The organism is Desertivirga brevis, from assembly GCF_017355835.1.
Window position 1 is genome coordinate 115,343 of the sequence record NZ_JAFEWF010000009.1, and the last position, 57,671, is coordinate 173,013.

Consider the following 57,671-nt stretch of genomic DNA (forward strand, 5'->3'; position numbering starts at 1 on the left):
GCTTTGTCTACGGAATGAAAAGTATCTGGATCCCCTGGTTATGGCCCGTCTTCAACCAGGTATTCAATATGATGTTCCTGGCTAAATGGCTAAGACGCTCTAATGCTGATACAGGTGCAGAATGGTTGGCTACACGCTTTGGGACCAGCGGCCGGGGCGTTAAAGCCTCTCATAATATAGTTGTAGCCTTTGCTCTGCTAAGCTGTCTGGGCTTCCTTGCTTATGGCTTCGTAGGACTGGGAAAGTTCATTGAAATTTTCGTTCCCTGGGATCTGGTAAAGGGTTATATCCCATTTGATGTTCCTGCTCAATACGTGGCTCATTTTTATGGAATTGTTTTCACCCTCTTTGCCATGTTCTATTCCATCCTTGGGGGGATGCATAGCATCGTGGTGGGCGACTTTATAAAATATGTGATCATGACCATCGGATGTATCGCTATTGCCATTATCGCAAGTATCCATCTTAACGGAAAAACACTAAACGTACCTGCAGGCTGGGCCGATCCTTTCTTTGGTTGGAAACTCGACCTCGACTGGAGCAAAATAGTGCCCGACGCAGGTAAGAAAATAGAGGAAGACGGCTTCGGCTTATTCGGGATCTTTTTTATGATGATGCTCTTCAAGGGGGTATTCGCAAGTTTAGCTGGACCGCCACCAAGCTATGATATGCAGAAAGTTTTATCTACCAGAAGTCCGAAAGAGGCCTCTAAAATGACTGGCTTCGTATCCATCGTGTTGTTGCCTATCCGTTATTCGATGATCATTGGTTTAACGGTATTAGCCCTGCTGTACTATGATAAATTGAACATAGGCACGCCTGAAGGTACCGATTTTGAAAAGATTTTGCCGGCCGCCATCAACTCCTTTTTACCCGTTGGGGTCCTTGGCCTGGTACTTACAGGTTTATTAGGTGCCTTTATGGGGACTTTCTCCGGAACATTGAATGCAGCTCAGGCTTATATCATAAATGATATCTATCTTAAATATATCAATCCCAGTGCCCCAACTAAAAAGATCATTACCCTGAATTATATAGTAGGAGTTGTGGTGGTGTTTGTAGGGGTAGTCCTTGGTTTCTTCGCGAAAGATGTAAACAGCATCCTGCAATGGATAGTGGGCGCTCTATACGGAGGCTACATCGCTTCCAATATGTTAAAATGGTATTGGTGGAGGTTCAACGCCAACGGATTCTTCTGGGGAATGGCAGCAGGTATCCTGGCAGCACTGATTTTCCCTTTCCTGTTCGAAGGTATTCTGCCGCTTTACGTCTGGCCGCTGCTGTTCCTGATCTCCCTGGGCGGATGTATTGCTGGTACTTACACTGCCCCGCCAAGTGACGAGGCAGTGCTTAAAAAGTTTTATAGCACCGTGAAGCCCTGGGGATTCTGGCAACCCGTACATCAGCTGGTGCTGGCCGACAATCCTTCTTTTCAACCTAACAAGAGATTTAAGCTAGATATGTTCAATGTGGTTCTGGGCATCATCGCTCAGTGCTGCCTAACCATCCTTCCCATGTACCTTGTACTGTCCATGCAGCTACCCCTCATAGTTACCATCCTCATCCTGGTGGTCGTGATCTCTATATTGAAAAGAACCTGGTGGGATAAACTGGAAGATTAATAAATAAGATACAACTCCAACAGGAGGCAATAAAGAATACAAAATATGGAAAAACGTTTTGACGAAAGATTAAGTGAACTAAAACTCAGTTATCTGGACCTGATAAGCCGGAAAAATATAAAGGAGGACCTGGGTAACGGCGTTTATGACAGATACAAGTATCCCGTTTTAACTGCCGCTCATGCTCCTTTAGAATGGCGTTACGACTTGAACCAGGAAACCAATCCTTACCTGATGGAGCGCTTCGGCATTAATGCCACCTTTAACTCAGGTGCGATAAAGTTCAACAACAAATACATTGTTGTTGCCAGGGTAGAAGGATTAGACCGTAAATCATTTTTCGCGGTGGCCGAAAGCGACAACGGAATAGACAACTTCAAGTTTTGGGAATATCCCATAAATATGCCCGAAACGGATAATTCCGATACCAATATCTACGACATGCGCCTGGTACAGCATGAAGATGGATGGATCTACGGGTTATTCTGCACGGAGCGTCGTGATGGTTCAGCTCCCGAAGGCGACCAGTCGGCAGCGGTAGCACAATGTGGTATCGCACGCACGAAGGACCTGGTAATCTGGCAGCGTCTTCCCGACCTTAAAACGCCTTCTCCTCAGCAGCGTAACGTGGTATTACATCCCGAATTCGTTAACGGTAAATACGCTTTTTACACACGTCCCCAGGATAGCTTCATTGAAGCAGGAAAAGGAGGAGGAATAGGTTTCGGGCTAAGCGACTCGATCGAGAACGCAGTGATCTCTGAAGAGACAGTCATCGACCGCAAAGTATACCATACTGTATATGAAGCGAAGAATGGCCTGGGGCCCGCACCTATAAAAACCCCTCAGGGATGGTTGCATCTTGCTCATGGGGTTCGAAATACAGCTGCAGGCTTAAGATATGTACTTTACATGTTCTTGACGAGTTTGGAAGATATCACCAAAGTTACCCATAAGCCGGCCGGGTACTTTATGGCACCAGAAGGAGAGGAGCGCATCGGCGATGTATCAAACGTATTGTTCAGCAATGGGTGGATCGCTGATGAAAATGGAACTGTATATATCTATTACGCGTCGTCAGATACGAGGCAGCATGTTGCAACATCTACGGTGGATCGACTTTTAGATTATGTGATCAATACTCCCGAAGACCAGTTACGTTCCGCTAAATCGGTCGAAACAGTTTACCAGATCATAGACAAGAATAAAAAGCACGGAGATAACGATAATGAGATATTGCAAGGATTGCAGTCGGAGTTATCGATGAAGGGAGCTGCTGAGTAATTATTGAAAGATAGCCTTAATAGGTTCCGTAATGGTTAAAACGGATCATACTTAGGCAGTCAATGAAGAGTATATAAAATAGCCAGCTGTCACTTTAGGCCTTCATGAAATTTGAAGGCCTTCTTCTTTTACTAAAAATGCTCATATGTAAGAATTGAGATCTTTTTCAATTTATTACAGTAACTGGGAGCCTTTTACTATGGCGAAGGGTATTCCAGAAATGGACTGAAATTCCACCTAGAACAATCAGTAGTCCTACTCGGCCATAGAAGCCCGGTAGAGGGGTACCCTTCAAGATCATTTCTCCTACAAGCGTAAAAAGTATTTCAAACACCTGTGTTGCTTCAATAGTGGCCAATGCCACAGGATTTTTCTTCACCATCTGTGTTGCCTGGTAAAATCCGACACCTCCGAGAAATCCCGAAAAGAGCGCCGAGTAGAATGAAGATTCACATTGAGCTATAGGAGGAAGACCTACTTTCAAATAACCGATGGTACTAAGTATAATCAGTAAGGGTAAACAGCCAACACTCATTCCAAGTACTCTTTGCAGGGCATTTAAGTGCAAGCCTTTGTGTTCCAGGTCAACGAGTAATTTCCTGTTTCCAAGGGGCCATACCACCGCTCCAAGTAGTACTATAAAGAAGCTTAGCAGGACGCTGCCAACAGAATGAAGCTGACTCATTTTTTCGAATTGCATAACGAAAACACCAGCAATAATGATCACCGATAGAATCAGGGCACGTCGTGGTATAAGCCTCCTTTCGTCAGCATAGATAAAAGGAGCAAGTAGTATTCCTGCAAGTATGTTGATTTGAAAAGTAGCGGCAACCATCCATCCGGGGGATAATAATGAAGCGATTGCTAAGGAAGTGTATAATACACCAAATCCGATCAGTCCCCACTTTACAAAAATCCAGGGATGCTTTATAAAGGCCTGCACCAGGGGCTTAAGCTGTTTTGCTGCAAATACCACAGCAGCAAGAATGGGGATCAGGAATAGACTTCGCAAGGCTGCCGTCCATGCCCAGTAGCCTCCAGAACCGGCAAGAATGCTATTGATAATAAAGGTGGAAGATAGAAAGAGAGAAGCTACCATTCCCCAGCCTATGGCATTTATTACTTTCTTTTGCTCTGACATGATGTTGGCAAAAGTAGAGGGAATAAAAAGCTAAATCTGGTACATTTCGGGTGTTTTGTGGTTTATATCATTCGGAGTTTTCGAAATTCTGCTGGAGTAAGCTCGGTGTGCTTTTTAAAAAAACGTCCAAAAAAGGCGGGGTCATTGAAGCCGAGGGCATAGCTTATTTCTTTTACAGATCCTGCCGAAGTCTGTAATTGTATCTTGCTTTCAGTTAGTAGACGCTCCTGTAGTAATTCAAAAACAGTTAATCCTGTAGCCATTCGACAGATCTTGTTTAGTTGCTTGATATCAATGGCAAGGCTGGTTGCATAGAATCCGGCCAGATGCTCCTGTTTAAAGTTTGTCTCTATCAATTGTTTGAGCTTATGGAACACAAGCTTGTTGCGAGCTGGTAATTGGGCTTGAGGATGCTGGACTATTTGAGCCCTGTTGGCGTGAAGCAGGAGCAGGGATACATAATGCAGGAGGATATCTACGTCTTGATTTTGAGCAGCGAGTTCAGTCTTTAGCTGTTGGATGATCAGGGAAAAAATAGTTGTGAGGTTGTCATCGATGTCTACAAAAGGACTAAGTGTGTACGAGTCGAGCAGTCCATATTCGTCTTCGTGCTGATGGATGTTCAGGAAGCGTTTAAATAATTCCTCTCCAAACAAAACAAGCCAGCCGTCCCGCTCAAAAGGCTCTATTAGATGCACCTGCCCAGGATGGATAAAGTAAACCCTATTAGGTTTGATGGTGTAATTTTTAAAGTTTATGGAATGGCTGCCGGTTCCCATTGTCACGATCATCATTTCATAATGATCATGACGATGGGGGACAACTGAAAGGCTGTTCAAATCCTTATGCAGCCGGGTTACCCGTAAGTATTCTCCTTCAAGTAACTCCTGAACTGGAAGAGTCGCTTTTTTTGTTTTCATAAAACTAAACCAGGTGCGAAGTTAGATATTAGCCGTAATCGACCACAAAATCCTCAAATCATTTTTAATAGTGATGCGAATCATACTTCTGCTGCCGCATTCCCGCTACTTTTGAATCATAATTAAAAGCAAAACAGTATGAAAACAGATGTCAAAGCAATCCCATTTGTGCCAGGTGATTGGAACACAGCGCTAAATGTATATGATTTTGTTGTTAAAAATATAAAGCCATATACAGGCGATGCATCGTTCCTTGCCGGTCCTTCTCCAAGGACTCAAAGCCTTTGGGATACAGTAAAAGTTGCCTTATTGCAGGAGAGAGCAAATAACGGATGCCTTGCAATTGACACTGAAACAATTTCAACAATGACTGCTTTCCGTCCTGGTTATATCAAAAAAGAGGATGAAGTTATTGTTGGTCTGCAAACAGACAAATTACTAAAAAGAGCAATGAAACCTTTCGGCGGTATCAAATTGGTAGAATCCGCATTGAAGGAAAGAGGGTTAAAACCATCAGACCGTGTATTGGATGTGTTTAACTACGCAAAGAATCACAACGAAGGTGTTTTCAATGCTTATGATGCTGAGATCCGTGCATTCCGTTCTAAGCACGTTTTAACCGGCTTGCCAGATAATTATGCTCGTGGTCGTATTATTGGTGACTTCCGTCGTTTAGCCCTTTATGGTGCTGATCAACTTATTAAGTTTAAGAAAGCAGATTTTGCTAAAGTTGGCGGCGAAATGACTGAACACAAAGTTCGTCTGCGTGAGGAAATTAACACCCAGATCAGTGCCTTAAATGATATGATCAAAATGGCTGCTGAGTATGGTTTTGATGTTAGTCGCCCTGCAGAAAATGCTCGTGAAGCGGTACAGTGGGTCTATTTCGCATACCTGGCTGCGGTAAAAGAGCAAGATGGAGCTGCAATGTCTTTAGGTAATGTTTCTTCATTCCTGGATATATATTTAGAAAGAGATATAGAGAGTGGTTTACTGGATGAGGAAGGAGCACAGGAGTTGATTGACCAGTTCGTAATGAAACTACGTTTGGTACGTCACCTTCGTCCAGGTTCTTACGACGAGATCTTTGGTGGTGATCCAACCTGGGTAACTGAATCAATAGGTGGTATCTTACACGATGGCCGCACTAAGGTAACCCGTACTTCATTCCGTTTCCTTCAAACGTTATACAATTTAGGAGCATCTCCTGAGCCAAACTTAACAGTGCTTTGGTCTGAGCAGCTTCCTGACGGATTCAAGAAATTCTGTGCTCAGGTTTCAATCGATACATCTTCCATTCAGTATGAGAATGACGACTTGATGAGAAGCATAAGGGGTGGAGACGATTACGGAATTGCATGCTGTGTATCTTACCAGGAGATCGGTAAATCAATTCAGCACTTTGGAGCAAGAGCTAATCTTCCAAAAGCCTTATTGATTGCATTGAACGGTGGTCGTGAAGAGCATGATGGAGTAGAAGTGATCAAGAATATACCTCAGGTGCCAGAAGGAGTTTTAGATTATGATATGGTATTGGATGTATTCAAACGTACAATGAGCGAACTTGCCAGAGTGTATGCAAAAGCGATGTTTATCATCCACTACATGCATGATAAATATTACTATGAAAGAGCTCAAATGGCGCTTATCGATACGGATCCCCATATAGATATAGCTTATGGTGCAGCGGGTATCTCAATTATCGCCGACTCTTTATCTGCTATTAAATATGCAAAAGTTACTCCGGTAAGGAATGAGAAAGGATTAACTGTTGACTTCCAGATCGAAGGAGAGTATCCTCAATATGGTAATGATGATGATAGAGTAGATAGCATTGCTCAGGAAGTAACTAAATATTTTATCGCAGAACTTCGTAAGCATGTTGCTTACAAAAATGCAACTCCAACACTTTCATTGCTTACTATCACTTCAAACGTGATGTACGGTACAAACACTGGAGCAACTCCTGATGGCCGTAAGGCAGGTGAAGCTTTCGCTCCAGGTGCAAATCCAATGCACGGTCGTGATTGCAGCGGAGCTATTGCCTCTTTGAACTCTGTGTGTAAGCTAGATTACAATGACGCTCAAGACGGTATCTCTAACACTTTCTCCATGATACCAAAATCTTTGGGAGATAGTAGAGAAGAGCAAGTAAGCAACCTGGTGAATACTTTAGAAGGGTATTTCCTTCAAAATGCTCACCACTTGAATGTAAACGTTCTTAATCGTGAAACACTTATCGATGCTTATGAGCATCCTGAAAACTATCCTCAACTAACGATAAGGGTATCAGGATACGCCGTGAACTTCGTGAGATTATCAAGAGCGCATCAACTAGAAGTAATTACACGTACTTTCCATGAAAGTATGTAAGTAGATAAAGAATCTGTTTTTTTGTCTGTGGTTTGAAGTCAGGCCTTTACCCCGGGCCTGGCTTTTTTTATGCTACTGATAATCGTAAATTGAACAATGAATTATTTCCCACTACAAGATATAGAAGCGGCAAAGTTAAATCTGAATGATCCGGAACATTTAAGGATACATTCATTGGAGACTTTTGGTACCCATGACGGGCCGGGAATAAGAATGGTTGTTTTTGTTCAGGGATGTCAATTTAGATGCCTTTATTGTCAAAATCCTGATTCTATTGATGTACGGGGGGGTACATTGGTAGAAATAGAAGAACTTGTAAAAAGAGCGAAGCGCCAGCGTGCTTATTTTAGAAAGGAAGGCGGCGTTACTGTGTCTGGTGGTGAACCTTTACTTCAACGAACTAAATTACTTACATTCTTTAAACGATTGAAGGAGGAAGGCATCAATACCTGTTTGGACTCTAATGGTCGTCTAAATAACCAGGAAGTACATGACCTGTTGGAATATACCGACATCCTTTTACTCGATGTAAAGCATATTAATGACGACTGGCACCACAAGTTAACCGGGTTGACTAATAAAAACACTCTAGAGCTGGCGAAGTATCGCGAAGAAAGTGGCAGAAAGATGTGGTTACGCTATGTACTTGTTCCTGGCTGGTCTGATCAGGAAGAATATTTGGAGCAATGGGGCCAGCATTTTACCAACTATAGAACTGTTGAACGCGTTGAACTGATTCCGTTTCATCAGTTGGGCAGTCATAAATGGGAACTTCTGGGAATGAAGTATCCGCTTATAGATACTCCTGTGCCTTCTGAGGAATCAAAGCAAAAAGCAAAAAGTATTTTTGATAAATATTTCGATAATGTGATTTTGAAATAGGTCTGCAATACTAATATAGGATGGTTGACTTTAACAGAGGTCAACCATTTTTTCATTTAGAATTCACCACCTGTAACAATTCCAGCTGCGTTCGATAAATTTTTTTGAAGACCAGAAAAAACTAAGCCTACTTATTCCCTCTGTCTTTGAGCTCCTGCCCCTGAAGCTCTTTAGATTAAGGTCGTTCCCCTTCCAAATTTAGAAAGTAGAATTTCTCTGTAAATCCTTGATTCTGTATCAATTTGATAAGTATCATAAACAGCCTTGATGACTATCATTTCCTTAGTGTAATAATTACACCATCTTTACTTGTGAAGAGAGATTTGCATGCAACCGATTTCAATTAATTAAGGAATATATCAGCCTCCAAAGCTGATTAAATTATTAGTCATGAAAACAACAAATACCGAAAAGCTGATCGCCCAGATCGAGAAGATCCGGGAAGCACAAAAGCAGTTCTCAACATTCAACCAGGAGCAGGTTGATGAAATTTTTCGACAAGCAGCTATTGCCGCAAATAATGCTCGAATAGAGTTGGCAAAAATGGCTGTAGCTGAAACTGGAATGGGCCTGGTGGAGGACAAAGTAATCAAAAATCACTTCGCATCAGAGTACATCTACAATCAGTATAAAGACGAAAAGACATGTGGCGTGATAGAGACTGATGAAGCTTTTGGAATCGTAAAGATTGCCGAACCAATTGGCGTTATTGCAGCCGTAGTTCCAACCACCAACCCAACCTCCACTGCTATATTTAAAGCCTTGATCGCTTTAAAGACTCGAAATGGTATTATTTTCTCTCCTCACCCACGTGCAAAAAAATCAACAATTGCAGCGGCAAAAATAGTTTTGGATGCTGCTGTAAAAGCAGGAGCACCAGAAGGTATCATCAGTTGGATTGAAGAGCCTAGTGTAGAACTGTCTCAGATAGTAATGGCCCAGGCTGATTTAATTTTGGCAACAGGTGGTCCTGGAATGGTAAAAGCTGCTTATTCTTCAGGTAAACCAGCAATCGGAGTTGGTGCAGGTAATACCCCTGCAATTATTGATGAGACTGCTCACCTTAAGATGGCTGTAAACTCTGTACTTCTTTCTAAAACTTTCGATAACGGCATGATCTGCGCCTCAGAGCAAAGTGTGATCGTTGTTGACAAAATATACGAAGAAGTGAAACGCGAGTTTTCAGAACGGGGGGCGTATATTCTTAAAAAAGAAGAAACAAGTAAGGTTGGGGCAATCCTTTTAATTAACGGAGTGCTGAATGCGAACATTGTAGGACAGTCTGCATATAAGATTGCCGCGCTGGCTGGAGTTACTGTACCAGAAGATACGAAGGTACTTATCGGAGAAGTTGAATCTGTAGAGCATGAAGAACCATTCTCTCATGAAAAGCTATCTCCGGTACTGGCAATGTATAAAGCCAAAGGTTTCGATGAAGCTCTTGATAAAGCTGTTAAATTGGTTAAAGCCGGAGGATTTGGTCACACTTCAGTTCTTTATACGGATGCAATAAAGAGTCAGGAAAGGATTGAGAAGTTTGGGGCAGCTATGAAAACTGGTCGTACCATCATTAATATGCCGTCTTCACAGGGCGCAATAGGTGATATTTTCAATTTCAAACTATCCCCATCTCTAACCTTAGGTTGCGGAAGTTGGGGCGGAAACTCCGTGTCAGAAAACGTAGGAGTAAAACATTTATTAAACATTAAAAGTGTAGCCAAACGTCGTGAGAATATGCTTTGGTTCCGGATGCCAGAAAAGGTTTATTTTAAATATGGTTGTTTGCCGGTAGCACTGCGCGAGCTGAAAGACCTTGGCAGAAAACGTGCTTTTATTGTTACTGATAAAGTACTTTACAACTTAGGGTTTATTGATCACGTAACGAAAGTGCTTGATGAATTAGGAATAGAGCATACTGTTTATTTCGATGTTGAGCCCGATCCAACCCTATCTTGTGCAAGGAAAGGGGCCGCTGAGATGGCGATTTTTAATCCTGATACCATCATTGCGTTAGGGGGAGGATCTCCTATGGATGCTGCAAAAATAATGTGGGTGCTTTATGAACATCCAACAGAACGATTTGAGGATCTGGCGATGCGTTTTATGGATATACGCAAGCGGGTTTATCGCTTCCCTAAAATGGGCGAGAAGGCTATGTTCGTGGCTGTTCCTACATCAGCAGGAACAGGATCAGAAGTTACTCCGTTCGCTGTTATCACTGATGAAAATACAGATATTAAGTATCCTCTTGCAGATTACGAGTTAACTCCAGACATGGCCATAGTAGATGCAGAGTTAATGATGAATATGCCAAAAGGCTTAACATCTGCTTCTGGTATTGATGCGCTTACGCATGCACTTGAAGCATATGTTTCTGTGTTGGCTTCCGAATTTACTAATGGTTTGGCTCTCGAGGCAATTCGTTTGATCTTCAAGTACCTTCCGGATGCCTATAATGAAGGGACAACAAATATTAAGGCTCGTGAGAAGATGGCTCATGCCTCCTCTATTGCAGGAATGGCCTTTGCAAATGCCTTCCTCGGTATTTGTCACTCACTTGCCCATAAATTAGGAGCTACTCACCACGTACCTCATGGAGTTGCAAATGGAATGCTGATTACAGAAGTAATTCGTTTCAACGCCGTGGATAACCCTCGTAAGCAAGCAGCGTTCCCTCAGTATAAATATCCAAATGCAAAGTGGAGATACGCTGTTATTGCCGACTATCTGAATCTTGGAGGAAATACTGAAGATGAAAAGATTGAGCTTTTGATCAAAGCCATTGACGACCTTAAAGCTAAAGTCGGTATTCCAAAATCCATTAAAGAGTTCGGCGTTTCTGAAGCGAAATTCTATGCTTCGCTAGATAATATGTCTGAACAGGCTTTTGATGACCAATGTACGGGAGCAAATCCTCGTTATCCTTTAATCAGCGAATTAAAGGAGATCTATATAAAAGCTTTTAAAGGGAAAGAAGTAGCACAAGCTCCTAAAGAAAAAAAACTTGAGTTAGCATAAGCTTCATTACAAATAGGTAGACCATAGGCGGCGATCGTTATGATCGTCGCCTTTAATTTCGTTTTATTTCGATAAAACCCATTATTCTCCATTTGATTTAACCCAGTTGTAGGAGGAATAAAAAAAGGCGAAGGAAATTAAAAAATTCCTCCGCCTTTTTTTATTTAAGCAGTCGTTAAATTCTAAGCTGACATTTCTTTCATATCAAGCTTAGATTGTGCTTCACTTGTTTCCGTACCTTCTTTTTGATAGTTTACAGGCTTAAGTACAAGGATGGGAAAGCTTGCATATTGGACGAGTTGACTAACAGCACACGGCTTTAGGATGATATCTAAAAAGTCAGGAGTTTTCAAAATGACCACCACCAGCTCAATATCATTAGTAAGGGCAAAGTTAATTGTACTTTCGGCAGCGTTCTCTCCCTGAACAAAAGAGAGACCAGGCTCTATGGAGTCAAGTAGTTGATATAGGGCTTTTAAATGTTTAACTGCTTTTGGATCGAATTCTTCTGTGTCGTTTTGATAATAAATAGAAGAGATCTTGGCATGCAATAAATGTATGAAATTTTGGTTCTCCCGTAGGGATATGGAAGCGGTATCATGTAGTTCACAAGCAAATACAGCTTTATAAAGAATCTGGAATTCCGAATCAGGAGGAACGATCAATAATGGAATTTCGGAGATATGTGCAATGCAGTGGGTGTTGCTTCCGATGAAGTCCGTTTCGTCAGAGTTGCCCTTGCTACCTAAAACGATCAGTCCAACCTCTTTCTCATCGCTAATTCTTTTTATCGTATTCTTTAGGCATCCTTCATCTGTTCTAATTTCAATGCCTGTTGTTTTGCTTGCAAATAATTCCAGAAGTCCTTTCATGTCATTTAAGCGCTCAAGAGCTTTAATCCAGGGATCCTGAATTTCTGAAGCATAGGGAGGAGCAGAATCCTGGCAATTATTAAAAGAATGAAGTAATATCACTTTTGCCTCTGGCAACTTGTTTGCCAGGTTGATCGCATATTTTGCTGCGTTATACGCAGTATATGAGAAATCGGTAAGAACTAGAATTGAATCCATAGCTATGTTTCGATTAAATGTCATTACCAAATTTCCTTAAAAAAAGCTGAGATAAAATGACTGTTGTCATAGTGGGTTATGACTTTCGGATATGTATATTCTTACCTCGATCTGCTTATTCAGAGTGGATGATAATGGTCTTTCTCAATGTACATTAAACGAGGTTTACTGAAGCTGGTTTGATTAAGATCACTATTGGTTGGGTTGTAAGTCATTCAATAAGAGAATTATGCAGTTTAGATTTGTATAATAAAGAAGTACTTATGACTACTACCATCGAAGATAAAGAACTGAATAGAGAATTAATGGAGCTAACCCTTATTGGAAAGAATTGGCTTTCTGAGTTAGACCTCCTTGAAAAGGATATCCAGGATTTAAGAAGGAGCTATGTTAAGTGTCTTTCCCGTTCGAGTGAGGCCGATAACTACAAAGGAGCGGATGAGGTATTATTCCTCTTTGAAAGGGTCTCGGCTATTTTGGATGCGGTACGGATCGATGCCCAGTCCTACCTTGCATTTATTGCCACACTTATTGAACAGCCCGACACATTATATGATTTAAGTCTTGTGGAAAATCATTTTAGGATAGAAGTTAAGCTTAAAGATCTTTTAAGAGCTTTTAATGCAGTAAAGCAAATGGCAGGGAAGATAAATACCATTAATAGCGATTGTGATTAAAGGACTGAGAGCTTGAAAACAATCACAGTTTAGAGTGATCGAAATCATTCAAAGGTTTATTTTTTTATCTCACTTTTACAATTAAGCAGAACGGATATGAATACCATCCTCGTAGTAACAGACTTCACCATTCGTGCTCAGCAAGCTGCAGAGTTTGCGTTACAGATTGCTATTAAAACTGAAGCCGATCTGGTATTGTGTCATGCAATAGAAATAGTGGATGATGAGGATGAGGCAGAAAAGCTTTCCTGGCCAATAGCAGATAATATAGCATTGAAACAGGATAGTTTGATGGACTTACGTGATCTGAGCAAGCACTTAAAGAAGCTCGCGATAGAAGAAGTAACGTCTTACCAGCCTGCAATTACCTGTGTAAGCGAATTCGGCAAGTTGGCTCCAGTAACAGCGAATCTGGTAAAGGAAAAAAACGTGGATCTGGTAGTAATGGGAGCTCATAAGTCCACAGGTTTTAACCGTTTCCTTATGGGAAGTCATACACACGAGATTCTGGATAAGGTTAATTGCCCAGTACTTTTGTTGCCCGAGGGCTTGAATATGACTCAACTTAGTACGATCACTTATGCCACTGATTTAACGTTCAGTGATACTTTGGTGATCAGTTATCTTGCAAAAATTGCTTCGGCTTTCAATGCAGAAATTTTAGTAAGTCATATTTCACCAAAAGGTTTTGAAGGCCTTAATTCTGGCAAAGTTTTGTTAAGAACACTTAAAGAGTTGCATCCGGAGGGCAAGCCGCAAATCTCTTACATTAATATTAAAGGAGACAATGTAGTTAAATGTCTTACACAGTTGACAACTTCAAGTCGCCCTGGTCTATTAACGCTAGTGCATAAAAGGTATGGGTTTCTCCAAGGATTGTTCCATTCTAGTATTAGTAAAAAATTGGCAGATACAGCAAAAATGCCGCTGTTGGTTATGCCCTATTCATTTAGTATAAATGTAACAGACCTTACAAATGAGTTGATTGAAAGGTATAGTTACAATACAGATGAATTAAGATAAGCTTTTCCCTTCAATACATATTTCTCAAAGTCACCAGCTAGAAGCAGTTCGGATCCCCTCCGGTACTGCTTCTTTTTTTTAAATGGACTAAGGTCTTCAATTTTATTGATCAAGGTTGGCTATCCATCTGACGGCGGTAAACTTAAATGTCACAATTATTTTTATTTAATGCGTAAGATCACATTTTTTGAAAAGTAGCATCATTCTAAAGCCCCTATTATCCCCATACTTTTGGAGTATAGAAACAAGCGCAGGTTTCCACAAAAAAACAATAGGTATGAAAGTTTCAAAATTAAACACCGACAAAATCCAAAGATATTCAGTAAGAATTTTTACACTGATTTTAGCTCTTGGTCTAAATGGGTTACTTCAAAATGCACAAGCACAAACAGCATTTAAAGCAGTAGCCGGTTCTCAAATTAAAGTAAACGGTACCTCTAATCTACACGATTGGACAATGGCCGCCAGTGCTTTCAATTGTACAGCTAGCGCTACAGTAAAAGGGGATCAACTTCAGGACATTACCGCTTTAAGCTTTGTTCTTCCGGTAACTAATTTAAAAGCGAAGGAAGACTTAATGAATACCAGGGCATATAAAGCTCTTAACCAGGAGAAATACAATCAAATTATCTTCAAACTTACAGACGCTGTAGTGAGCGGAAAAACCGTAAAAGCCACCGGTAATTTAACAATTTCTGGTGTGACCAACCCGGTAACACTACAAGCAAACTATGTAGTAAATGGCGACGAAGTAGTATTTAAAGGTTCGAAAGCCATCAAGATGAGTGATTTTAAACTTAAGGCTCCAAGCTTCATGATGGGAGCATTGAAAACTGGCGATGAAGTAACTATTGACATCGCACTTAAACTCAAAAACTAATAATAACAGAATAAGACAACATAAATTTTTTCAGATATGAGAACTCAATTAACCAGCATTATTAAAACCGCAACTACTGCACTTTTACTATCAAGTCCAGTATTATTAAATGCTCAAACTAAAGTTGCAAATCTACGTCCCTATGATAAAACTGGTATAAATGTTTTCGAAGCACCAAAAGATACTAATGCTGTATTTGAGGATTTGAAAGTGAAAGTTGGAGCAGGTTTTACCCAGTCTTTTCAGAACTTGAAACACGAGAACTCTGCTAAATACGGTACAGCAAATAGTTTATATAAACTTAGTCCTGGCTTTAATACAGCTAGCGCTAACTTATACCTCGACGCTCAATTAGCCGATGGTATCAGATTAAATCTTACTAGTTATTTATCTGCGCGCCACCACAACGAAACATGGGTAAAAGGAGGATATATTCAATTTGATAAGCTTCCATTTAAAGGTAAGATCTGGGATGATATAATGAAAGTCACTACTATTAAAGTAGGACATATGGAAATCAACTACGGCGACCAGCATTTTCGTAGAACGGATGGAGGCCATGCTCTTTACAATCCATTCGTTGAGAACTATATCATGGATGCATTTACTACAGAAATCGGAGGTGAAGTTTTGGTACGCAAAAACAGCTTCTTTGGACAGCTTGGAGTTTCTAACGGCATGATCAAAGGAAATGTTGACAGTCTGATAGCTACTCCTCAGGATGCTAATATTCATAAATCTCCAGCTGTATACTTAAAAGGAGGTTTCGATAAACAGTTAAATGATGCATTAAGGGTTCGTGTGTCAGCTTCTTATTACACTAATAAAAGTTCTGGTGGGCAGACTCTATATGCTGGCGATCGCACAGGATCAAACTATTACATGATCATGGAAAAAGAAATTGCTACTCCAGCAACAGCAACAGCTGCAGCAGTAAGATCTTCTTCTACCGCTCAATTTACTTCTGGACGCTTTAATCCTGGTTTTTCTAAGCAAGTTGACGCCCTTATGTTGAATGGCTTTGTGAAAGCAAAAGGTTTAGAAGTATTCGGAACTTACGAAAGAGCAAAAGGAAGAACTAAAACAGAAGTTGAAGGAAGAGATGCTACTCAATACGCAATTGAAGGAGTTTACAGATTTGGTGCAAATGAAAACTTGTTCCTTGGCGCCCGCTATAATGCAGTTAAGTCTGAAATCTTAGTAGGAACTTCTGCTCAGGATGTGAAAATTGATCGTACCTCAATTGGAGCTGGATGGTTTGTTACTAAAACAATCCTGTTAAAAGGAGAGTATGTTACACAACAGTACAAAGACTTCGCAATAAATGACTACAGAAACGGTGGTAAATTTGATGGATACGTTATCCAGGCTATCGTAGGATTTTAAAATACTAAACAGAAGAAGAGCAGGTTGTGAACAACAACCTGCTTTTTTTATCATTTAAAAAGGGGGTGATCATGTTCCCATTACGCAATTTGTTATTTCTTCTGGTGATTGTACTTCCTTCTTTTAGTTGGAATACCAATAATCTGCAGGTAACTAAATGGGTTATCATGAAAGGAGGTTCATTAAGAGTTGATGGAAGCACTAATATTAATAAATTTAATTGTGAAATTGCTAACTACTCCAACCCTGACACCATTAAAATTTCTAAAAATCCTGAACGAAGTTCAATAAACATTGCCGGGGATGTAAAGCTAAACGTTCAAAACTTTGATTGCCATAATCCCGTTATGACTGCCGACCTTCGTAAAACTTTGAAGGCAAAACAATATCCTAATCTTGTTATTCGATTTTTAAGTCTTAATAAATATCCCAATCTTTCCAGCAAGCAGGATTATGTGAAAGGTTTGGTTAGTATTGAACTAGCGGGTGTTACACGCCGTTTTGAGGTAGATTATAAGTTCCTTTCCAGTCGTGAAGATGTCCTCGATCTTATCGGAACCCGCAAAATAAATTTCACCGACTTCAATATTACCCCACCCAGGAAAATAGGAGGGATGATTCAAACAGATAATGAGCTAAGTGTGATGTTCGCACTGAGAGTTAAAGTTATAGACTAGTTCTATAGCCAACCTTTTTTCCTTTGAAAAGGATTCCTCGCTCCAAAATCTTGTACCCAGTAGTGATTAACCAATGCTATCCCAACTTCCTTAAAATTAGGGTTCATAAGATTTCTGCAATGACCTTCACTACCGATCCAGCCCTTCATAACTTCTCGTATTGATCGCTGTCCTAAGGCAATATTTTCACCTATAAAAAAGCTTTTAAATCCCTCATATGTGTAGCCAACAGCAAATACACGATCTTTAAGCTTGCTGCCGTTCTTGCTTACATGGTCAAAATATTTGTTACGGTTCATATCCTGCGCATGACCCAGCGCCGCTAATTCGAGTTGATCATTCCAGATAAGCGGAGCAACTGGAGGCATGTACTCGCTGCCACAATTACAGCCCTCTGCTCTTAACTTATTTATTCGAGACAGGAATTCTTGCTTGAAGTCTTCGGAGGCAATCGACCTGTTTTTCCCAGAACCATTATTAGACTTTTTAGGGCCAGTAAGAATTTCTGAGCTCCTTTTATCCTCCGTTTTGGCGTTTCTGATCGGGGAGGTTTTAGCCTTTACCGGAGTTTTTACAGCCGGTCCGGCAACAGAACATGAAGTTGTAACCAGAATTGATAATAAACTTATCAGGAAATATCTCATAATCGCACTAAATCAGATTATGAACGTAAGACACAAAAATATATTGGAGGTTTATTTATTTTTTAATGATCCTGTTATTTTATAATTATTATCACCCAGAATCAGGACCGTCTGTGATTTTTGAATCTCATAAAGTGAGTCAGGGTAGTAATGAAGTTCTTCTGTAGTAGAATACAACATGTTGTTCACTTCGTTTTGAATGTAGATGTGCTTTGCTTTTCCATCTGCCTTTTTTTCGATTCTTATTTTCCTTGTACGAAGTTTGGCATCCAGGGCCTTGTATTCAGTGCTGTAAGGGGTGGTAGAAACTTTGTAACTTTTATCCCAGGCAGGCTTGTTGATGTCGGAATTACTGAAAAGCTCGAGTTCCGTTTTCCAGTTGATATTAGTTATGTTTTTTTGCTCTGTTTTCCCATTTTGAATGACTGTTTTAAGCACAGTAGCGCCTTCATTGTGCAAGCTCGCTGCCTCAGAAGAAAAAAAGCCACTGATGTCAAAATAACTTTTGACACCAGAAGCTTCCTGTTTATTAGAGCAGCCTGCAATCAGTAAAAGCAGGCTTACCTTATGTAGTGAACTTAACCTCATTCCTTAAACAAGCACATCGCCTGTCATTTTCTCAGGTATTGGTACATTTAATATCTGAAGAACTGTAGGAGCAATGTCTCCCAGTTTTCCGTTATTGAGATGCTTGTAGTCTTTGTCTATTAATATACAAGGTACAAGATTGGTTGTGTGAGCAGTATTTGGAGATCCATCCTCATTCACCATGTAGTCTGCATTACCATGATCGGCAAGCACGATAAAGGAGTAGCCAAGATGAAGACCGGTTTCAACTACTTTCTGCAAACATGAGTCAACAGTTTCTACCGCCTTAACTACCGCTTCGAATACTCCGGTATGTCCAACCATGTCGGGATTTGCAAAGTTTAAGCAAACGAAGTCTGGTTTACCCTCGGCAAGCTCTTTACATATAGCATCTCTGATTCCTTCAGCGCTCATTTCTGGTTGAAGATCATAGGTTGCTACTTTTGGCGATGGAACTAAAAGACGTTTTTCTCCGACGAATTCTTTTTCACGGCCTCCTGAGAAGAAGAAGGTTACGTGAGGATACTTTTCAGTTTCGGCAATACGTACCTGAGTTTTTCCATGCTTCTCCAAAACTTCTCCTAAAGTTTCAGTAAGATCGTCTTTTCTAAATACTACTTTAACTCCCTTAAACGACTCATCATACGTGGTCATAGTTACATAGTGTAACTGAAGTGGAGTCATTTGCTGTTCAGGGAATTCTTTCTGAGTAAGAGCAACCGTAATTTCACGGCCACGGTCTGTACGGAAGTTGAAGCAAATTACCACATCGCCGTTTTCAATCCTAGCTACGGGTTGGCCATCTTCACCTACTTTTACCACAGGCTTGATAAATTCATCTGTTACACCCTCTGCATACGAAGCATCGATGGAGGCGATCAGATCTGTTGAAGCAGTACCTGTTCCATTAACCATCAGATCGTAAGCTAATTTTACCCTTTCCCAACGGTTATCTCTATCCATTGCATAATACCGGCCAATCAAAGATGCTATTTCTGCGTTACCATGTATCTGATTCTGAAGATCCGTTACGAATCCTTTTCCTGAATTTGGATCGGTATCTCGGCCATCAAGGAATGCATGGATGAATACATTTCCAACCTGGTGAGCCTTTGCAGCGTCAACAAGACCGTTAATGTGTTTTATATGAGAATGAACGCCTCCGTTAGATACAAGGCCAATAAGATGTACTTTTTTATTTTCTGCTTTAGCGTATTCAAACGCCTCTGATAAAGTTGGATTGGAAACTAATTCACCATCGTCAACCGCTTTGTGAATTCGCCCCAGCTCCTGGTACACTACCCGGCCTGCGCCTAGGTTCATGTGACCAACTTCTGAATTACCCATTTGTCCTTCAGGTAAACCTACAGCCATTCCCGAAGCTTCAAGCTTAGAATTGGGATATGTGTTTATAAGGCTGTGAAAGAAAGGGGTTTTTGCGTTTTCAATTGCGTTTGATCTATCGGCTTTGCCGTAACCCCATCCGTCTAAAATGATGAGTGCTAATTTTTTATTTTCCACGATAGCAAATATACATTTGAATTACTGCGATGCAAAATGATAAAGATCATTAGGATTTCGATTGTAGATTACGAAATTTGATTGTAGACTAACCTTTTTATCATTCGGGATCTTTTACAAAAAAGTAATGTCCAAACGAATAATGCCAAAACCAGAATGGCTTTATGTAGTTTACATGTCAAATCTAACTTCTTACATCTCGTATGTAATTTTTATTTTAGCCGCAGGTTATGCAAAACGAAAAAGACTTACTACAAAAATTTATACAGGACGCGCTGCTCGAAGACATCGGAGACGGTGATCATACTTCGCTATCGACGATTCCGGAAGGAAAGGAAGGTGAAGCGCAACTTATTATTAAAGAAGAAGGTGTTTTGGCAGGAGTGGAAGTTGCCCTGGAAATTTTTAAGGCCGTAGATGCCGATCTTAAAGTCGAGGTTTTCATAAATGATGGTGCCGAGGTTAAACCTAAAGATATTGCTTTGAGGGTAAAAGGCAAAGTATACTCTATATTAACTGCCGAACGACTTGTTTTAAATACGATGCAGCGAATGAGTGGGATCTCAACAACAACACATCGTATAACGAAATCACTGGAGGGGACTAGTACAAAAGTGCTCGATACGCGCAAAACGACTCCGAACATGCGCTTCTTAGAAAAAGCTGCTGTTAAAATAGGAGGAGGAGTGAACCACCGTTTCGGTCTATACGATATGATACTTATCAAAGACAATCATGTTGATTACGCAGGTGGGATCAAGCAGGCCTTGAATGCGGCAAAGAATTACATAAGGGAAAAGGAAAAAAACATTCAAATTGAGATAGAAGTTCGTAACCTAAACGAGCTTCAGGAAGTAATAGAGTGTGGCGAAGTAGATCGTATCCTGCTCGATAATTTTGATTTTGAAACCCTAAGGCAGGCTGTAAGGCTTGTAGACGGAAGATTTGTAACTGAAGCTTCCGGAGGGATAACAGAACAGAATGTTTTGCAATACGCTCAATGTGGGGTAGACTACGTGTCGATGGGAGCATTAACGCATTCTGTTAAAAGTTTGGATATGAGCTTAAAAGCCCTAAAAAGTTAATTTTTCAAATTCTTACCCGAATTTGACTTTTCTTTTTTTAGTATACTTGCAAGCTGAATGATATCAATTTACTCGATAGGAGCACTCATCCTGGCATATCTGTGTGGTTCAATACCAAGTGCGGTTTGGATAGGTCAGGCCTTTTATGGAATAGACGTTCGCGAATACGGTAGCGGAAATGCCGGAGCCACGAATACTTTTAGAGTTCTTGGAAAGAAGCCAGGAATTGCGGTGATGATCATCGATATTGTTAAAGGGTGGACGGCAACAAATCTTGTTTATTTTATTGGCCTTTCAGTTACCGGTCCCCTGCATTCCGTCCAATTTACAAATTACCAGCTCGCTCTTGGTATAACAGCAGTAATGGGGCACTTATTCCCGGTCTTTGCAGGTTTTAGAGGAGGTAAAGGTATTGCAACCCTTTGTGGAATGATACTGGCGGTTCATCTGCAGGCGGCACTTATTTGTATAGGTGTTTTCCTGGTTGTACTACTAGTTTCAAAATACGTTTCTCTCAGCTCTATCAGTGCCGGATTTGCATTTCCCCTTAGTATTATTTTTGTTTTTCATTCGCCATTGCGCTCTATAGTGCTGTATGGAATGTGTATTTGTGTATTGATTCTGGTAACCCATCAGAAGAACATTGAGCGTTTGCTTAAAGGCAAGGAAAACAGGATAAATCTGTTTCGAAAAAAAACAGCATAAACTGTAAACTGTTATCTGCTAAAACACATTCTATGAGAAAGATAAAAATTATAGGCACACTTGCGTGCCTTGTTATAATGGAAGCATGCTCTACTGTTCCAATCACTGGACGTAGACAGTTGAATCTGGCGAATACAGAACAAATTCAACAAGAGTCGGCACAGGCATATCGCCAATTTCTTGCCGATCCTAAAACCAAGGTAGTTACCAGCGGAAGCGATGTTCAGAGAGTTAGGACTGTTGGAAACAGGATAGCGAGGGCTATTGAAAGTTTCCTTGCTCAGAACGGGCAGGCCAATCAGTATAATTTCCAGTGGGAATTCAATGTTGTTCAGAGTAAAGATATCAACGCTTGGTGTATGCCAGGAGGAAAAGTTGCCGTTTATACTGGTATTTTGCCTGTAACACAAACAGAGGCGGGATTAGCAACGGTAATGGGACATGAAATTGCCCACGCAATTGCACGCCACGCAGAAGAGCGTTATTCTCAAACAGCCGGGGCGCAAGCATTGGGAGGTATTGTAGGGGCGGCTACCGGGTCACAAACTGTTACTCAGCTTTACGGTTTGGGAGGTCAGTTAGCTCTATTGAGGTACGGTAGAAATCAGGAGTCCGAAGCCGATCGATTAGGTTTGATTTTTATGGCAATGGCAGGTTACAATCCAGAGAGTGCTGTAGCCTTCTGGCAACGTATGGCTACTTCTAAGGAAGGAAACGGAGCTCCTCCAGAGTTTTTAAGTACCCACCCTAGTGATCAGACACGTATCGCAAATATTCAAAAGAGATTACCTGAGGCAAGACAATATTACAAGCCCTAATAAGAAAAACCTCCATGAGCAGAAACGCAAAAAAGGGGGATAAAAATTTTAAAGGTTCTTCTTAGCCTTTAAATCTTAGTTAAGGGATCTAAGTGAGGCCTTTAAAAAACAATTAGTCACCTAAATAAAACAATTAGACTTTCAGGAAAAGCCACTATTGAATAGTGGCTTTTTTATTGAAAATCTCTTTTTTGCAGCTTTTTTTAGATCTTTCTTTAAATAGAAATTTGAGGTCGCGCAACTTTCTTATTTTTATTACGTTTACAGCTCAAATCAAATGATGAGACGTACAGGGACTTTTTTCAATTTCTTAGTTGTAATTGCTTTCTTTTTTCTTAGTTCTGCTGCGCTAATAGCTCAGGTTAAAACTGACCCTATTGCAGAAAATATGTTGATCTACCAGCGTAGCTATGGTGGTTGGCCCAAGGCGATCCATGAGAAAAAGGTTGTTTATGAGGGTGTATTGACCGAAGCACAAAAGAAGGAGATATTAAGTGGAATCAACGAGGAAGACGGAACCTTCGATAATAAAGCGACAAGCCGTGAAATAAGATATTTGGTAAAGGCTTATAAGGAAACTCAGAACCCTGCCTATCTGAAGGCGGCTGAAAAAGGCATTGACTATATTCTTAGGGCCCAGTACCCGAATGGAGGTTGGCCCCAATATTTTCCGCGTAAAAATCTTTACCGGGGACAAATAACTTTCAATGATAATGCAATGGTGAACTTGCTTAATGTGCTTCAGGACATTGTTGAGAAAACTAATGATTTCGAAGTTGTTGATGTCCGTTTTGTGAAGCAAGCAGGCGATGCGGTTAAGAATGGCGTTAATTGTATTCTAAATACGCAGATAAAAACGAAAGGAAAGCTAACGGCTTGGGCAGCTCAATATGATCAAAATACTTTAGCTCCTGCCAAAGCAAGAGCCTTTGAGCCTGCAAGTCTTAGCAGTGCAGAATCAGTTGCTATTGTTCAATTTTTGATGCGAGTTCCAAATCCTTCAACTGAGGTTAAAGAAGCAATTACATCAGCTGTATCATGGTTTGATGCAGTGAAGATAGCTGGATATAACACTAGTGATGTGGATGCTCCATCGATGCCTAAGGGTAAAGATCGCATTGTAGTAAAAGATCCCGCTTCAACAATATGGGCCAGGTTCTACGAGCTGGAAACATTCAAGCCTATCTTTATAGGTAGGGATGCTGTGGTACGCTATGCACTTGCAGATATTGATGCTGAAAGAAGAACGGGATATGCCTGGTATGGTACATGGCCTGTTAAGCTTTTACAGAAGGATCTTCCTAAATGGAAAAAGGTTAATGGGTTAAACTAGGCCATTTTTATTTCTAAATCCTGAAATTTAAAATATTATTGAAAAGGAGTTTGCGCTGTTTAAGTGCAAACTCCTTTTCGTTTTAAAAAGCAGTATTGTGAAATTTTTTCGTTTAATATTGGACTAAACCTCCTATCCGATTCTCTCGCTGAAACGATTTCTTTGACCTCATAGTGAAAATGATCTATTAGGTTCCCACCGTCAACAATAATAGGACCCACATCTAATTTCCCTGATCGGGGATTATTTTTCTCTTTTTGATGTTTATTTCCCAAGTGATTTGGGAAAAAATTGCACGGTCCACTAGATTGGGTCTGTCGCATTGCCAAATTCTCCTTGGTAAACTTCTTTTCTACAGCCTTTTATACGATAAAAACACAAAGTGTGTTACAACATTTGTTTTGGTTAGGTTTTTGTCTTTAGTGTTAAGCCTCGCTGGTCTTTCCGGAAGAAAATTGCTTTTCTTGAAAGTTATGATGGCCCGTGTTTTTTAAGCTGTCTAGTGCTGTTCGCTTGAAAACGTATGATGAGTATTAAGGAAGCTCCTATCAATTAGCTTCCAATTTTTTTAACGCATTTTATATTAACGCACCTCAATGGATTCATTAATTCAAAGGATTTTTGTTTTCCTTTTTCTTTCTATTGGTTTTGGTTCTCTGGCGCAAACCACTACACCTCCTCCAAAAGTAACAAGTCCCGTTAATTTATGTTATGGCACAACTCCAGCACCTCTTACAGCTACTGGAACCAACTTACAATGGGTAAGTCCAGTAAGTTCAAGTGTAGGTGGGGTAGTTCCCCTATCGGACTTCGACAAGGAACATATTGCTGGTGGTGTTTTTAATAGTAATAATAACAAGAAGACGGTAATTAAAACCACCGTCGCAAATGTTAAGATTATCTCGGTGGACTATGCCATTACTCCAAATCAATCAGTTAGTAATCTTAAACTCGCTATTTATAATGCTGCAGAACAAGAGATAGCTGAATCTTCAACTGTAACAACCTCTTCCGGGGCTAGCCTCAGAACGATAACAAATGTTTTCAATTATACTCTGGCTACGCCTGGTACATACTACATCGGCGTTAAATCAGGTTCTGGAAATGTAGCATATGCAGATTTTAGTTCAACAGTTGGAGCTGCCCCTTTATCTATTACAGGCACGACCCCTGGTTCAAAACGTTTTTTTACTAATATTAAATATACCTATAATCAGACTACTTCTACAGCCCCTACTCCTTCTACTGATGCAGCCGGATCTCAGAATTATTATGTCACTCAAACTGTAAATGGAGTTACAAGTTCACCAGCAACAATCGTCGTGAATGTGAATTCCACACCCGCCCCTACCGTGACGACTCCGATAAATGTTTGCCAGGGTAGCTCTGTTGGGGCGTTGACTGCCAATGGATCTAATTTACTATGGACAGCTGCCATTTCTTCCAGGGTGGGAACTGCTTATGAGTATAATAGCTCAGGAGGGTTTCTGCAAACAAGTGAAAAGCGAACCAGTTTTACAACTTCACGTGCAAATGTATTGATCAATTCCCTTGAGTTTTTTATTCTAAAGAATAACAAAGCAAATAATCTTAAACTAGGAATCTTTGATGAGTCAGGAACATTGTTGGTTTCTTCACCTGAAATTTCAGAAACCGCAGGTCAATTGCCTGTGAAAGTTGAAGCGGTGTTCAACTATAATTTGGAGAAAGCGGGTACTTATTCAATAGGGATAGTATCAGGAAGCGGACAGTTTTGTTATGGAACTGCAACTTACCCACAAACTGAGTCTGCTGGCATTTTAAGTATTATTGGAAATACTTTTCCAGGAAACATATTCAATATTAATTTTTCAACGACTACCGTCGGCGCAACATCCACACCGGTACCGTCAACGGCGATAGCCGGGTCCTATTATTACTATGTTACTCAAACAGTCAACGGCTGTACAAGTCCTCCTTCTGTAGTGACTGTAAATGTTTCCGGGGTTTCAGCAACCACACCAGGGCTTGCTTGTGCCGGTCGTACAACCGTTCTAAAGGCAACAGCGTCAGCGGGATATACATTGTATTGGTTTGATGTTGCTTCCGGGGGATCTTCAATAAGGACAGGAGAAGAGTTTACAACTCCTTCATTAACAACAAATCAGACATTCTATGTACAAGCCTCAAATGGATCTTGTACTTCTAATCGAATACCAGTACAGGCGATCGTCGGCGGCCTAAGCTGGGTTGGAAATGCGGGAACATCTGTGGGTGATCCATCAAACTGGACTACTTGTTCAAGTAGCTCAACTCCTAATGGAGATAATGTTTTCATCCCGTATAAAACTAATTTACCGAAATTAAGCGCAAACTTAACAGTTGGGCAACTGATAATTGATGCAGGTGCTTCAATCGATCTGAACGGGTTTACTCTAACTGCGCAATCTATAACTGGAGCAGGTTATATCAAGGGAGGAGGAACAAGCAAAATTATTATCAATGCTAGTGGTAATTCTACTATCAGGATGGACCAAACAGTACCTGGTTCTACCAATGTTCTAGAGTCTTTGGTTATTAATAATAATTCCAGTGCTATTCTTTTAGATAATCCACTTTTAATTAAAGGAGTCGTCAATATAACGGGAAATAGCGTCCTTAATTCAAACGGACATCTCACTCTTCTTTCGACAGAAAGCTCAAATGCTAATATCGGTCCCCTTACTGGTGGAGGAGCAATCACAGGAAACGTAACAGTTCAAGCATTTATGAAGGGTTCCAGTCTATCAAATAGGAACTTTAGGACAATAACATCTCCCGTGTATGATGTTTCTTCTCCATCAAAGGGATTTGGTATCGCAGGGTATAAAAGAACTATGTATGTAACTGGACCAGGAGGTGAGTCTAAAGGTTTTGATCCATCTCCGGCTAACGGAAGCACGATCAAGTACTATAATGAACCCCAAAAGAATAATCAGAATCAATATCTGTATGCTGCAAATGCGACTACAGAATATATAAGTCAAGGTAAAGGTATATACTTCTATTTCAGAGGCAAGAAAGACAATTCGAAGGGTGATAAGTTTGTGAAGGTAAATGGCACCTACGGGACACCGGAAGACGTCACCATGGAGTACTATGGGGTGATTAATAGTGGAAATATTTCTCCTGCTATTACTTATACGAATAATCTTGGCGAAGATGGAAGCAACGGATTTAATCTTATTGGTAATCCTTATCCATGTGTAATTGATTGGGATGGTGCAGGGATCATAAAGAATGGCCTTGAAAGCACAATTTGGGTGCAGAAGCAGAATGGAACGTTTGCAATTTATACTCCTGAAGCAAGTACGAATGGTGGCTCCCGCTATCTTTTGCCAGGTCAAGGCTTTTTTATAAAAGCTAATAAAGCAAACCCTTCAATCACTTTTACCGAGAATGCTAAAGTAACAAATACAAATCCTCCGGTAAGATTAATGAGCGTCAAGGAAATGCCTTCGCTGTCTTTTACAACTGAAAAGGCTACAACTTTGACGCAGCCTATGTCAACACGACTAAGTATTGTAATGGCCAAAGATGAATACTCTACAGACGAAACAACAATCGTTTTGAAGGATGGCTCTTTAAAAACACTAGATGGTAGCGACATTTCTTATATGGGAGAGGGGCCGGTAACTTTAACCAGCGTAACGCCTGATAGTAAATATTTGGCGATAAATTATATACCCCCAGCCTCCGGACAGGTGGAGGTCCCTCTGTATGCCACTGCAGCCGAAACGGGTACCTACTCATTCAAGCTATCTAACTACACAGGAATGAATAGTACGACTGTTTTCTTGAAGGATGACTATACGGGGACAGTTACAAATCTTCAAACCGACCAGCAATATTCTTTTGATATTGATAAATCAATTAGCAACACATTTGGAGATCGCTTCAAGTTACTATTAGTTCCACCTAGTACTCTTCCTGTTAAACTGACTAGTTTCACTGGTAAAAAGGTTCCAGAAGGTATATCTCTACAGTGGGCGACAACAAGCGAGATGAACAGTAAACATTATGAAGTTCAACAATCCACCGATGGTAAGAATTTTTATACCATAGGGAAACTTGACGCTGCTGGTAATTCATCTTCCACCTTGAACTACTCATTAACAGACCAGTCACCAATTGCAGGTATAAACTACTATCGTTTAAAATCTGTAGACAAAGATGGTCTTTACACATACAGTAACGTGATTTCAGTCGATTTCTCCTTTAGCGCAAAGACATTAATTAGCATCTATCCCAACCCGGTTACAGATGTGTTGAAGATAAGTACAGCAGAAAGCAGGGGTGATTTGAGACTGCGCATTTTTGATATGAACGGGAGAGAATTACTTGGGACTACAGGAGGAGAACTTGCGGTCGCTGCACTGAGTAAGGGAATGTATATTTTAGAAGTACGGACAACTGAAAATACCCTTATTGGGAATTATAAAGTATTGAAGAATTAGGGGTGTTTTTATGAGGAAATTTTTGTTAATGTTGTGTTTGATATCGGTGATGCCATTCAAGATAAAAGCACAATGGTCACCAGGAGATGGAGGAGTGCCTCCAGATGAGTGTATAGAACTGGCATGTGATGAGTCAGAACATGGGCCTCTTGACGATCATGTAATTTGGTTAATCGGCGCTTCTGCCACTTTCGGTATAGTAGTTCTTAGAGGTCGGAACCAAAAAGCATAACCTATCGCTGAGATATTTAATAAACAAAAAAGGCAATTTGATAGTTCAAATTGCCTTTTTTTATGATCAAGCTGTTATTACACATTAAACCTAAAGTGCATAATATCTCCATCTTCCACCACATAAGTCTTACCTTCAACACTTAGCTTTCCTGCTTCCTTACATGCTGCTTCCGAGCCCAAATTAATAAAGTCGGCGTACTTGATAACCTCTGCGCGGATAAAGCCTTTTTCGAAGTCGGTATGGATAACACCTGCAGCTTGTGGAGCTGTAAATCCATTGGTAATTGTCCATGCCCGTACTTCCTGGACACCTGCAGTAAAGTAAGTTGCCAGGTTAAGTAATTTATAAGCTGCACGGATTAACTTTGCCACGCCTGACTCTTCTAAACCAAGATCAGCAAGGAACATTTCTCTTTCTTCGTAGCTTTCAAGCTCTGCAATTTCAGATTCAATTTTAGCCGAGATGATTAAAACCTCTGCATTTTCTTCCTTTACTGCTTCTTTTACCTGTTCCACGTAGGCATTTCCAGTATTTACAGATGCTTCTTCAACGTTACATACATAAAGTACAGGTTTGACAGTAAGAAGACTAAGGTCTGAAATGAACTCCTGATCCTCTTCGCTGATCGGTGCAGTCCTTACAGATTTTCCAGATTCAAGGTGTGATTTTACGATACTTAAGATTTCAAATGTTTTCTTAGCATTCTTATCTCCACCTGTCTTAGCCATCTTCTCCACTTTCTGGATACGTTTATCAACTGTGTCCAGATCCTTTAGTTGAAGTTCGGTGTCAATGATTTCCTTATCACGGATGGGATCTACAGACCCATCTACGTGCACAACGTTTCCATCGTCAAAACAACGAAGAACGTGAATGATTGCATTTGTTGTGCGGATATTTCCCAGGAATTGATTACCCAAGCCTTCGCCCTTACTAGCTCCTTTAACCAGTCCGGCAATGTCAACAATTTCAATGGTATTAGGAACTACCCTTTGCGGATTAACCAGCTCGGCCAGCTTGTTCAACCTTTCGTCGGGCACCGTAATTACTCCAACGTTTGGTTCAATTGTACAAAAAGGGAAGTTGGCAGCTTGAGCCTTCGCATTTGATAAACAGTTAAAAAGGGTTGATTTTCCTACGTTGGGCAAACCAACTATTCCGCATTGTAATGCCATTAATAATGTCTGTTATTTTTGTGTAAGTCCTTCGTTTTAGAGGCAACAAGCAACTATTCCTGTTTCAGCTTGCGTTTTTGAACGCTAAACTTAACAAGTCATAGTGCTAAAGACTATTGATAGCCACTAAAATTCGGCTGCAAAGATAGTAATTAATTTAGCTAAGAAAGGGTTGAGTGGAATTACAGTCTTTTCTCTGAGAACTTGTATCCAATTAGTTTATAAACAAGCTTTGCCAAAGTATATTCGGATAGTATACTGCCTTCAATAGGTGCGCATTCAACCACATCAAAACCTACAACGTTCCGCTCCTGGAAAACCTTCCTGAGTAGTTGAAGAGTCTCTGTCCAAAACAGGCCATTTGGTTCCGCTGTACCTACAGCTGGCATGATTGAAGGATCGAACCCGTCTGCATCGATAGTTATATAGACATCGTTATCTAAAAAATCAACGATTTCATTAATCCAAAGCGGATTGGTCCGAATTTGATGCGCATAGAAAGTGTGAATGTTCTGGGAGCTCTTTATTAGCTCAGCCTCTTCACGGCATTGAGCTCTTATTCCGGCCTGACAAATGGTTAATCCCAGTTCATTTATCCGGGCCATTACACAAGCATGGGAGTAAATGTTGTCGTTATAGCTCTCCCTTAGATCAGAGTGGGCGTCAATTTGAAGAATACTTAATTTTGGGTACTTTTTAATAAAGGATTTGATGAATCCAAGGGTAACGGTATGCTCGGCTCCTAAGGATACTACGAATTTGTCGTCGTTCAGCAACTTATCCGTCTCCTGTTCTATCAGAGCAATGGCATCAGCATCTGTTTTATCTTTGAAAATAATAGGGGGAAGTGTTGCAACCCCTGTTTTTTCAACGATTTCTGTATCTAACTCCTCGTCGTAACATTCAACATAAGCAGAAGCTTTTATGATAGCTTGGGGCCCTTTATGAGAACCGCTAAGATAAGATGAAGTATATTCATAGGGCGCTTGTTGAATTACAACTTTGCTTCTGTCGTAAGCGAACAATCGTTCGTCAGGTAAGCCGAGGAAGTTTTTTTCAGAAGGCAGGTATTCCATTTGTTAAAGTTTTAATGTTAACAAAGAAAAGGGCTCAAGGTTCCTTAAAAAAAGAAAACCATCCCGGTTCCGCCGAAATGGTTAATGTCTTCAATATTTAGGTCTTTACTTATATATCGAAAGAGAAGTCGTCATCAGATTTGGCTTCAAACGCGTTCTCGCTGAATTCATATCTTTTTTCAACTACTTCCTGATGAGCTTTAATATAGTCAACAGTGTCTTTTAATCCTTCACTGAATTTTTCAAAATCTTCTTTGTATAAAAAGATCTTATGCTTTACAAAAACTCCGTCTTCAAGACGCTTTTTACTTTCAGTGACAGTGATGTAATAGTCATTAGAGCGCGTTGCCTTTACATCAAAAAAATAGGTCCTTTTACCAGCTCTTACTTTTTTTGAAAAAACCTCTTCTCTCTCTTTGTTTTCAAAATCTCCCATGTTATCGTTAAAGTTTGCTTGCGGTAAATATAAAGTAAAAATTTTTATACTTCAAAATACTATTCATGAACTTTTTACGTGTTTGAACATTTATGAAATGTCTTCCTGTTCTTCCTCCAGTAATTGTTTTTCGTACAAATCTTTGTAAACGCCATTTACCTCCATCAAATCTTCGTGATTTCCATGTTCAATGATCTTTCCCTGGTCTAAAACAAGGATTTTATCAGCATTTTTTATGGTCGAAACCCGATGTGCAATTAAAACCGTTGTTTTCCCTTGCATATTTTTTCCAAGATTGTTGAGAATTTCTTCTTCGGTCCGGGTGTCGATTGCCGACAAGCAATCGTCAAATATTAAAACTTTTGGGTTCCTGATCAGAGCACGTGCTATCGAAACCCTTTGTTTTTGTCCTCCGGATAATGTAATTCCCCGTTCGCCAATCATCGTTTCAAAGCCTTTTTCAAACTCGATAATATTTTTGTAAACTGCTGCATCCTTCGCCGCCTGCTCCACTTTTTCTATGTTCGTTTCAGTTTCTCCAAAGGCTATATTATTGCTAATGGTGTCTGAAAAAAGAAAGACTTCCTGGGGAACAAAGCCAACCTGACTTCTGTAGGAACTTAGATTTACTTCCTTTAACGGTTTTCCGTCAATGAGAATTTCTCCTGAAGTCGTATCATACATTCTTAATAGAAGGTTGGCAATGGTAGACTTTCCCGAGCCTGTTCTTCCTATAATAGCAAGAAACTCGCCCGGCTTAACCTCGAAGGAAATATTATCAACCGCTTTGATTCCAGTATCGGGATATACAAAACTTACATTTTTAAATTCAACTCTCCCTTCAAGTGCGAGCTCTTCTTCTTTAGTCCAGGCTATTTCCGGCTTTGTTTGTAAGAACTCATTGATCCTTTTCTGGGAGGCGGCGGCGCGTTGAACGAGCGAGGTTACCCAGCCGAGAGACATCACCGGAAAGGTTAGCAGGTTTAAATAAACTATAAATTCTGCAATATTCCCGGGCGTTATGGTTCCATTCATAACTTCAATGCCTCCCACATAAACGGTAACAATGGTGCTTATTCCAACTAATAAAAGAATAGCTGGGTAAAATAGGGCTTGTACCTGTACTAGTGCGAGAGATGTGTTTTTATATTGCTCTGTTTCTTCCGCAAAATTCTTCCGGATCTCTTTTTCACGTCCGTATGCTTTTATTACACGGATTCCCGAGAAGTTTTCCTGAACGAAAGCGGAAAGGCGCGAAAGCTGCTCTTGGATGCGCTCGCTCCGATGATTTATAATGTTATGAACATAGTAAATTGTGATTGCAAGGATAGGCAAGGGGAGAAGACTGAAAAAGGCAAGCTTCATATTCACATTCACCATTGCCACAATAGCCAGAATAAAAAGGACTATAGTATTTATAGTATACATTATAGCCGGTCCTACGTACATCCTCACCCGGCTTACATCTTCTGTTACCCGGTTCATCAAATCGCCGGTATTGTTTCTTCGGAAAAAACTCATCGACAGGTCCTGGTAATGCTGATAGATTTCGTTCTTCATATCGTACTCGATATGTCTGGACATCAAAATGATTGTCTGTCTCATAAAGAATAGAAACAGCCCCCGTAACAGTGCTAATACAAGCACCAGGAATCCAAAGAAGAGCAGACTGGAAGTAAATACCTGGTAAATAAGTTGCTGCCTGTCGAAGCCAGTGAATAGTCGAAAAACGCTGATGTTCTCGTTTACAAGATCAAATGCCAAGCGTATTACTTGCGCAGGAAGTACGCCAAAAATATTAGATGTAATAACAAAGAATATTCCCGGCACTAGTCGCCAGCGGTATTTGTAAAAGTACTTATTAAGATGAGCAAGTTCTTTCATATTGAGATGAGGTGTTGAACCCGGAATATTAGCTAAATATTTTCTGAAGCATCCAGGGGATAATTCAATTCCCTAAGCTGCTAGCGCCACAAAACTAACTAAGATCCTAACATTGTTTGGTTATACTTGTATATTATTTTGTACTTTTGCGCCTTCAGCCCTAATCGCATATATGTCGTCAACGGTTTTTGAAGAAAGTTCTGTATTTTTTCAGCTTAGCAAATGTTCTCACCAAAGCGTAGTGTTTTGTAGTGATGAAGATACCGGTCTAAAAGCTATTATAGCAATTCATGATACCACTTTAGGTCCGGCATTTGGAGGAACCAGAATGTGGGCCTACCGTTCTGAGACCGAAGCGTTGAAAGATGTTCTAAGACTTTCGCGCACTATGACATATAAGGCGGCAATCAGTGGATTAAATTTAGGTGGAGGTCAGGCAGTGATCATTGGCGATAACCGGGCAGGAAAGAGCGAAGCCCTGATGCGTCGATATGGCCGCTTCATAAAAAACCTCAACGGCTCTTTCATTACAGCAGAAGATTTAGGAACAGACACCAAAGACATGGAGTACATCCGTGTGGAAACGTCTTACGTTGCTGGTTTACCCGAGTCGCTTGGTGGAAGCGGGGATCCGACTCCGGTAGCTGCTAAAGGTGTATTATTAGGGATTAAAGCGTGTGTTAAAGAAGTATTTGGCACAGATTCGCTCGCTGGTCGTTCTGTGGCAGTGCAGGGGATCGGACATGTGGGGGAGAACCTCGTTCGCCTACTTAGGGACGAAAACGTGCAGGTATTTGTGAGCGATATTAATGAGGACAGATTAAGGCAGGTAGCAAAAAAGTACGGTGCTACTCCGGTTTCTAATAATAACATACTCGATCTGGAGTTTGATGTTTTTGCTCCATGTGCATTGGGAGGCATTATTAATACAGACACTATTCAGAAGATGAAATGTGCTATCATAGCAGGTTCAGCCAATAATCAATTAGCGGATGAAGATTTGCACGGGCAAATGCTCCTTGAGAAGGGTATTCTTTATGCTCCTGACTACTTAATCAATGCAGGAGGGATGATCAACTGTTATTCTGAACTCCAGTCGGCTTACAGTCGCAAAAGAACTATGCAGCTGGCCGAAAATATTTATGCTGCGACCCGCTCCGTGTTGAAAAAGTCCAGAGAGGAAAATATTTCTACAAGTAGAGCGGCAGCAATTATCGCCGAGAAGAGAATAGCAGACATTAAAAAAATCAAGGGATCTTACTAGAGTTAGGGTTAATACGATATTAAGAACTTGCACGAAGTAGAGGTGAGTAAGGTGCATGAATGTTTTAAGCAGGTTTTTTAGAGGTAAATAGATATAAATAATAAAATCGTTCTTATAAATGTTAAATAGAAGGCAGTTAAGGGTAAAGGTTCTACAAGCTTTGTATGCGTATAACCTATCGGAGGATAAACAGGTAAAGGCTTTTGAGAAGAAGTTACTGGGCAGCGTTGATGATGTGTATGAAATATATATCTGGCTTCTGGCTTTACTACAGGATACTGCCGAATACGTGTTGATCGATGCGGATGAGAGAAAGAACCGCTATCTTCCCTCAGAGGAAGATTTAAATGTGAATACCAAACTTCACTCGAATAAGTTCCTTGTTGCGTTGCGGGAGAATTCAGAGTATCAACGCGAAGTGAAAAAGTACGGAGCTTCCTGGAGCTTCGATCCGGAAGTTTCAAAGACTATCTATAATATTCTCCGCGATAAGCCTGAGTATGAAGCTTACCTCAACTCAGAGGACGATTCCATCAGAGCGGAAAAGGAGATCATCAAATTCATCTACAAGAAAATTATAAAGGTTACGCCATCCGTGGATCAGGTTTTTGAAGACAAATTCATCAACTGGCCGGTAGACAAAGAAGTATTAGACGCAATGGTGGCTAAAACCTTCAGTAACTTTCAAAGTGAAATGCCAAATGAAAATAAATTGGCAAAAATAAGCCCCGATTGGGCAGAAGATCGCGATTTCGTCGTTAACCTGTTTAGTAAAGTGATTGCTTATGATGAAGAATTCCAGGGTTACATCACTGAAAAAACAAAGAATTGGGAAGCTGATCGTATTGCGCTGATAGACATATTACTAATGAAGATGGCGCTTACGGAGCTGGTACATTTTCCTTCCATTCCAGTAAAGGTTACGATGAATGAATACATCGAAATTGCAAAGGAATTCAGTACTCCTAAAAGTAATTCCTTCATAAATGGTATTTTAGACAAAATTCTGGCCGAGCTGAAAACTGCGGGAAAGGTCAGGAAATCAGGACGAGGATTAATTGAATAACAATATATGAGAAACTTTATTTTAACTGCTACTATAGCAGTTTCTGTTTTTCTGGGATCATGTAATAATAACAAAAAAGCGGTTAAGGAAACCGATAGTACCAGTAATGCGGCTACGGAAAATCCGGAAAATGCCCCGGTTATTAAGTTTGAAAAAAACAACTACGATTTCGGTAAAGTTGCTGAAGGTGAAAAGGTGACCTACGAGTTTAAATTTGAAAACACCGGGAAGAGCCCCCTGATCATCTCCAATGCAACTGCAAGCTGTGGTTGTACTATTCCTGAATTCCCTCACGCGCCCATTCCTCCAGACGGGACTGGTGTGATAAAAGTAATATTTAACAGTTCTGGCAGATCGGGAATGCAAAATAAAGTGATAACAGTAACTTCTAATGCTGTACCATCAGCAACAGAGGTATACCTTGTAGGAGAGGTAGAAGCAAAAAAGTAAAACGATATAAAAAAAATTATGACAGCAAGTATTTTATTACAAGCAGGAGGCGGCTTGATGCAAATGATTCCGATGGTGCTAATTATCGTCGTGTTCTATTTCTTCATGATCCGTCCACAAATGAATAAGCAAAAAGAACAGAAGAAATTTGTTGAAGCTCTTAAAAAGGGCGATAAAGTAGTAACAACGGCTGGTATTCATGGAAGAATTGTGGATCTTAACGATAACACTATTGTTTTAGAAGTAGAAAGCGGTACCAAAATCCGGTTCGATAAGGCTGCAGTATCCCTTGAGTCTTCTAAGGCTCTTAATCCTCCTGCTGCTAAAGCATAAAAGAAGTTTTTTACTGTTAAATGCCATGCATTTGCATGGCATTTGATTTTAAATTCCCATAAGCCTAATGTAAATTTGATCATATGCCGGTATTCAGACTAAGCAGGATTGAGCGACGGAGATTAACTGTCTTTTTTACAAGCATGCTAATCGCTATTTTCTGCTGGTTGTTTTTTACCCTTTCGAACCGGTATACTTATCCGCTTCATGTTAGGCTCAATTATATCGATCCTCCCTTTCATAAGGCTTTTCGGTCACTGAATGATGATAGTATCTCTATTAATATAGAAGGCTCCGGCTGGCAATTATTGTTCTCCCAACTGAAATCAGATTCTACTATTATCAATGTAAGTTTAAAAGCTCTAAACCAAAATCAATTTGTACTTCTGTCAGACCAGTCAAAACGTATTAATTCTCAATTAACTAACGGGCAGTATTTTGTGTCAGCTTCACCGGATACACTGTTCTTTGACTTCGCAAGACGGGTGACAAAGAAAGTTCCTGTTAAATTGCTTTATCGCCTTTCTTTTGACCAAGGGTTTGGAATGGCAGGACCTTTAACATTCTCGCCTGATTCTGTTATCGTTTCGGGAGCGGCTGAAGATCTAAAATCAATTGATTCCTGGGAGACAGAGATATTTGCGATGGAGCTCGTCAATAACAGCATTGTTAGCAAGGTTAATGTGAAAAAGCCGGCAGCGAATATTGATGTAATTCCTCAACAGGTAAAGGTTAGGGTGCCTGTGGATGCATTTACCGAGAAAGTTCTTGAAATTCCCGTTAAGGTGTTGAACAACCAGAATGAGGAAGTACGGCTCTTACCAGAGAAGGTGAAGGTAACACTCCTGACTAGCTTAAAGGGATATCGCTCTCTCGAACGCGATTCTTTTTTGGCTGTTGCCGATTTGGAAGGCTGGCAAAAGTATCGATATCCTCAGTTGCCAGTTGTATTTAAGAAGCTTCCCGCTTTTACGAAGTTGGTAAAAGTGGAGCCTCAGGTAGTGGATTTTATTATACAGAAATAGATGCTTAAGATTGGAATTACTGGAGGTATAGGAAGCGGTAAAACGACTGTTTGCAAAGTGTTTGAGCTATTAGGTGTTCCAGTGTTTTATGCGGATACTGTTGCAAAGTCCGTAATGCAGAATGATCCTATCCTGATTCAGGCAGTAAAGGAGGCTTTCGGCGATGAAACATATTCTGAATCCGGTCAGTTAAACCGCGCGTACCTCGCATCAAAAGTATTTGCAGACGAGGCCGAACTAGGCAAATTAAACTCAATCGTTCATCCTGCAGTTTTCAGAGCTTTTGACCAATGGTCCTTGGATCAGCAGAACCTGCCTTTTGTAGTTAAAGAAGCTGCTTTGTTATACGAAAGCAATTCCTATAAAGATTGCAAGTATACTATTCTGGTAACCTCTCCTTTGCACTTAAAGCTTAAAAGAGTGATTAGCCGTGATAAAACCTCAGAGGAGGAAATAAGGAAGCGGATGGCAAGGCAATGGAGCGATGAGGAGAAAGAAAGACTTGCAGACTTTGTGTTAAATAACAACGAGGAACATTTTCTGTTACCTGAAATTATCAAACTATACAATCGCTTTCTTGAGGAAAGTATCAAATGATAATACCTGATTTCTTAGTATTTACAGATAATGGGCTGTTTTGTAAGCCCGGCAACTTCTATTTAGATCCTTCACAACCCGTTGACCATGCTGTTATTTCTCATGCACACGGTGATCATGCATGTAGTGGTAATAATAACGTTTACTGCACTCCCGCAACTGCTGCCATTATGCAGCTTCGCTTGAAGAAAAATGCAGGGCGAAATATCTGCACCTATTCCTATCATCAGTCTTTCTTAATAAAAGGAATCAGGATTACTTTTTTTCCAGCAGGTCATATACTAGGCTCGGCTCTGATTTTAATGGAGTATCAGGATACGAAATACCTTTATACCGGCGATTTTAAATTACAAAACGATCCTACTTGTGAACCGCTTGAACTCGTAGAGGCAGATGTATTCGTTACAGAAACTACTTTTGCGAACCCCGATATAAAACACCCCGATATTGATACTGAAATGCATAAACTGAATGCATCGGATCATAACATATTGTTAGGTGCTTATGCACTAGGGAAAGCTCAACGATTAATACATCTCCTTAATACATACTGTCCGAACAAAACTATTTTCCTTCATCATTCCATGTTAGGAATAACAAAGATCTACGAAGACTTTTCTTTTTCCCCGGGCATCTACCAGCCTTACAACAGAAAATTGATGAAATTACCGGAAAAAGGATTTGTTTATATTGTGCCACCAGTTACATTTGAAAGCTATTTCAGAGCGAAGGGTGTACTTCGGGTCTTTGCTTCTGGTTGGAAGAGATTGCAGGCAAAGAACGATTTAGAACTTTATGTTTCTGACCATGCCGACTGGGATGATATACTAAAAAGCCTGGATTTCGTTAAACCTAAGGAGATATGGACGCTTCACGGGAACGGAACATTTCTGAAGGATCATTTTCAAGGAAAGCTACCTGTGAAAATATTGAATTGAAGTGAAGGAGGGTGAAGACTATTACTTGAATGATAGCGGTCTGCTTGTTTTTACCGCCACCTATCATTTAAAAAGAGGATATTGCTGCAAGAGTGGATGCTTGCACTGTCCATGGAAAAAAGCGCTGAAAACAAAAGAACAACCATTAAATAATAACAGTATCACACCTAAAATACATGGATCTTGAGAAGGAAATTCAATCGAAGTTTGAAAGCGATTATCAAAAAGTAGTTGTTAACCTGGTTTATACTTACAACTGGATAACTTCTATTCTAAAAGAGAGATTAGATGACCATCAAATTACGTTACAGCAGTTCAATATTCTTCGTATCCTCCGCGGTCAATATCCTAAACCGGCAACCATCAATCTTCTTAAAGAACGCATGTTGGACAAAATGTCTGATGCCTCTCGCATTGTCGACCGCCTGGTTCAAAAAGGACTGGTTACTCGTTCTGTTAATCAGAAAGATCGCCGCGCAGTTGATATTATTATCTCCGAAAAAGGCCTGGAGATTCTCAAAAAGTTGGATCCGGTGATCACCCCTGACGATGTTCTTAGAACAAATCTTTCAGAAGAGGAGGTATTAAAACTTAACCAGCTCCTCGATAAAATGAGAGGCTAATGAAGCAAGTAGTTGATTAGAGCTATGGCCACGCCGCTAAGAACTGCTACAAGCTTCTTATTATTATAATGGTGATCTACACTTGATTCAAACAAAATCGTGGTAGAAATATGTAGAAAGATACCTATTACAACACCCATGATCCTATCAAAGTACTGCTCAATATTCCCAACCGAACCGTTACTTAGAGCATTACTGAGAAGATAACCTGCTGGAGACATTAGGGAAAAAAGAACCAACAAGTAAATTATCTTCGTCTTATTTATATGATTCTGTAGCAATACGCTACCCAAAGCAAACGCCGCGGGAATATGATGTAAGGCAATTCCAAATAAAAGTTCATTCTGATAACCCTTAGCTAATGGCATGCCTTCCAAAAAAGCATGAAGGCATAGAGAAATCATAATGCCAAAAGGAAAGGCGTGGTGATCGTGACTATGCTTATGAATGTGCCCGTGTTCGATACCCTCCGAAAATTGCTCGAGCAGGATCTGAAAAAGAAATCCCCCAAGTACAAAGAGCCCGATCTGGTGGCTTGAATTCTGATATACTTCCGGAATTAAGTGAAGTATTGTGATTGCAAAAAGATAGGCACCACTAAAAGACAGGATTAATTTTAAAGAAGAAGCATTGCTTTTTTTGAAGTAGAAGATAGAGATACCTCCGAAAAAGCAGCTTGCAAAAAGAATTATTAAAGGCCAGAATTCCATTTTTTCTCAGATAGAAGGGTAAGAAAACCAGTTCCTGTAAGATAGCCGATAATACAACCTAACAGAGCTCCGGCAATAACATCAATGGGGAAATGTACACCAACATAGACCTGAGCAAAACAAATACTAAAGGCCCACAAGAAAGTTAACAGCCATATCCACCTCCATCTTTTTGCAAATACCATCGAAAGGAACATTGCAATGGCAAAGTGATTACTCGCATGCGAGGATGGAAAACTGAATCCCGCACCGCATGCTACTCTTGAGGTTATTTCTTCTTTAAAACCAACTTCGTTGCACGGTCTTAATCGTTGAAATGACGGTTTGATAATAGATGCGCTTATAAAATCAGCAAGAGCAAAAGTAAGAAGAAGGAAAAGGATACAAATTGCCCCGTTTTTTTTATAATTTCTAATAAGGAATATGATAAGAAATACATACACTGGAGTCCAGAAATAGCGATTTCTTAACATGGGCATAAGCCAGTCAAAGAAGGCGTTTGATAGCCCGCTGTTTACCGCCGTAAAAACCTGGTGGTCAAATTGAATAATTTGTTCAAACATTGGCTTTTCTACAAATAAATATTAGACGATCTGATTTAATCGGATCATAACTATTAAGATGATAATTTCCAAAGGTTTGCTCGATAGTAAAGCCGCTCAAACGAAACATTTTCTCGAAATCCGCCAGCGTAAATGCTTTAACTTCTTCCTTAAAATGATAGTCCTTGCCTCTATGCTCGAACCCAATCGTTTTGATTATTTTTCCGTCATTTACTTTTTTTGACAAGTGAAAGTCTATCCCCTCTATGTGTTTCACTTCCTGTCTTGCAAGGTTTTTTATGATCTTTTCAGTATTAAAATAGTCAAGAACAAGCACTCCATCATGCTTAAGCGACTTACGAAAAGACCTTAACGCATTTACATGATCCCTTTCACTTTCGAAATAGCCGAAACTGGTGAACATGTTAAGCGCTATATCAAAGTAATTGATAAAAAGCAAATGCCTCATGTCATGCTGGAAGAAGTGTAACTTCTCGTTTTCAAACTGTTTGGCAAATTTAATATTGCTGTAAGAGAGATCTATTCCAGTTACATCATACCCTTTTCTGCTAAGGTATACTGAATGTCTGCCCCGGCCACATGCCACATCAAGTATTTTCGAACCGTCTACAGGCTTTAGTAAAGCACAAAGGCTATCGATAAAAAGCTCGGCTTCTTCGTCATTTCTTTGATGATATAAAATATGGTAATAGGGAGAGCTGAACCAGTTTTGATACCATTTAATGGGCATAAGGATATATATAAGGGTACAAACTTAGATAAAATTTTGCCTTTAAATTTTACCTGCTTTGTAAAAAAATGTCCAAAGACATATAATTCTAAAGGTAATAGTACCTCTTTTTTATGTTTCCCTGGGCTTTTAAACCGTCGAGGTTGGGGCCTATATCTTTTATTCTTATTTTTGAACACTCAAAATCATTCACGTGACTTTAATAAAATCTATATCAGGTATCAGAGGAATTATTGGCGGGCAAGCCGGAAACGGACTTACTCCAGTTGATATATTAAAATATTCAGTAGCTTTTGGAAAACTGGTAACCGCAAAGTCGGGAAAAAACAAAATAGTAATAGGTCGTGATGCTCGTATATCGGGTGAAATGGTTCGAAATCTTGTTGTTGGTGCCCTTCAAAGTATTGGTATCGATGTAGTAGACCTCGGGTTATCTACTACTCCAACTGTTGAAATTGCTGTTCCTGATGAAAATGCCGCTGGAGGGATCATCATAACAGCAAGTCATAATCCTAAACAGTGGAATGCCCTTAAGCTTTTGAATGAAAAAGGAGAGTTTATTAATGACGAGGCCGGTAAAGAAGTTCTTGAACTTGCAGAGCAAACAGACATAACTTTTTCGGATGTTAATCAGCTTGGTAAAGTCACCACAGATACTTCTTATCTGCAAAAACATATTGATAAAATACTTGCGCTGCCGCTGGTAGATGTTGAAGCAATCCGGAAAGCTAAATTTAAAGTTGCTATAGATTGTGTCAACTCAACGGGAGGTATCTTTGTACCTGCATTACTAAAAGCTTTAGGTGTAGAAACAGTTTATGAGCTCTATTGCGAGCCAGACGGGCATTTTCCTCATAACCCTGAACCCCTTCCGGAAAACCTCATTGCTTTATCTCAGGAAGTTGTTTCAAAAAGGGCTCACTTAGGCATTGCTGTAGACCCGGATGTTGACCGGCTCTGCTTCGTTTCGGAGGATGGGTCCATGTTCGGTGAAGAATACACATTGGTGGCAGTAGCAGATTATATTCTAAAAAATACCCCCGGAAACACAGTTTCGAACCTGTCATCCACACGTGCATTAAGAGACGTAACCGAAAATAACGGTGGAAGTTATAATGCAGCAGCAGTAGGGGAGGTGAATGTTGTGAATAAAATGAAGGAAACTAATGCAGTTATAGGTGGCGAAGGAAACGGGGGAATTATTTATCCTGAGCTTCACTATGGCCGCGATGCTTTAGTTGGAATTGCATTATTCCTTACTCACTTAGCTAAATTTGGAAAGTCGATTTCTGCGTTAAGAGGCACCTATCCAAGTTATTTTATATCTAAGAATAAAATAACCCTTACCCCTGAGATGGATATTGATGGGCTGTTAAAGAAAGTTGAGGAAAAATATCAGAACCAACCATATTCGACTATTGATGGCCTGAAGATCGAGTTTGACAAGGAATGGGTACATCTTCGCAGATCAAATACAGAACCAATAATCAGGATATATTCAGAAGGAAATTCAGAAACTGTTGCCAATAACTTGGCTAATAAGATCATTTCTGATATTAAGGAAATATTACAGTTGAACGAATAAGGATCGAACGAATAAGGATTGAAGGAATGATTTAATGAATGAAAGAATTACAAAACTGCCTGAAATTATTTTATTAAATAATCGAGGCTGGTAAATTTATTAAATGAATGCAACCAGTAAGCTCGAATTCATTGAAGATTTCAAGAAGCGTACAAAAAGATTTGTAGTTAACAATGTTTTATTTTTCAAAGAACTTCCAAAGTCAGATGAGGCTCGAATACTTGGTAGACAGCTTCTGAGATCATCTTCCTCTGTAGGAGCAAATTATAGAGCCGCCTGCAGAGGAAGATCTCAAGCAGAGTTTTTTTCGAAGATAAGTATAGTAGTAGAAGAGGCAGATGAAACGTTATTTTGGATGGAGGTCATGATAGAATCTGGAATTGTAAGTGAAGCTAAAATGCGACCTCTGTTGGACGAAGCAAAAGAGATCCTGGCTGTAGTCGCAAAAGCGCGAAAATCGGCCTCTGAAAATATAAAAAGACGGGTTCATTAGTAGCCTTCTATTATTCACTCACTCATTCTATCATTCACTCATTCTATCATTCACTCATTCACTCATTCACTCATTCACTCATTTTATCATTCTATCATTCACTCATTCTATCATTCTCTCCTTCTCTCATTAATAACCCATGCAAAAAATATATCTCGACAACGCAGCTACGACCCCCATTGATCCAGAAGTAATGACGGAAATGTGTAGGGTGATGGAGACTTACTATGGTAATCCATCTTCCATCCATGCCCATGGGCGAGAGGCGAGGACAGTTGTGGAGAAAGCAAGGAAAAAAATAGCAAGTTTGTTGAAGGCCTCTCCGGCCGAGATCTTTTTTACTTCCGGCGGAACGGAAGCAGATAATTTAGCTATTCGTTCTGCTGTAACTGATTATAAAATTGAGCATGCTATAACCTCAAGGATAGAACACCATGCTGTACTTCATACACTGGAGGCATTAGAGAAAGCAGGAGTAATCAAGCTTAGTTATGTAAGGGTCGACAATAAAGGAACCGTTGATTTTGGCCATCTGGAGGAGTTATTGCAAACTAACTCAAGAAGTTTAGTTTCTTTGATGGAGGCTAATAACGAAATCGGTACTTTAACTGATATGAAGGCTGTGGGCGATCTTTGCTGGCAGTATAACGCTATCTTTCATTGTGATACTGTTCAAACAATGGGTCATTACCGTCATAATCTTCAAGAACTTAAAGTGCACTTTATTACCTGTGCAGGTCATAAATTCCATGGCCCCAAAGGCGTTGGTTTTATCTATATAAACCCTTCGGTTAAGATCAACCCTCTCATTTACGGCGGTTCACAGGAACGCAATATGCGGGGAGGAACAGAAAATTTATACGGCATCGCAGGCTTAGCAAAAGCCCTTGATATCGCTTATTCCCACATGGATGAGCATCAACAATATATCCAGCGACTCAAGTCGTACATGAAAGAACAGTTGGAGAAGGAGATTGAGGGCGTAAGCTTCAATGGAGAAACAGATCCCGACAAAAGTTTATATACAGTACTGAATGTGTCTTTCCCCGAAATGGACATGGCCGACATGCTTCTGTTTAACATGGATATAGCAGGGATCTCTTGTTCGGGAGGAAGTGCTTGCAGTTCGGGAACAAATATCGGATCGCATGTCCTGGAAGGAATAGGAGCAAGTCCCTCGCGCCCCGCTATCCGTTTTTCTTTTAGTAAGTTGAATACAAAAGAAGAGATCGATTATACGGTAAGCAAATTAAAGGACGCCATGACTTCGCTCCTTTAGTTCCTATTAGGTTCGAACCCCTCAAACTTATTTTCCATTTAGTCAAAACAAACAGGGTAAGCCTAACTGTTTATTATCTAGATAAAAACCTTTAGCTAATTACCTATGACACTATTTCGTGATGAACTTTTAACTGTTCAAGATGAATACTTAAGAGAAGATGTTTTAAGGGTTGACCCGGAAGATGACGATGAAGTTGGTTACGATAACGACGATTTGGGAGAAAACACTGAGGTGACTCCTATTGGCGATGATCTTGACGCGGACGATATTGACGATTCCTATATGGTTAGTCCAGAAGAAGATGACGATCTGTTAGCCGATGACGATGATGTGTTATTGGACGATGATCAGTTATTGGATGACGACGACGAAGACGTTGTGGATCTTCATAAGATCAGCGCGGTGGGCGGTGACGAAGATGATGACCTTCTGGATGATGATGACGACGATGATCTCGACGAGATAGATCCTGTAGAAATCGATGAAGAGGACGACGATCTGTTGGCCGACGATGACGATGATGATTTTGACGATGAGGATGATTTAGATGACGAGGACTTGACTGATGACGAAGAAGGCTCTACAACCCAAGGCCTGAACAGATCTGTAAACATCGATGTTCCTAGTCGCTCTACCAGCAGAATTATTGATCACGAACCAGGTACTATTTCACCAAGAGATATTTAGTTTTTATGGAAGACGAAAAAGACAGGCACAATCATACGGGCCAAACTCCTTCCAATGTTCCTTCCGAGAAGTTAATTAATCCTCCAAAGAGGAATAATTTAAAGAAGAAGATCGATCGCAGAAGTGATTTCAACTCGACTGCAAAAGATCCTAATCTTGGTAATAGAAATAATACCGGAAGATAAATAAGAGGCTGTCTTAAAGGTTAAAATGGGTAGTTGTTGTTTAACTCAACCACATTATAACAAATTTAAGATAGCCTCTTTATTTGCAATTCCTATGCAGATTTAGTCATTGATTTTATTTAGTCCTTCTTTTGCTTTTGCCTCAACACTGCGCTCATAATCGTGGTCTTCCATGTCGATCGCTTGCTGATAGTACTCACGAGCTTTCCCGTAATTCTTCTTTTGAAGATAAATATTTCCTACACGATAGGCAGCGTTCGAAGCAAAGTAATACCTTTCTCTCCTTCCTAAGTCGATAGCATACTGATAGAACTTAATCGCAAGCTCGTCTCTTGCTGTTTCGTCATAAATTCTTCCCAACCGGTAGCAAAATTCGATCTTATCTCTTAACAGCTTGAAATCTCCTGCTTTTTTATCCTTCAATTCGTTCAAAGCTCTATCGTAAAATCCTCCGTCAAACAATAATCTTGCCTTCAATAGATCTGTATCTGGAATAGGGTCATTGGCCTCCTGAAGTGCCTGTTTGTCTTTTTCGTGTACCGCGTAACCTTTAGTTTTTACAAGCTGAATATAATCTTTATAGCCTGCTGTATTTCCCTTAAGAAGAGATATCCAGGCTAAATTAAGATAAGTATCCTTGATATAATTTATACCCCGGTATGTCCGGAGATAGGTCATGAATAAATTTGACGAGCTAAAGTCTAGCTTTCGCAAACGGGCTGTTGCGGAGAGATAATCAAGGTAGGGGTAGGATTGGTATTCTGCTCCTCTAGGACGATGTTCCAGAGCCCTTAAAGCCTCATCCGTATGTGCCGTACGCAAAGCGCTATACCCCAGGATATAGCTTTTAAGTAGGCTTGAAGAGTCTATCCTTTGTACGTTGGAAACTATTTTCGGATAAGCACCCCGGTCGTTTAAGATACCGCTTTGAATATAGGAAAGGCAGAAAACAGCATCGTCGTAGAAATGAGCATAGGCGGAGTTAGGCAAGGTGCCAACAAGGTTTTCCAGCATTTTTACCCCGGTTCCAGTATTTCCCCGCATCCCAAACACAGAAATTGTTTTCTTCAACCCGCTTGGTAGCGAACCCAGCACGGCATTCAACATTCCTATATTTTTCTGATTCGGCAAAAAGTGTGGGAACTTCCTGGCATTCTCCTGCAATAGCGAGTATGCTTTTTTCAGTTCCATTGAGGAAGAAAGGTATTCCTGGAAGTATCCATAGGTTAGAGCCCACTGCATATGGATCTCGGCTTGCGCGAAAAGATAGTAGGGTGAGCTTTTGTCGTCTTTCTCGATCCGGTTCAGGCGCGGCGACTTGTTATTCTTAAGTTTCTCAAACTCTGATTTATTTTCAGTAGTGATGATATTGAAATAATCTACATAATTATCAAGAAGGTAAGGAATAGCGTTTTGGGGGTTCTTTTTCTTTTCTATTTCTATTAGATTACGTGCATTAGTTAAACGCAGAGCAAAGATCTCTCTGTATGCCTTTAGACATTGTGGATTAAAATCGAAGCTTGCCAGTGCCTGGTGACCGAGCAACATCAGAAACAAAAAAAGATTCCTTTTCAAATAAAGCATTCCTTCAATAGTATTGCGCAAAGAAAAGGTAATATCCCCTAATCAAAAAATTAAGTAATAAGCAGCCTGCTTTTATTTTTAGATTTGCACCCCATGGGTGAAGATATCAAGAAACTATTAAGAGTCGCTGGGATATTGTTTGCGTTATTTCTAACGCTTTTTATTTTATCTATCTGGTTATTTGGCTAGAAAAAGGGTATAAAAAAAGCCTTCCAAATATTTGAAAGGCTTTTAAGAGTGGAGCCGGAGGGATTCGAACCCTCGTCCAAACATGGGACCAGATGCGTTTTCTACATGCTTATTTTGTGGTTGGTTTTCGAGATTAAGTTGGCCACAAACAGCCTGCTTAATCCTTAGCTTCTTTAGTTGTCGGGATAAAATCGAAGCTCTTTTATCCTTATTCCGGCTTTTCCGTGCTTCCGGTTCGGGTGCCGCCAGACTTGGCTCCCGGGAAACATCTCGCTTACACTTCTAAAGTGTAACAAAGGCTAACCTTAACTCAGTTAAGATTAAGCAGCAAGAGCGTATGTATTTTCGCCTTTTGTTGTTTGAGGATACTGATTATAGCGATGAACCCTCAATTCGCTGCATGCTTACACACTTATCATCCATCCTGTCAATTCCGGTCGACCCCAGTATGTTTGCGTTTGCAAGTATAGCTATTATTTGCTAACCGCTAGCTCTAAATCGCCAACTTCTGTTCTGCCTGGATATTCTTTCAATGCTTTTTCCAAACAAATCATAGCGTTAGCCAGATCTTCTTTATTCAAAACGTATGCCAGACGGATTTGGTCTCTTCCAACGCCCGGAGAACTGTAAAATCCTGCCGCAGGAGCCATCATTACTGTCTGATTGTCATAGGAAAACTCTTCCAGCATCCATTGACAGAAGTTTTCTGCGTCATCTACCGGAAATTTTGCCACTACATAAAAAGCACCACCTGGATTAGGACAGAATACACCGTCCATTTTATTCAGGGATTCTACCAGCATATTCCGGCGTTCGGTATATTCCTTGTTTACTTTGTCGAAATACGATTGGGGAGTATCAACAGCAGCTTCTCCTGCTATCTGTGCTACCATTCCAGGACTTAAACGCGCCTGGGCGAATTTAAGTGCTGTTTCTATAACCTTTTTATTCTTAGTAATAAAGCAACCCAAGCGGGCGCCGCATGCACTGTAACGTTTAGAGATACTATCAAAAATAATGACATGCTCATCTAAGCCGTCTAAATGCATTGGCGACAAGAACTGATTGCCGTCGTAACAAAATTCCCTGTAAGCCTCATCAGCAAAAAGGTAAAGGTCGTATTTAAGACAAAGGTTCTTCAGCTCAACCATCTCCTCGTAAGAGTACAAATAACCTGTTGGGTTATTCGGATTACAAATGAATATCGCTTTTGTCTTTTCGCTGATCAATTTCTCAAATTCTTTGATCGGCGGCATTGCAAACCCATTCTCTATTACAGATAAAACAGGTTTCACAGTAACATTGCTCATCCATGCAAAGGCATTGTAGTTGGCGTAGAAGGGCTCTGGGATAATAACTTCATCTCCAGAATCCAAACATGTTTGCATTGCAATCACAATGGCTTCTGAAGCACCACTGGTAACCAAGATATCATCAACAGTCACGTTGTACTTCGCCCTGTTATAATATTCAACCAGCTTTTTACGATATGATAGGGTACCTTCAGATTGGGTATAAGACCAAACTTTAAAGTCAATATGTTTAATAGCATTAAGCATAACCTCCGGTGTTTCAATATCAGGTTGTCCGATATTTAGATGGTACACCTTTTTCCCCTGCTCCTTTGCTCTCTCTGCGTAGGGGGTTAGCTTTCTTATAGGAGATGCTGGCATTAGCTTCCCCTTATTTGAAATTTGTGGCATAGTTTGCAAAAATAAAAAAACCTCTCTGGTTCCAGAGAGGTTTCAGTTTTTTTAAGCGTTTTATTTTTATTTCGAGTTCTCGCTTACTACCTCGCCTTTGATGTAAATGTATTTAACGGAAGTTTTCGCGTTTGACTTCACAGTAATTGCTTTACTGAAAGGGCCCATTGCTGCCGCATTATAAGTTATAGAGATTGTTCCTACTTCGCCTTTTTTAACCGGGGTACTGGTGAACTTAGCAACTGTACAGCCACAAGTAGGTTGTACTTCTGTAAGAATAATAGGCTGATCTCCTACGTTAGTAAATTTGAATTCATAGCTTACTGGTTTGCCTTGAGTAATTTTACCGAAGTCCTGTGTCTCTTTCTCAAATTTGAATTCTCCCTGTACATCTGCGCGCATCGCAGTAAAAGTGATAGCCAGGATAACAGCGCAAAAAGTTAATAGCTTTTTCATTTTAATTGTTGTTTTCAGTTACTTAGAATACATCAAAAGCAAAAAGTTTAATGTGTGTGTGCAAAATGATGTTTTACTATATGCAAATATAAAAGTATTTGCTATTGTTTAATTTATTATAGTCAATATACGCATCTGAAATTATAGAGTTTCATTGCGTTTAGTTTTTATTATTTTTGAAGATTGACTCAGCACGTATGTCATCGATAAAACATGTTACTAATCAGTTTGATATTTCTGAACTAAGTTTTGAGGAATTCAAAAAAATTGTCCTCAACGACTATCGTATCTGTTACGAAAGCCGGCAGGCCAGTATTTTAGGCAGAAAAGAAGTATTAACAGGGAAAGCGAAGTTTGGCATTTTTGGAGATGGCAAAGAAGTAGCTCAGGTCGCAATGGCCAAGGCCTTTAAGAAGGGCGACTGGCGAGCCGGGTATTACCGTGATCAAACTTTTATGTTTGCAGCGGGCATGGCTACCATTACCGAGTTTTTTTCTCAGCTATATGGTAATACAGATGTCAATTTCGACCCTTTTTCGGGCGGTCGGCAAATGAACTCTCATTTTGCTACCCGCATCTTAAATGAGGATGGAACCTGGAAAAACCAGGTTGAACAGAAAAATACTTCTTCTGATATTTCTACTACTGGTGGGCAAATGTCCAGACTTGTCGGTTTGGCCTGGGCCTCTAAATTATACCGTCAGAATCCAGAACTCAAGTACTTGTCAGAATTTTCTATTGATGGAAATGAAGTTGCTTTTGGGACAGTCGGTAATGGTTCTACCTCTGAAGGTGTCTTCTTTGAAGCTATTAATGCCGCAGGTGTACTTCAGATCCCAATGGTGATTTCTGTTTGGGACGATGCTTATGCTATTTCCGTCCCATCTGAGTTGCAAACCACTAAAATGGATATATCTGAGATCCTTAAAGGATTCCAGAGAGATGAGAAAGGAGAGGGCTTCGAAATTTTCAAAGTAAAAGGTTGGGATTATCCAGGCCTGTGCGAGACGTATGAGCGAGCCGCAAACATAAGTCGTGAGCACCATATCCCTTCAATGATCCATGTACACGAAATGACCCAGCCTCTTGGTCATTCAACTTCCGGATCGCACGAACGATATAAAACGAAAGAACGTCTGGATTGGGAAGCGGAATATGATTGTTTGGTGCAGATGCGCAAATGGGTCATAGAATCGGCAATTGCAAGCGAAGAGGAGCTTACTGAAATGGAGGAGGTTGCCAAGGCTTACGTGAGGGAATGTCAGAAAGCTGCCTGGACTGAGGTATTAAATACCTTAAAGGCTGAAAAAGAAGATGCAATTTCTTTATTAGACGCTTTACAACATCCTGAAATAGATCAGCTGGTTGCTGAACTAAGAGCCCAATCTGATGCGGGTAGACGTGAAACATTATCCGCTGTTAGAAAAGCAGTGCGTATCACTGCCCATATTGATTCCCGCGAAAAAAATGAGCTTTTGCAATGGTATGAGAGAGAACTGGCTCTGAACCGCGAGCGATATAATTCAAAATTATTTACCGGATCTGTAAATTCTCCTGCCACCATCCCGGTGATCCCGGCAGAATTTTCCGAGGATGCAAAACTTCTAGACGGAAGGGAAATTCTTAATGCTTGTTTCGATGAGAATATCGCAAGAGATCCCCGGATCATTGCTTTTGGCGAAGATGTAGGTAGTATTGGAGATGTAAATCAAGGCTTTGCGGGACTACAGGCTAAGTATGGACACTTGAGAGTGGTTGATTCTGGTATACGTGAAAGTACTATTATAGGACAGGGAATAGGACTTTCGTTAAGAGGTTTGAAACCAATTGCCGAGATTCAGTATCTGGATTATCTTCTTTACTGCATTAATGTTGTTAGCGATGATCTTGCCAGTCTAAGCTATAGAACAAAAGGTGGTCAGAAATCACCGGTTATAATACGAACGCGTGGGCACCGTTTGGAGGGCATTTGGCATTCGGGCTCTCCCATGTCAATGATCTTGGGAATTATGCGAGGAATACACGTTTGTGTCCCTCGTAATATGACTCAAGCAGCTGGAATGTATAATATGCTACTAAGGGCAGACGAGCCGGCTATCGTTATCGAGTGTTTGAACGGGTACCGTCTAAAGGAAAAACTCCCTTCTAATGTTGGAGAATTTACTGTGCCTCTTGGACATGCCGAAGTTATAAAGGAAGGTTCTGATATTACCATTATATCCTACGGATCTACATTACGCGTGGTAGAGGAGGCTGTTGAAGAATTGGAAAGGGCAGGAGTTTCTGTTGAAATTGTTGATCCCCAAACCCTTCACCCATTTGATCTCAATAATGTTTGTGTGAATTCTTTGAAGAAGACAAATAAGTTGCTGGTAGTTGATGAGGACGTACCTGGTGGAGCTTCCGCCTTTATTCTTCAGCAAGTTATTGAAAAACAGAAAGGCTATTATGCTTTAGACAGTGCACCTCGTACCCTTTCGGCTAAGGAACACAGGCCTCCTTATGGTTCTGATGGAGACTATTTCAGCAAACCTTCAACAGACGACGTGATTGAACTTGTTCTGGAAATGATGCACGAAACAAATCCATCGAAGTTTCCACTGCTATACAAATAATGTTCGATTGAAAGATGTTAAAATGGGCTATTTTCTTTATGGAAATAGCCTTTTTTGTTGAGTGTTTACACTTTATGCTGTTATTATAGCAACCTTCATCTATTAATGGAGCCTGAATCCTCTCAGAAATTCTTCTACCGTCATTCGCTTCTTTCCTTCAACCTGGACATCCTTCACGGAGATAAAGCCATCAATGCAAGCGAAGTTTAAATAAGTTTTACCATCACTTAAAAAACCGGAAGGCTGGATGCCAGGTTCCTTTTCAACAACATCTGCAGCAAATATTTTAAGGGTTTTGCCATTAATAGAGGTATATGCAGTGGGGTAGGGACTAAGTCCTCTGATAAGATTATAAACTTTTTGAACGGGTTGGTTCCAATTAATAACACAATCTTCCTTGAAAATTTTAGGCGCATGAGTCGGAGTTGTAGAGGTCACTTCCTTTTGCGGTGTTTCCGGATATTGGCCGGTCTCGATAGCCTTCACTGTTTGAACGAGTAATTTTGCACCTGTCTGCATTAACTTGTCATGTAGATCGCCAGCAGTATCATTAGGTTCAATTTCAACTACTTCCGAAAAAATAATGTTTCCAGTATCTATTTCGTGCTGAAGGAAGAATGTTGATACACCACTCTGTTTCTCTCCATTAATAATTGCCCAGTTGATCGGAGCTGCTCCCCGATATTCGGGTAACAATGAAGCATGAAGGTTAATAGTGCCTTTCAACGGCATATTCCATACAACTTCGGGTAGCATCCTGAATGCAACTACTACCTGAAGATCTGCCCTATAGCTTTTTAGTTCCTCAATGAATTCTGGATTTTTAAGTTTCTCAGGCTGTAATACAGGTAAGTCGTGTTCCACTGCATATTTTTTTACAGCAGATTCACTCAACTTCTGACCTCTTCCTGCAGGCTTGTCAGGAGCCGTTACAACGGCAACAATGTCACATCCTGCGTTAACCAATGCATCTAGCGAAGCAACGGCAAAGTCAGGAGTTCCCATAAATATTATTCTCATATAATTTTCCAAAAGTAAGAAGTCATAGCAAAAATGAGATACCCCAGCTATTGGTATAATAGATATTTTTTTCGCTTTTCTTTAAATGCTGTGAGGCCTGGTTCCCAACTTTTCCTTATCTCAGATTCCTTCTTTCCGGCAATAATTTGATTTCTTAATGTTTCGTTTCCCGCCAGCTTGTCGAAATTATTCATCTGCTTGCTTTGCTTAAAATCAAAGAATTTCTCCTTATCAGGGTAGGCTTTATAAAGCTCTATTAACCATTGCAGATTAAGCTGGCCCGTTTTTCTGAAGATCTCCGTATCATATTTCCTCAAGTCCAGTCCATAGCAGTTTTTGTCTTGGTGCAAAGGACTTTCACTCATTCCCGCAATGCTCACCGGCCTAAAGTTAAAAGTATATTTCCCCACAAGCTCTGGTGCTCCTAAAACCTGGAACGGAAAATAAGTTCCTCTCCCCTGGCTAATGATTGTTCCCTCGAACAGGCAAAGGGAAGGGTAGAGAAGAATAGATTGCTGTGTGTTGAGATTTGGAGAAGGTTTAACGGGAAGGGTGTAAGGCATTGAACGACGATATCCTTTCATCGTTACCACTCTCAAATTACATTTAACCTTATTCTTCAGCCATCCTTCACCATTGATCATTTTCGCATATTCACCTATTGTCATTCCGTGAACTATAGGAATAGGATGCATGCCGATAAAAGATTGGTACTTCGATTCCAAAATTGGTCCATCCACATAAAAACCATTAGGGTTAGGCCGGTCAAAAACTAGTAAAGGGATACCGTTTTCTGCACATGTTTCCATTACATAGTGAAGTGTGGAAATATAAGTGTAAAACCGGGCTCCTACATCCTGGATATCGAAAACAAGAATGTCTAATCCAGAAACGTCTTCCTTCGTGGGTTTATAATGCGAACCATACAATGAAATAACACGAATTCCCGTTTGAGGGTCTGTTCCGCTTTGAACTTTTGCACCAGCACTTGCTTGTCCCCTAAAGCCATGTTCAGGACCAAAGGCTTTGACTATATTAACTCCGAGCTTTTTTAAAGCATCAATACTATGGCTTCCAGCTATCACCGAGGTTTGGTTAACTACCATTCCAACTCTCTTACCTTTTAACAGAGGTAAGTATACCTCCGTTTGTGCAGCTCCTGTAATAATAGAGGCTGGAGAACTTTCCATGCTCTCCATCTGTTTTCTGCTAATAACGGAGGTGTTTGGCTTCTTAACCTTACTCGTGCACGAGAGAAGAATTGGAAGCAATGTCAGGAGCACTAATCGCACAGCGTGTCTTTTCATGTTTCTGTATTTGTCAGTATTTTAAATATCGACAACATTTACGCTTATTTCGCGGTTTTATCTCAACAAATTTAAAATTTGCATCTTTGCTTTACATAAATATCATTGCATTTGAACCTGCCAGCTTTTATTGCCCGTCGAATTACGTTCAACTCTAAACGTACGTTTTCAAAACTGAGTGTCCGCATAGCAATAATAGGGATAATGTTAAGCTTAGCGGTAATGATTTTGTCCGTCGCCGTCGTGAAAGGCTTTAAATCTGAGATCCGGGATAAAATGCGGGGTTTTTCAGGAGATATTATTGCTATGAAGTATGATCTTAATAGTTCATACGAAAACTCTCCTTTTTCCATATCTCAAGATACCTTATCAAAGATCCGCCAAATACCAGGAATTGCTCATATTCAGCCTTATGCAATAAAAACAGGGATTATAAATACGAATGAGGAAGTCGAGGGTGTGGTATTAAAGGGTGTAGACAAAACATACGATTGGACCTACTTCAAGCGTGTTTTAGTGGCTGGAAAGGTTATCGACTACTCGGATAGTGTAAAAGCCAGGAAGCAAATTATAATATCTAAGTTCTTGGCCAACAGACTTAAGCTTAAGCTTGGTGATGATTTTCTGATGTATTTTGTGCAACAGTCCTTGTTAAAAAGGAAGTTTAAAATAGTTGGGATTTACGACTTGGGAGTTGAAGAGGTCGATAAAACTTATATTATCGGTGATCTTGCAGAAATTAGAAGACTCAATAAATGGAAAGCAAATGAGGTCGGTGGTTTTGAGCTAAGGGTAAGGGATTTCGATAAATTGGATCAAATTAACAATGACGTAGGTAGTTTCATTGCTTATAACATCAGGACTTATACTATTAAAGAGTGGTACCAGACAATATTCCAATGGTTGTCTCTATTGGACGTAAATACCGAAGTAATTCTTATTCTAATGATGGCGGTTGCTGTCATTAATATGATCTCAGCATTAATGATCATTATCCTCGAGAGAACAAATATGATTGGAATTTTAAAAGCTCTCGGCTGTACTAATTGGCAGGTTCAAAAAATATTCCTCAATAATGCCGCTTTTCTCATTGGTTTCGGGCTTCTGTTGGGCAATCTAATTGGAATAGGATTAGGCCTCTTCCAAAATCTGACTCATTTTTTTGAACTCGACCAGAGCTCTTATTACATGCAATTTGTACCAGTGGAATTCAGCATAGCGGATATTCTAATTCTCAACCTGAGCACATTAGCTGTGTGTCTGATTGTATTATTAATACCCTCTATGCTGGTTACCAGGATTTCTCCTGTAAAGACGATAAGTTTCAAGTAGTGCTACCTAACCTCTTCTACAAGGAATTCAGCTACTTTCGGTGTTGTGGCATTATTCGAGAAGGGCTTAGGATTTACACCATTCAAATGAACCAGGTAACTCTTTTTATCCAGCCGGAAGTGAACTTCATGCGTCTGATGCTCACTTGAATTATCGATAATGAGAATACTTTCGGCTGTCGAGTTATTCAGGTTAGAAACTTTGACGCGCACCGAGCAATCGCCGGAGTCTGTACAAAAATCATGTCCCTTGCACCGGTTGTCTGAAATAGAGGTTACTTCAAGGGTGATAGATCCGCTTTCGGAAATCAAATAAACCTTCTCGTCAACATGACTGGAGAATCTGGAATTGATAGAAGACTGCTTCAAACTGCTTAAATCTTCTTTTTTGCAAGAACTCAATATTACAGAGGCTACAAAAATTGAATAAGATAATTTTTTCACACGGGTTTAGATTAGGTGAATAAAAAACAATAAATAGATAAGCGGTTAAACGATGAGAATCGGCAACTATTGTGTGTTATCTGCTGCAAAGTTAAATTTAACTTTAACCAAAACAAGAATGTCTTGACAAGAAATTGCCTGAATTCAGAAATAGAGGTGGTAATTGAAGTATAAAAAGAAAAAAACCTTGAGCTCTGTAGCCCAAGGTTTTTTTCTTTTTATAACTAATGGTCAGTGGATAAATAGTTGCTTTCTAATAACTTCTACTTGTTAAGATTGAGCTTCAAGTTCATTCCAACAGAACCAAAGCGTATATCTCTGGCTCCTTGTCCCCCTAAAGGATATTTTAGGAAGGGTTCGAAAGAAAGCCTGCTTTGCTTAGTTAATGGTTGTTCTAATCCAACAGACACATTAAGCATTCGTGCAAGGTCGAAGTTCTCGAATTTGCTTCTTCCTGCATTGTCATCTTCATGTTTTGTGCTGCTGTTGCTACCGGCATTCACTTGGTACGAGTAGCTATAGTTTTCCTCAATAAAGAAGTTAGAACTTAATCCAGCAGAGATATAAACTTCTCTCTTCTGTTTCAGCAGTGAATATTTTAGATTAATGGGCAGGTCTAAACCTAATAAAGAAGCATTGTATTTATTCAAACTATAACTTACTGGAGGGTTGGTAATTATGCCAAATCCACTTTTATCAATACCTAGCTCCTCCTCCTGTGGTAAAGATGCAACAAAACTAGCGCTAGCAGCTTCTGGTATGGAAGTAGAGAATTTCAAGGTATTTTGTGCAAGTGAAATGCCGGTGGAAATTTTAAGTTTTTTAGAAACCGAAATCTCCGATAAAAGCCCAACTCCGGTATTCAAAGATCCCTCACTTCCCTTTGCGTAATTCATATAACTTCCCGCCGAAACGCCGATACTTACTTTTTTAGATTTTTTTACTGGGGTAACCGGCTGTGTTTTGTCTTCACTTAAATTAGCTAGTTGAGTTACAGGTGCAGGGGCGCTCTTTATTTTCTGTTTCTGCAGCATATCTGCAACAACAAGTCTTTCAAGCGCGTTTACGGTATTATTTTTTGCAAGTACTACTGCTGAGTCTGCAGTATCTCCGGAATTAGCAATAATTACCCTTTGCTCTTCATTAGCTACTATAGCCAAATCCTCATTAGTTGTAGCGTTAACTGGGTTACTAGAGTACCTGGATTGCAATATTTCAGCTTCGTAATTTTTCTTGATATTTTGTTTATGGGATCTTAAACGGGAATAGCCCCTTGAAGCGTGAGATCTTGAAGGTGATACCGGGGAGCTTATAGAGGCAAGGGGACCTGTTACACTCTCATTCCCTAGCCTTATTGCTGCTGTCGTATCTCTATCAAAAGTGGCGTTCTGAGCTTCTACAGGGGTTTCAGAACGAGGTTGGCCTTTTGTTGTTTTGCCGGTCAAATAGATTTTGTCCTCATTCCGCCCAAAATAAGCCCACGTTCCTAATGCCATTAATAGCACTGCGGCAGATTGCCACCACCACATCGGTACAACTTTCCGCTCCTTTTCTCCGGGAAAC

At 40.2% G+C, this 57,671-nt stretch carries 52 protein-coding genes and 1 other RNA gene (2 of these 53 running past the window's edge); 32 read left to right on the plus strand and 21 right to left on the minus strand.

Annotated features, from left to right (window positions below):
- On the plus strand, window positions 1-1,622 hold the 3' portion of the coding sequence (locus J4N25_RS20045; protein ID WP_207423585.1) for a sodium:solute symporter family protein. Its footprint begins 205 nt before the window's first position; the window shows 1,622 of its 1,827 coding nt (coding positions 206-1,827); its start codon lies off the left edge, out of view; its stop codon occupies window positions 1,620-1,622.
- Between the two features lie 45 nt (window positions 1,623-1,667).
- On the plus strand, window positions 1,668-2,906 hold the full coding sequence (locus tag J4N25_RS20050) for a glycoside hydrolase family 130 protein (RefSeq protein ID WP_207423586.1): 1,239 nt from the start codon (window positions 1,668-1,670) through the stop codon (window positions 2,904-2,906).
- Between the two features lie 166 nt (window positions 2,907-3,072).
- On the opposite strand, the gene J4N25_RS20055 is transcribed toward J4N25_RS20050, so the two are convergent.
- Together J4N25_RS20055 and J4N25_RS20060 are read right to left on the minus strand one after the other, a co-directional pair.
- Window positions 3,073-4,047 carry a DMT family transporter gene (locus tag J4N25_RS20055; RefSeq protein WP_207423587.1) on the minus strand — a complete coding sequence of 325 codons (975 nt, stop codon included), beginning with the start codon at window positions 4,045-4,047 and terminating at the stop codon, window positions 3,073-3,075.
- A gap of 62 nt (window positions 4,048-4,109) precedes the next feature.
- Window positions 4,110-4,967, minus strand: a complete 858-nt coding sequence (locus J4N25_RS20060; RefSeq protein ID WP_207423588.1) for a helix-turn-helix domain-containing protein — start codon at window positions 4,965-4,967, stop codon at window positions 4,110-4,112.
- A 138-nt stretch (window positions 4,968-5,105) separates the two neighbouring features.
- Here J4N25_RS20060 and pflB point away from each other — a divergent pair, with 138 nt between their 5' ends.
- From pflB to adhE, 3 genes are all read left to right on the plus strand, one after another.
- Window positions 5,106-7,340 carry a formate C-acetyltransferase gene (gene pflB, locus J4N25_RS20065; RefSeq protein ID WP_207423589.1) on the plus strand — a complete coding sequence of 745 codons (2,235 nt, stop codon included), beginning with the start codon at window positions 5,106-5,108 and terminating at the stop codon, window positions 7,338-7,340.
- A 96-nt stretch (window positions 7,341-7,436) separates the two neighbouring features.
- Window positions 7,437-8,222, plus strand: a complete 786-nt coding sequence (gene pflA / locus J4N25_RS20070; protein ID WP_207423590.1) for a pyruvate formate-lyase-activating protein — start codon at window positions 7,437-7,439, stop codon at window positions 8,220-8,222.
- 390 nt (window positions 8,223-8,612) lie between these two features.
- Window positions 8,613-11,240 (plus strand): bifunctional acetaldehyde-CoA/alcohol dehydrogenase, encoded by a 2,628-nt coding sequence (gene adhE / locus J4N25_RS20075; protein ID WP_207423591.1) that lies wholly within the window; start codon window positions 8,613-8,615, stop codon window positions 11,238-11,240.
- A 182-nt stretch (window positions 11,241-11,422) separates the two neighbouring features.
- Here adhE and J4N25_RS20080 read toward each other — a convergent pair whose 3' ends face one another.
- Window positions 11,423-12,310, minus strand: a complete 888-nt coding sequence (locus tag J4N25_RS20080; RefSeq protein WP_207423592.1) for a universal stress protein — start codon at window positions 12,308-12,310, stop codon at window positions 11,423-11,425.
- Window positions 12,311-12,573: 263 nt separating this feature from the next.
- Between J4N25_RS20080 and J4N25_RS20085 the strand changes: the two genes are divergently transcribed.
- The 5 genes from J4N25_RS20085 (at window position 12,574) to J4N25_RS20105 (ending at window position 16,953) form a co-directional block, all read left to right on the plus strand.
- The gene (locus tag J4N25_RS20085; protein ID WP_207423593.1) at window positions 12,574-12,987 is read left to right on the plus strand and encodes a hypothetical protein; all 414 of its coding nucleotides are present in this window, start codon (window positions 12,574-12,576) and stop codon (window positions 12,985-12,987) included.
- 96 nt (window positions 12,988-13,083) lie between these two features.
- Entirely contained in the window at window positions 13,084-14,010 is a 927-nt protein-coding gene (locus tag J4N25_RS20090; RefSeq protein WP_207423594.1) for a universal stress protein, read from the plus strand.
- Between the two features lie 277 nt (window positions 14,011-14,287).
- Entirely contained in the window at window positions 14,288-14,890 is a 603-nt protein-coding gene (locus J4N25_RS20095; protein WP_207423595.1) for a YceI family protein, read from the plus strand.
- 36 nt (window positions 14,891-14,926) lie between these two features.
- Entirely contained in the window at window positions 14,927-16,276 is a 1,350-nt protein-coding gene (locus tag J4N25_RS20100) for a hypothetical protein (RefSeq protein WP_207423596.1), read from the plus strand.
- Window positions 16,277-16,347: 71 nt separating this feature from the next.
- A complete protein-coding gene (locus J4N25_RS20105) occupies window positions 16,348-16,953 on the plus strand; it encodes a YceI family protein (RefSeq protein WP_207423597.1) in 606 nt (201 codons plus the stop codon).
- Window positions 16,954-16,955: 2 nt separating this feature from the next.
- Here the strand turns inward: J4N25_RS20105 and J4N25_RS20110 are convergent, their stop codons facing one another.
- Genes J4N25_RS20110 through gpmI form a run of 3 tightly spaced genes read right to left on the minus strand, consistent with a single transcriptional unit; the run spans window position 16,956 to window position 19,706 of the window.
- The gene (locus tag J4N25_RS20110) at window positions 16,956-17,597 is read right to left on the minus strand and encodes a CAP domain-containing protein (protein WP_207423598.1); all 642 of its coding nucleotides are present in this window, start codon (window positions 17,595-17,597) and stop codon (window positions 16,956-16,958) included.
- Between the two features lie 51 nt (window positions 17,598-17,648).
- A complete protein-coding gene (locus tag J4N25_RS20115) occupies window positions 17,649-18,185 on the minus strand; it encodes a hypothetical protein (protein WP_207423599.1) in 537 nt (178 codons plus the stop codon).
- A 3-nt stretch (window positions 18,186-18,188) separates the two neighbouring features.
- Window positions 18,189-19,706, minus strand: coding sequence for a 2,3-bisphosphoglycerate-independent phosphoglycerate mutase (gpmI, locus tag J4N25_RS20120; protein ID WP_207423600.1), 1,518 nt, complete (start codon window positions 19,704-19,706; stop codon window positions 18,189-18,191).
- Between the two features lie 230 nt (window positions 19,707-19,936).
- Here gpmI and nadC point away from each other — a divergent pair, with 230 nt between their 5' ends.
- The 6 genes from nadC to J4N25_RS20150 all read left to right on the plus strand — a co-directional run bounded on the left by nadC (window position 19,937) and on the right by J4N25_RS20150 (window position 28,354).
- Complete coding sequence (gene nadC / locus J4N25_RS20125) at window positions 19,937-20,791, plus strand: carboxylating nicotinate-nucleotide diphosphorylase (protein WP_207423601.1); 855 nt, start codon at window positions 19,937-19,939, stop codon at window positions 20,789-20,791.
- 57 nt (window positions 20,792-20,848) lie between these two features.
- On the plus strand, window positions 20,849-21,496 hold the full coding sequence (gene plsY / locus J4N25_RS20130; protein ID WP_207423602.1) for a glycerol-3-phosphate 1-O-acyltransferase PlsY: 648 nt from the start codon (window positions 20,849-20,851) through the stop codon (window positions 21,494-21,496).
- 32 nt (window positions 21,497-21,528) lie between these two features.
- A complete protein-coding gene (locus tag J4N25_RS20135) occupies window positions 21,529-22,314 on the plus strand; it encodes a M48 family metallopeptidase (RefSeq protein WP_207423603.1) in 786 nt (261 codons plus the stop codon).
- Between the two features lie 277 nt (window positions 22,315-22,591).
- Window positions 22,592-23,647, plus strand: coding sequence for a pectate lyase (gene pelA, locus J4N25_RS20140; RefSeq protein WP_242695960.1), 1,056 nt, complete (start codon window positions 22,592-22,594; stop codon window positions 23,645-23,647).
- 596 nt (window positions 23,648-24,243) lie between these two features.
- On the plus strand, window positions 24,244-28,122 hold the full coding sequence (locus tag J4N25_RS20145; RefSeq protein ID WP_207423604.1) for an Ig-like domain-containing protein: 3,879 nt from the start codon (window positions 24,244-24,246) through the stop codon (window positions 28,120-28,122).
- A gap of 49 nt (window positions 28,123-28,171) precedes the next feature.
- Window positions 28,172-28,354 (plus strand): hypothetical protein, encoded by a 183-nt coding sequence (locus J4N25_RS20150; protein ID WP_207423605.1) that lies wholly within the window; start codon window positions 28,172-28,174, stop codon window positions 28,352-28,354.
- Between the two features lie 77 nt (window positions 28,355-28,431).
- Here J4N25_RS20150 and ychF read toward each other — a convergent pair whose 3' ends face one another.
- The 4 genes from ychF to J4N25_RS20170 form a co-directional block, all read right to left on the minus strand.
- Entirely contained in the window at window positions 28,432-29,532 is a 1,101-nt protein-coding gene (ychF, locus tag J4N25_RS20155) for a redox-regulated ATPase YchF (protein WP_207423606.1), read from the minus strand.
- A gap of 182 nt (window positions 29,533-29,714) precedes the next feature.
- Window positions 29,715-30,608: an agmatinase gene (gene speB, locus J4N25_RS20160; RefSeq protein WP_207423607.1), complete on the minus strand. Its 894-nt coding sequence runs from the start codon at window positions 30,606-30,608 to the stop codon at window positions 29,715-29,717.
- 109 nt (window positions 30,609-30,717) lie between these two features.
- The gene (locus J4N25_RS20165; RefSeq protein WP_207423608.1) at window positions 30,718-31,044 is read right to left on the minus strand and encodes a DUF3276 family protein; all 327 of its coding nucleotides are present in this window, start codon (window positions 31,042-31,044) and stop codon (window positions 30,718-30,720) included.
- Between the two features lie 90 nt (window positions 31,045-31,134).
- Entirely contained in the window at window positions 31,135-32,928 is a 1,794-nt protein-coding gene (locus J4N25_RS20170) for an ABC transporter ATP-binding protein (RefSeq protein ID WP_207423609.1), read from the minus strand.
- Window positions 32,929-33,100: 172 nt separating this feature from the next.
- On the opposite strand from J4N25_RS20170, the gene J4N25_RS20175 reads away from it, so the two are divergent.
- The 9 genes from J4N25_RS20175 (at window position 33,101) to J4N25_RS20215 (ending at window position 39,224) form a co-directional block, all read left to right on the plus strand.
- Window positions 33,101-34,192, plus strand: coding sequence for a Glu/Leu/Phe/Val family dehydrogenase (locus tag J4N25_RS20175; protein WP_207423610.1), 1,092 nt, complete (start codon window positions 33,101-33,103; stop codon window positions 34,190-34,192).
- 118 nt (window positions 34,193-34,310) lie between these two features.
- Window positions 34,311-35,258: a transcription antitermination factor NusB gene (gene nusB, locus J4N25_RS20180; protein ID WP_207423611.1), complete on the plus strand. Its 948-nt coding sequence runs from the start codon at window positions 34,311-34,313 to the stop codon at window positions 35,256-35,258.
- Window positions 35,259-35,264: 6 nt separating this feature from the next.
- Window positions 35,265-35,708 (plus strand): DUF1573 domain-containing protein, encoded by a 444-nt coding sequence (locus J4N25_RS20185; RefSeq protein WP_207423612.1) that lies wholly within the window; start codon window positions 35,265-35,267, stop codon window positions 35,706-35,708.
- 18 nt (window positions 35,709-35,726) lie between these two features.
- On the plus strand, window positions 35,727-36,041 hold the full coding sequence (gene yajC, locus J4N25_RS20190; RefSeq protein WP_207423613.1) for a preprotein translocase subunit YajC: 315 nt from the start codon (window positions 35,727-35,729) through the stop codon (window positions 36,039-36,041).
- Between the two features lie 143 nt (window positions 36,042-36,184).
- Entirely contained in the window at window positions 36,185-37,066 is an 882-nt protein-coding gene (locus tag J4N25_RS20195) for a CdaR family protein (protein WP_207423614.1), read from the plus strand.
- Complete coding sequence (coaE, locus tag J4N25_RS20200) at window positions 37,067-37,663, plus strand: dephospho-CoA kinase (RefSeq protein WP_207423615.1); 597 nt, start codon at window positions 37,067-37,069, stop codon at window positions 37,661-37,663.
- Window positions 37,660-38,601: an MBL fold metallo-hydrolase gene (locus tag J4N25_RS20205; protein WP_207423616.1), complete on the plus strand. Its 942-nt coding sequence runs from the start codon at window positions 37,660-37,662 to the stop codon at window positions 38,599-38,601. Before coaE ends, J4N25_RS20205 begins: the two co-directional genes overlap by 4 nt.
- A 1-nt stretch (window position 38,602) precedes the next feature.
- Window positions 38,603-38,788, plus strand: coding sequence for a C1orf53 family protein (locus J4N25_RS20210; RefSeq protein ID WP_207423617.1), 186 nt, complete (start codon window positions 38,603-38,605; stop codon window positions 38,786-38,788).
- Window positions 38,778-39,224, plus strand: a complete 447-nt coding sequence (locus J4N25_RS20215; RefSeq protein WP_207423618.1) for a MarR family winged helix-turn-helix transcriptional regulator — start codon at window positions 38,778-38,780, stop codon at window positions 39,222-39,224. Before J4N25_RS20210 ends, J4N25_RS20215 begins: the two co-directional genes overlap by 11 nt.
- On the opposite strand, the gene J4N25_RS20220 is transcribed toward J4N25_RS20215, so the two are convergent.
- The 3 genes from J4N25_RS20220 to J4N25_RS20230 are packed head-to-tail and all read right to left on the minus strand — an operon-like array spanning window position 39,221 to window position 41,227.
- Window positions 39,221-39,934, minus strand: a complete 714-nt coding sequence (locus J4N25_RS20220) for a ZIP family metal transporter (protein WP_207423619.1) — start codon at window positions 39,932-39,934, stop codon at window positions 39,221-39,223. The genes J4N25_RS20215 and J4N25_RS20220 overlap by 4 nt on opposite strands.
- Window positions 39,916-40,497 carry a phosphatase PAP2 family protein gene (locus tag J4N25_RS20225; RefSeq protein ID WP_207423620.1) on the minus strand — a complete coding sequence of 194 codons (582 nt, stop codon included), beginning with the start codon at window positions 40,495-40,497 and terminating at the stop codon, window positions 39,916-39,918. Before J4N25_RS20225 ends, J4N25_RS20220 begins: the two co-directional genes overlap by 19 nt.
- Complete coding sequence (locus J4N25_RS20230; RefSeq protein ID WP_207423621.1) at window positions 40,490-41,227, minus strand: class I SAM-dependent methyltransferase; 738 nt, start codon at window positions 41,225-41,227, stop codon at window positions 40,490-40,492. The genes J4N25_RS20225 and J4N25_RS20230 overlap by 8 nt, the downstream gene beginning before the upstream one ends.
- Before the next feature lie 193 nt (window positions 41,228-41,420).
- Between J4N25_RS20230 and glmM the strand changes: the two genes are divergently transcribed.
- The 5 genes from glmM to J4N25_RS20255 all read left to right on the plus strand — a co-directional run bounded on the left by glmM (window position 41,421) and on the right by J4N25_RS20255 (window position 45,459).
- Entirely contained in the window at window positions 41,421-42,812 is a 1,392-nt protein-coding gene (gene glmM / locus J4N25_RS20235; protein ID WP_207423622.1) for a phosphoglucosamine mutase, read from the plus strand.
- Between the two features lie 103 nt (window positions 42,813-42,915).
- Entirely contained in the window at window positions 42,916-43,305 is a 390-nt protein-coding gene (locus tag J4N25_RS20240) for a four helix bundle protein (protein WP_207423623.1), read from the plus strand.
- A gap of 139 nt (window positions 43,306-43,444) precedes the next feature.
- A complete protein-coding gene (locus J4N25_RS20245; protein WP_207423624.1) occupies window positions 43,445-44,584 on the plus strand; it encodes a cysteine desulfurase family protein in 1,140 nt (379 codons plus the stop codon).
- Window positions 44,585-44,689: 105 nt separating this feature from the next.
- The gene (locus J4N25_RS20250; protein WP_207423625.1) at window positions 44,690-45,274 is read left to right on the plus strand and encodes a hypothetical protein; all 585 of its coding nucleotides are present in this window, start codon (window positions 44,690-44,692) and stop codon (window positions 45,272-45,274) included.
- A 5-nt stretch (window positions 45,275-45,279) separates the two neighbouring features.
- A complete protein-coding gene (locus tag J4N25_RS20255) occupies window positions 45,280-45,459 on the plus strand; it encodes a hypothetical protein (protein WP_207423626.1) in 180 nt (59 codons plus the stop codon).
- Window positions 45,460-45,561: 102 nt separating this feature from the next.
- On the opposite strand, the gene J4N25_RS20260 is transcribed toward J4N25_RS20255, so the two are convergent.
- From J4N25_RS20260 to J4N25_RS20275, 4 genes are all read right to left on the minus strand, one after another.
- The gene (locus tag J4N25_RS20260; RefSeq protein ID WP_207423627.1) at window positions 45,562-47,034 is read right to left on the minus strand and encodes a tetratricopeptide repeat protein; all 1,473 of its coding nucleotides are present in this window, start codon (window positions 47,032-47,034) and stop codon (window positions 45,562-45,564) included.
- Window positions 47,035-47,278: 244 nt separating this feature from the next.
- Window positions 47,279-47,677, minus strand: a transfer-messenger RNA (tmRNA) gene (gene ssrA, locus J4N25_RS20265).
- Between the two features lie 28 nt (window positions 47,678-47,705).
- The gene (locus tag J4N25_RS20270; protein ID WP_207423628.1) at window positions 47,706-48,935 is read right to left on the minus strand and encodes a pyridoxal phosphate-dependent aminotransferase; all 1,230 of its coding nucleotides are present in this window, start codon (window positions 48,933-48,935) and stop codon (window positions 47,706-47,708) included.
- A gap of 66 nt (window positions 48,936-49,001) precedes the next feature.
- Window positions 49,002-49,391, minus strand: coding sequence for a DUF1573 domain-containing protein (locus tag J4N25_RS20275; protein WP_207423629.1), 390 nt, complete (start codon window positions 49,389-49,391; stop codon window positions 49,002-49,004).
- A gap of 197 nt (window positions 49,392-49,588) precedes the next feature.
- Between J4N25_RS20275 and J4N25_RS20280 the strand changes: the two genes are divergently transcribed.
- Entirely contained in the window at window positions 49,589-52,006 is a 2,418-nt protein-coding gene (locus tag J4N25_RS20280) for an alpha-ketoacid dehydrogenase subunit alpha/beta (RefSeq protein ID WP_207423630.1), read from the plus strand.
- A 102-nt stretch (window positions 52,007-52,108) separates the two neighbouring features.
- Here J4N25_RS20280 and fmt read toward each other — a convergent pair whose 3' ends face one another.
- Both fmt and J4N25_RS20290 read right to left on the minus strand, forming a co-directional pair.
- Complete coding sequence (fmt, locus tag J4N25_RS20285; protein ID WP_207423631.1) at window positions 52,109-53,026, minus strand: methionyl-tRNA formyltransferase; 918 nt, start codon at window positions 53,024-53,026, stop codon at window positions 52,109-52,111.
- A gap of 47 nt (window positions 53,027-53,073) precedes the next feature.
- Entirely contained in the window at window positions 53,074-54,333 is a 1,260-nt protein-coding gene (locus J4N25_RS20290; protein WP_207423632.1) for an exo-beta-N-acetylmuramidase NamZ family protein, read from the minus strand.
- A gap of 111 nt (window positions 54,334-54,444) precedes the next feature.
- Here J4N25_RS20290 and J4N25_RS20295 point away from each other — a divergent pair, with 111 nt between their 5' ends.
- Window positions 54,445-55,665: an ABC transporter permease gene (locus J4N25_RS20295; RefSeq protein ID WP_207423818.1), complete on the plus strand. Its 1,221-nt coding sequence runs from the start codon at window positions 54,445-54,447 to the stop codon at window positions 55,663-55,665.
- Between the two features lie 2 nt (window positions 55,666-55,667).
- Here J4N25_RS20295 and J4N25_RS20300 read toward each other — a convergent pair whose 3' ends face one another.
- Together J4N25_RS20300 and J4N25_RS20305 are read right to left on the minus strand one after the other, a co-directional pair.
- The gene (locus J4N25_RS20300) at window positions 55,668-56,108 is read right to left on the minus strand and encodes a hypothetical protein (protein ID WP_207423633.1); all 441 of its coding nucleotides are present in this window, start codon (window positions 56,106-56,108) and stop codon (window positions 55,668-55,670) included.
- Between the two features lie 263 nt (window positions 56,109-56,371).
- Window positions 56,372-57,671 carry the 3' portion of an outer membrane beta-barrel protein gene (locus J4N25_RS20305; protein ID WP_207423634.1) on the minus strand. The gene runs 104 nt beyond the window's last position, so the window shows 1,300 of its 1,404 coding nt (coding positions 105-1,404); the start codon falls outside the window, past its right edge; its stop codon occupies window positions 56,372-56,374.

Bases quoted from the DNA above. Each gene is read 5' to 3' on its own strand.
- J4N25_RS20095 (WP_207423595.1), top strand. From the start codon at position 14,288: ATGAAAGTTTCAAAATTAAACACCGACAAAATCCAAAGATATTCAGTA.
- J4N25_RS20100 (WP_207423596.1), top strand. From the start codon at position 14,927: ATGAGAACTCAATTAACCAGCATTATTAAAACCGCAACTACTGCACTT.
- J4N25_RS20165 (WP_207423608.1), bottom strand. From the start codon at position 31,044: ATGGGAGATTTTGAAAACAAAGAGAGAGAAGAGGTTTTTTCAAAAAAA.
- J4N25_RS20090 (WP_207423594.1), top strand. From the start codon at position 13,084: ATGAATACCATCCTCGTAGTAACAGACTTCACCATTCGTGCTCAGCAA.
- J4N25_RS20205 (WP_207423616.1), top strand. From the start codon at position 37,660: ATGATAATACCTGATTTCTTAGTATTTACAGATAATGGGCTGTTTTGT.
- J4N25_RS20050 (WP_207423586.1), top strand. From the start codon at position 1,668: ATGGAAAAACGTTTTGACGAAAGATTAAGTGAACTAAAACTCAGTTAT.
- J4N25_RS20215 (WP_207423618.1), top strand. From the start codon at position 38,778: ATGGATCTTGAGAAGGAAATTCAATCGAAGTTTGAAAGCGATTATCAA.
- J4N25_RS20135 (WP_207423603.1), top strand. From the start codon at position 21,529: ATGAGAAAGATAAAAATTATAGGCACACTTGCGTGCCTTGTTATAATG.
- plsY (WP_207423602.1), top strand. From the start codon at position 20,849: ATGATATCAATTTACTCGATAGGAGCACTCATCCTGGCATATCTGTGT.
- J4N25_RS20080 (WP_207423592.1), bottom strand. From the start codon at position 12,310: ATGGATTCAATTCTAGTTCTTACCGATTTCTCATATACTGCGTATAAC.
- J4N25_RS20145 (WP_207423604.1), top strand. From the start codon at position 24,244: ATGGATTCATTAATTCAAAGGATTTTTGTTTTCCTTTTTCTTTCTATT.
- ychF (WP_207423606.1), bottom strand. From the start codon at position 29,532: ATGGCATTACAATGCGGAATAGTTGGTTTGCCCAACGTAGGAAAATCA.
- J4N25_RS20185 (WP_207423612.1), top strand. From the start codon at position 35,265: ATGAGAAACTTTATTTTAACTGCTACTATAGCAGTTTCTGTTTTTCTG.
- J4N25_RS20150 (WP_207423605.1), top strand. From the start codon at position 28,172: ATGCCATTCAAGATAAAAGCACAATGGTCACCAGGAGATGGAGGAGTG.
- speB (WP_207423607.1), bottom strand. From the start codon at position 30,608: ATGGAATACCTGCCTTCTGAAAAAAACTTCCTCGGCTTACCTGACGAA.
- J4N25_RS20230 (WP_207423621.1), bottom strand. From the start codon at position 41,227: ATGCCCATTAAATGGTATCAAAACTGGTTCAGCTCTCCCTATTACCAT.
- J4N25_RS20250 (WP_207423625.1), top strand. From the start codon at position 44,690: ATGACACTATTTCGTGATGAACTTTTAACTGTTCAAGATGAATACTTA.
- J4N25_RS20225 (WP_207423620.1), bottom strand. From the start codon at position 40,497: ATGTTTGAACAAATTATTCAATTTGACCACCAGGTTTTTACGGCGGTA.
- J4N25_RS20290 (WP_207423632.1), bottom strand. From the start codon at position 54,333: ATGAAAAGACACGCTGTGCGATTAGTGCTCCTGACATTGCTTCCAATT.
- J4N25_RS20105 (WP_207423597.1), top strand. From the start codon at position 16,348: ATGTTCCCATTACGCAATTTGTTATTTCTTCTGGTGATTGTACTTCCT.
- J4N25_RS20240 (WP_207423623.1), top strand. From the start codon at position 42,916: ATGAATGCAACCAGTAAGCTCGAATTCATTGAAGATTTCAAGAAGCGT.
- J4N25_RS20245 (WP_207423624.1), top strand. From the start codon at position 43,445: ATGCAAAAAATATATCTCGACAACGCAGCTACGACCCCCATTGATCCA.
- nadC (WP_207423601.1), top strand. From the start codon at position 19,937: ATGCAAAACGAAAAAGACTTACTACAAAAATTTATACAGGACGCGCTG.
- fmt (WP_207423631.1), bottom strand. From the start codon at position 53,026: ATGAGAATAATATTTATGGGAACTCCTGACTTTGCCGTTGCTTCGCTA.
- pflB (WP_207423589.1), top strand. From the start codon at position 5,106: ATGAAAACAGATGTCAAAGCAATCCCATTTGTGCCAGGTGATTGGAAC.
- adhE (WP_207423591.1), top strand. From the start codon at position 8,613: ATGAAAACAACAAATACCGAAAAGCTGATCGCCCAGATCGAGAAGATC.
- J4N25_RS20275 (WP_207423629.1), bottom strand. From the start codon at position 49,391: ATGAAAAAGCTATTAACTTTTTGCGCTGTTATCCTGGCTATCACTTTT.
- yajC (WP_207423613.1), top strand. From the start codon at position 35,727: ATGACAGCAAGTATTTTATTACAAGCAGGAGGCGGCTTGATGCAAATG.
- J4N25_RS20110 (WP_207423598.1), bottom strand. From the start codon at position 17,597: ATGAGATATTTCCTGATAAGTTTATTATCAATTCTGGTTACAACTTCA.
- J4N25_RS20270 (WP_207423628.1), bottom strand. From the start codon at position 48,935: ATGCCACAAATTTCAAATAAGGGGAAGCTAATGCCAGCATCTCCTATA.
- coaE (WP_207423615.1), top strand. From the start codon at position 37,067: ATGCTTAAGATTGGAATTACTGGAGGTATAGGAAGCGGTAAAACGACT.
- pflA (WP_207423590.1), top strand. From the start codon at position 7,437: ATGAATTATTTCCCACTACAAGATATAGAAGCGGCAAAGTTAAATCTG.
- J4N25_RS20085 (WP_207423593.1), top strand. From the start codon at position 12,574: ATGACTACTACCATCGAAGATAAAGAACTGAATAGAGAATTAATGGAG.
- J4N25_RS20060 (WP_207423588.1), bottom strand. From the start codon at position 4,967: ATGAAAACAAAAAAAGCGACTCTTCCAGTTCAGGAGTTACTTGAAGGA.
- J4N25_RS20170 (WP_207423609.1), bottom strand. From the start codon at position 32,928: ATGAAAGAACTTGCTCATCTTAATAAGTACTTTTACAAATACCGCTGG.
- J4N25_RS20220 (WP_207423619.1), bottom strand. From the start codon at position 39,934: ATGGAATTCTGGCCTTTAATAATTCTTTTTGCAAGCTGCTTTTTCGGA.
- pelA (WP_242695960.1), top strand. From the start codon at position 22,592: ATGATGAGACGTACAGGGACTTTTTTCAATTTCTTAGTTGTAATTGCT.
- J4N25_RS20280 (WP_207423630.1), top strand. From the start codon at position 49,589: ATGTCATCGATAAAACATGTTACTAATCAGTTTGATATTTCTGAACTA.
- J4N25_RS20195 (WP_207423614.1), top strand. From the start codon at position 36,185: ATGCTAATCGCTATTTTCTGCTGGTTGTTTTTTACCCTTTCGAACCGG.
- J4N25_RS20055 (WP_207423587.1), bottom strand. From the start codon at position 4,047: ATGTCAGAGCAAAAGAAAGTAATAAATGCCATAGGCTGGGGAATGGTA.
- nusB (WP_207423611.1), top strand. From the start codon at position 34,311: ATGTTAAATAGAAGGCAGTTAAGGGTAAAGGTTCTACAAGCTTTGTAT.
- J4N25_RS20175 (WP_207423610.1), top strand. From the start codon at position 33,101: ATGTCGTCAACGGTTTTTGAAGAAAGTTCTGTATTTTTTCAGCTTAGC.
- J4N25_RS20255 (WP_207423626.1), top strand. From the start codon at position 45,280: ATGGAAGACGAAAAAGACAGGCACAATCATACGGGCCAAACTCCTTCC.
- J4N25_RS20115 (WP_207423599.1), bottom strand. From the start codon at position 18,185: ATGAGGTTAAGTTCACTACATAAGGTAAGCCTGCTTTTACTGATTGCA.